Here is a 57,671-nt window from a genome sequence, read left to right as displayed (position 1 = left end):
AAGAAGATTTGTTATTAATCTAGAAAGTGTTATTTTACTTGAAGAAGAAGAGTAGAACGTGAATGCGTAGGTTCATTCTTCTTCGGAATAAATAGTTATATTCAAGTTACAACACCAGCTATTATTAAAATCAAAAAACTATGGAAGTGAAAATTTTTGCTTGTAAAGTGAAATGATTGATTATATTATTTATATTAAATAATTGCATAAGGCGACATGACTATGGACGTCATGTTAGCGAATTAACAAAGCAAATGTTTAAATGCAGCGCCTCCTAGCATCTTAGGAGCTCTGCATTTTTTTTATTTTATTTAGGAGTGAGAAGATGGATAAAAGAATTTACCTACTTGCGATTATTACTTTTATAGTAGGTCTAGTTGAATTAGTTATTGGAGGATTGCTTCCACTTATAGCTGAAGATTTGAATATTTCATATGGCCAAGTAGGATTGTTAATCTCAATGTTTTCGTTAAGTTTTGCAATATCAGGACCCATTTTATTGTCTTTAACCTCAAAGATGGAGCGCAAAAGGTTATTTCTAATTGTCTTGTTCATTTTCTTTGTGACGAATATGATAATTGTGTTGAGTGATTTGTATGTTTTCCTTATGGCAGCAAGAATTTTATCTGCTATGTGTGCGTCGCTCCTTGTTTCGTTGTGCATCACAATTGCTTCTCAAATAAGCGATGATTCGCATACAGCAAGAGCAATTGGCCTTGTATTAATGGGGGTTAGTGCTTCTCTCGTTTTTGGAGTTCCGTTTAGTTTATGGTTGGGAAGCGAATTAGGTTGGAGAGCACCATTTTTATTTATTGCCATTTTGACATTGTTGCTTATGTTAATAGTATTTTTCGCATTGGGAAAAATTGAGCCAAATAAGAAATTGCCTTTAAAAGCACAAGTAAAAGCGATAAAGGATAGAAAAATTTTACTTATTCATTCAATCTCTATCGTGTTTTTCACAGGTCACATGACTCTATATGCTTATTTAACACCATTTCTACAGTCAACACTAAATCTATCAGAGAAATCTCTTAGCCTTATGTATTTAATCATTGGTTTATTCTCGATATTTGGAAGTTTATTAGGTGGTTATTTTACAGATCGTATTAGTGCAAAACGGACTATTATTTCAGTATTGTCCTTATTTACAATAACTATTATTGCGATACCACTACTGAAATTTTCCGTTGTTCTATTCATTGGGGCAATATTATTATGGAGTTTGCTAAGTTGGTCACTGCAACCTGCTATTCAAAGCTATATCGTTTCTTCTGCATCTTCTACATCCGATATCCATCAAAGCTTAAATAATTCTGGTGCTCATATTGGGATGGCTATAGGCTCCACAATCGGGGGAACTATTATAGACTCATATTATGTTGAATTAAATGCAATAATCGGTGGTACAATTACTTGCATTGCAATAGTCATCTCTATAATAACCTTTAAAATGCAAAGAAAATTAGAGTAATTGGAGTAGGTTAATCAAAAATACTATATACAGTAAATTTTGTACAATACTGGCAAGAAAAAAAGAATGCAATCATAAATAGATATAAATAAAACTAGTCCCCTAAAAATGGAGGCTAGTTTTATTTTTTATGGAATAAGCTAATTGTGCACTTTAGTTCAAGCAGACATTTTCATTTTTACAATTGAATATATTTTGAATTAGAAAGCTAATATTTAAATTGTGGGGGAGATTGTATAAACACTTCAGAAGCTAAGAATAAAGGGGATTTAAAAATTTCCATCGTCATACCCGCCCTAACTTCCAGCAGAAAGTTTGATAAACATGGTGACTGGGTTTTACTTAGACGTCCGAAAATGATTCTAGCCTATCTTAAAGGAACAGACCAAAAATATGCGGATGAAGCATATTATGAAAATCAAGACAGATAAAAGGGAACAGCTTGTATAAAATCTATATAAATAAATTGGCACGTTAATCGAAGAAGGATTAACGCTTTTTTTGTTGAAGTTATCAAAAGAAATAAGTCTGGCAGATTGTTATACCTAACGATAAAGGAGGAGAGGAATAAATGGTTAAACATTTAATTATCGGCGACGTAACACAAGAACTAACTTCTACGCGTCGCATTTTGGAACGCTTGCCCGAGGAGCATATGTCATGGCGGCCACACGAAAAATCGATGACGCTCGGCGGGCTAGCCACACACCTGATCAACCTATTAAATTGGCAAATTGCAATATTTCAGTACCAGGACTTTGATCTCGCTACAGTACCGCTACGGCGAGAGGCTTTAGAAAAACGCTCTGACATTCTGGATGAGTTTGATATGAACGTCGGCAAGCTTGAAAAGTTACTGTCCGAATGCGACGAAAAAACGCTTGGCGAAGAATGGACACTGCGCCATGGTGATTATATCATCCAACGAGAGCCAAGAGCGATTGCGTTCCGGACCTTTGGTATAAGCCATATGGTCCACCATCGTGCGCAGCTTGGGGTATACTTACGCCTACTCGATATTCCGGTGCCAGGTTTCTACGGCCCTTCAGCAGACGAGGAAGCCCAATGAACTTGTAGAATAGCTATTCAATAAAAGGTAGTCAAAAATAAAAATAAATACACCCCCTTACTTGATGTAGTAAGGGGGTTAATAGCGTTGAATTTAGTATAATTAGATACCTTTCATCTGTTTTATTGTGTGTCAGCTCATGTTATAATGAGGAGCTTAAGATAATTAAGACTTTTTTATTTGAACGGATGCCAAAAGAAGCCTCCGCAGAACGATAAAGTATGGAGGTGTATGAGAATGAATAAACGTTGGACGATTGGTGAAATTAAAAAATTTGTTGAAAACAATTCGGAAAGTAAGTTGCTAACGACGGAGTATCTCGGATTTTCTCAAAAGTTACTATTCAAATGTGCATGTGGTAATAACTTTGAAAAAACATTTGCGAAATTTAAAAATAAAAACCAAACAAAATGTGAAGAATGCCAACCTATAAAAGAATCACGCTAAACGTAGTGCCGATTTTTATTTTAAAATAATTGGCGTTATTTATATTAGTTTGATTTAAATCACCTTATTCCTATAGTTACTTTATAGATAAGGTGATTTTTTGGATATTTATTACTGAGTAGATTTTGATAATATTTGTGAAGAAGTCATTCCTTATTAAACTAATGAGTTGAGTTAGTTCAATAATAAGAATTAACTTACCGGGTTGTTAACTTATCAGGCAATGAGGAAGCATCAAAACATGTAAAATTGGATTTACCAGAAACAGACGTATGTAGTATTAATCTTGTCAATCAAATACATGTTGTTAAAAAAGGACTGTTAGTGCATGCTAACAGTCCTTTTAACTTAGCCTTTAGTTCAAAAGCTTTGAATAACCGAAGAAATAATTCAAAAAAAACCGGCAAAATAATTGCCGGTTTTAGGAGCTTAAACTTATTTTGAATTATTTTCGTTTGCATAACGACCAGAAGCATATTTTTTGTTCGTTTCTGCTTGTTGGTTTTGTTGTTTCACATGGTTTACATCCGTTTCAGTCCCAAATTCCACATCCATTGATTTCATCGAGTTCGTTGAACCAGAAGCATATTTTTTCTTCGCTTCTGCTTGTTGATTTTGTTGTTTTACATGATTTACATCTGTCTTATATTGATTATTGTTAGCCATTGAAAATCACCTCCTGCAACTAGTCTGTACAGAAGATGATTTAGTATCCTTAATTTATTTTAGAAAAGATTAACAAATCTCATTCAGGAAAAGTAACTTTGATAACTAAACGACGACCATCTAGATATAAGATATTTCACTTTATATAAAAATATAGCAATTTTTTGGGAAACTTGACTTATTTTTTATGAATTTATCTAAATATATTGTATTCATTTTAAATCTTTTTTAAAATGGAAGCGAATTCACATTTAAGTGCATGCACATTTGTTAATTAACATGAATTTCTTACTTTTAAGGAGGCATATTAATTATGAAAGCAGCAGTCGTAACAAAAGAAAAAAGTGTAAGTGTGGAAGAGAAACAACTTAGACCATTAAAACATGGTGAAGCATTAGTGCAAACAGAATTTTGTGGTGTATGTCATACAGATTTACACGTAAAAAATGCTGATTTTGGTGATGTAACAGGAATCGTTCTAGGACACGAAGGTATTGGTAAAGTTATTGAAGTAGCTGAAGGCGTTACTTCTCTAAAAGTTGGTGACCGTGTATCAATCGCTTGGATGTATGAAAGCTGCGGACACTGTGAATACTGCACGACAGGTCGCGAAACACTATGTCGTGACGTAAAAAATGCAGGTTACACAGTAGATGGCGCTATGGCTGAGCAAGTTATCGTATCAGCTGATTATGCTGTAAAAGTCCCTGATAATTTAGATCCAGCAGCCGCTTCTTCTGTAACTTGTGCAGGCGTTACAACTTACAAAGCTGTGAAAGTATCAAATATCCGTCCTGGGCAATGGATCGGGGTATTTGGTATTGGCGGTCTAGGTAACTTAGCTGTCCAATACGCTAAAAATGTTTACGGTGCAAAAGTAGTTGCATTCGATATAAATGATGATAAGTTAGCGTTTGCTAAAGAAGTAGGTGCAGACGTTGTCGTAAACTTATTAAATGAAGACCCAATTGCAAAAGCGAAAGAGCTGACAAATGGTAGAGGTTTAGATGCTTCAGTAATTACAGCTGTAGCTAAAACGCCATTCAACCAAGCGATTGATGTTGTAAAAGCTGGCGCACGCGTTGTCGCTGTTGGTTTACCTGTAGATACTATGGATTTGAATATCCCACGTTTAGTTCTAGACGGTATTCAAGTAATTGGCACATTAGTTGGAACACGCCAAGACTTACAAGAAGCATTCCAATTTGCAGCAGAAGGTAAAGTAGTACCGAAAGTAACATTACGTAAAATCGAAGAAATTAATGAAATTATGGAAGAAATGGAACAAGGTAAAATTACAGGCCGCATGGTTATTGACTTTACAAAATAAATGAATTGTTCATTGCAAGACAAGTGTAAATTAAATTTACACTTGTCTTTTTATTGTTATGGATATTTTATGTAAGGTAAGTAAGCTTGTAATCAGATAACACTACACGCCAAATAAATTCGTTTACTTAAAATATATACCTTTATCATATAAAAATCGTGATACTAATATTTTATGTTTAGTTGAAATCGAGAAAATTACATTAGGCTGTTAGTTCTTTATCAAATTATCTATTAACATGTATTTAATTGACCACGTAAAAACTATTTATATTTATTTACATTAGATATACCATTAAGTACTATTATGTTATACGATATATCGTATAACATAATAGTTTATAGAATGAAAGAAGGTTTGTAACCGATGGCATATAATGGGGGACCGATGACAGAAGCAATGTATTATGTATTACTAGCATTAATGCGTCCTAACCACGGGTATCAGCTAATGCATTCCATTACAGAAGTTTCGAATGGCCGATTAAAAATGGGACCGGGGACACTTTACGGTGTACTCTCCCGAATGCAAAAAGACGGTCTTATTTCATTAGCGGAAGATGATGGCAGAAGGAAGACCTATCAAATTACAACAGAAGGAGAGCAAGCGCTGCGTTTCGAGTACAGTCGATTAAAAGCGTTGATAAAAGATAGCACCATTTTAGAGGAAGGTGATGATCATGAATAAAATCGTCCGTAAACTTCGACCTAGTGATTATTGGCGCATCGGTGAACATGAATCTTGGTTTTCAGACATGGCAGCAATGGGGTTCCATCTAAAAAAGATGGGGTTACATTTCGCCCATTTTGGTAAAGGTGAACCGAAAAAAATGAGGTTCAGAATAGATGTATCCATAAATAAGAAGATTACGCCAGAACAAATACAGATGTATGAGGAAAGTGGATGGGATTATGTAACAAGCTATAATTTTTTTCACGTATATTCTTCACCCGTTGAACTCAATGCACCAGAACTACATACAGATCCCGCTGAGCAATCGTACACATTAAAGGAACTGGATAAGAAATTAGCGATGAATGCATGTATAGCTACTGGTGCCATGATCTTAATGATCGGTATGTTGTGTGCTATTTGGTTTCTTGATGGAACACCTACGCTCATTTTGGTTCAAGGATTGGCTATTCAACAAACTATTGTAACCGCCTTTATCGGATATACGACCTATAATGCGCTACAAGCAGCTTTTTCCATTCGTGCTTTGCGAAAAAATCTTATTGAAGGAAAACCGATTGATCATCATGCCCCTTGGAAAAAGCACTACCGATTAAATTCAACTTTAGCTTTCCTCATTACAGTAGTTATTGGATTGAGTGCAATACTTCCATTGTTACAGCTTGTAAAAGGGGAGACGAAAACATTGCCCAAAGAAAATGTAGATTTACCCATTGTCAGATTAGCAGATATCGAGAAGAATCCTGCATTAATTCGAGGAGAAACTTCATATATGAGAGATGGTGTTGATTGGGAAAACCGATATACATATAATTGGGGTCCATTAGCACCGATGCAATATGATACAGATGAAAGTGGAATCGTTCCCGGAGAAATGTGGGAAGACGGGAGTGGTGAATATTCACCAAGTATTCATACGAAGGTTTATCAGTTGAGCATATCGGCTCTAACGGATAATCTGATCGCTGATTTAATAAAAAGATATAGGTATGGGGATAGTCATGAGAATTTTGTTGAAATAAATCATCCACAATTGGATCTATTGATTGTTCATGAGGAAGGGGCTTCAAAAGAAGTGTTTGCTTCTAATGGTAAAGCCGTTATATATGTTCGTTACTATGGATATGCAGAAATAAATTCAATAATAGAAAATCTAATAGAGAAGATTCATTTAATATCAGAATAAAAATTAATTCGACCTGTAGTAGACAGATTCAAACTCAATCTGGTCATAGCTCTAGCAATAGCAAATGCGGTTCTAAAGTAACGTCAAACAAGTTAGTTTGATGAAATCTTCAAAAAGGCTTAGCAGATTTTTCTAAGCCTTTTATTACTCTCTAGCTTCATTTCCATATTCTCAAGCATTTCATACATGGACAACATCCTCAATCGGCAAGATCAAATAAGGAATAGCCCCACTCAGCACTCTTTGTTTGTCCGCAATCTTGAATTAAATCCACATAGCACTTTTCATATTTGATTTGCCACGCCCCATTTGCACATTTCCTCTAATATTGGCATTAAACTCTTTCCTTTTGGCGTTAAGGAGTATTCTACTTTTGGAGGAATTTGCGGGTATTCCTCTCTGTAAACAATTCCAGAATCCTCTAGTTCTCTTAACTGAGAACTCAACATTTTGTGAGTGATAGCTGGAATTTTCCGCTTTAACTCTCCATAACGTAAAATCGTATCGGAGGATAATTCATACATGATTTTCATTTTCCATTTGCCACCGATTAACGATAATGTGAAGTCAAAAGGTTTTTGTTTGTTGTGTCTCGTGAAATTATTACTTAATTCTGGCAAAAACATTACTCTCCTTTAAGTAAGTACCTAACAAAAAAGTGCATACTAGTTTTATTTGTATTCGAGTATAAAATTTAAGATGGAATTATGAGTAGTTTTGAAGTCTATAATAATTCTATTATAGAATCGACATATTACTTAATCAAATATAGTTGAAGGTGGATGAATAGATGTCTAAAGAACAGAAACTTATATTTAATACAAATGATTTGAGCGAGGATGAGATGTATAAATTGTTAATTGGCTCTGTTATACCAAGACCGATTGCATGGGTTTCATCCAAAAGTAAGGATGGTATTTTAAATTTAGCACCTTTCAGCTTTTTTACAGTTGCTTCTCGAAATCCACCAACACTTTTAATTTCAATAGGACCAGGTGTAAATGAACGAGAGGGAAGCATTAAGGATACATTAACGAACATTCGTGATGTAAAGGAATATATAATTAATATGGTACCTGAGCAGCTTGGGGAAGCGATGTATCGTTCATCCGCTAGTGTAGAGCCAGAGAAAAATGAATTTGAGCTTGCTGGTGTAACTGTCCAGAATGGTAAAGTGTTGAATGTACCGGCCGTGCTAGAAGCCCCAATCTCGATAGAACTTAAGTTAGCCCAAATTATTCCTGTCGGTGGCGATTATTTAGTGCTTGGAAAAGTTGAATGTGTCCAAATAGACGAAGCAATCTATGCAGGAAACTATAAAATAGCTATCGATAAGTGGAAGCCGCTTGCTAGTTTGGCAGGAGACTTTGCCGGACTGATGCCTTCATTTTCATATGGACAAAACTTTCGGTAATGCTTTTTTCGCTAATATCTATTAGAAAGAAGGAGTTTTGAAAATGAGTATGGTAACTTATATTGGGTTAAACTTTCCAGTAAAACTTTATGAGTTTTATAAAGAGGATGAAGTTGAAATTAATTATGTTTTCTCAGACGAAGAACATCGGAATGTAGTTAAGCAGAAGCATTTTTCTACGCCCTATATTTATGAAGTTTTTGAAAAAAGCAAAACTATTTGGCAAATAAATGAATATCAAAAGATTCATTCAACACATAACTATGAAAAATCAAAAAAGACTTTTCAACATTTATGTCTTTTCCTAAAAGAGTTGCTTCCACAAGGTGATTATTGTGAAATCTATATTTGTTGGTTGGGCGAAGAAGGTGCAGAGCGTGAGGATTATTTAAAAATTGATTTAAACAATCTACAAATTGAAACAATAGAGATTTTAGAAAAATGCTTCATTAGAATAGAAAACTAACAACTTTAAAAAAATTGCCACTACTTTTTCGAACTTATTAAACTAAAGGCGTTCTCAAAAAAAATTTTCAAATTGAGTAATTATCTATTGCAAATCAAAACATTAAATCATAATATAAGTATATAGTTATATACTGATAAATCACCTTTTTTTAACGAGGTGATTTTATTTAAACTAATATATAAGCAAATGATTATGTAAGGGGTGCAGATAATTGGAAAACACACTAATTGAAAAACAATTAAAAGCAGCAGCTGATTTGAACCGTATTAAATTACTTGCATGTATGAAAAATGGGGAGGTATGTGTATGTGATTTTGTGGATGTTTTAGGCATATCACAGCCAGCAGTTAGTCAGCATCTACGCAAATTAAAGGAGGCAGGCATTATTACGGAACGAAAAGTAGGGACTAGGAAACATTACCGTTTAGTAGAGGAACAAACGCCATTAATGAAGGGCATTTTAGAACAAATTCAGCCTTTAAACGGCTGCAACTGTAGCACAGATTGTAGCCATGTAGGGGGAACTGATAATGAGTAATGAATCTTTAACCAAACAGCTTTCTTTTCTAGATCGTTACCTTACCCTTTGGATATTTGTTGCGATGGGTATTGGTGTTTTATTGAGTATTACGATGCCCAATATTGGAGAAGCACTAGAGTCCATGTCTATCGGTACAACATCGGTACCGATTGCTATAGGGTTAATTGTCATGATGTATCCGCCTTTAGCGAAAGTTAAGTATGAAGAAATGTGGCGAGTATTTAAGGATTGGAAGGTTCTTTTACTATCACTTTTTCAAAACTGGTTGCTCGGACCTTTTTTAATGTTCTTTTTAGCTATTATCTTTCTTCATGATTATCCAGAATATATGGCTGGACTCATTATGATTGGTTTAGCTCGTTGTATTGCCATGGTCATTGTATGGAATGATTTAGCACGTGGAGACCGTGAATATGTAGCTGGTCTAGTTGCCTTTAACTCTATCTTTCAAATTTTAACATATTCAATATTTGCTTACTTTTTCTTAAATGTATTTCCTGGCTGGTTTGGTTTAGAGAATTTCCATGTCTCCATTTCCATGTGGGAGATTACAAAGAGCGTACTTATTTATTTAGGCATTCCATTTGCAGCAGGGTTCTTCTCTCGTTGGATAGGGATTAAGACGAAAGGGAAACAGTGGTATGAAGAAAAGTTCTTACCGAAGATTTCACCACTGACTTTAATTGCACTGCTGTTCACGATAGTGATGATGTTTGCCCTAAAGGGTGAGCAATTAGTCGAATTGCCACTTGATGTAGTTCGAATCGCAATTCCGTTATTTATATACTTTATTGTGATGTTTGCTGTTTCATTTTTCTCTTCACGTAAAGCTGGCGCATCTTATCCTGTTACAGCAGCTTTGTCTTTTACAGCCGCTAGTAACAATTTTGAGTTAGCTATCGCCGTAGCAGTTGGCGTGTTTGGCCTTCATAGTGGGGTGGCATTCGCTGCTGTTATTGGTCCACTTGTAGAAGTACCTGTTCTTATAGGACTTGTTTGGGTTGCCTTACGTTGGCAACAAAAATACTTTAAAACTAATAAATTATAAGGAGCAATCCTTATAAACTTTTAAATAAATGTATATCTATGCTATTTATATAAGGAAATGCTTATATAATAATAAAAGAGGAGAAGTTATTTATGAAATCAATAAAAGTAATCAATCAAAGTGGATCTTGTTGTACGCCCGCTACCGATATGGAGGTACAGAAGGGCATAAATAAATCCAATAATACTTTACCCATTGTAATAATTGGCGCAGGCCCAATTGGTTTAGCTACAGCAGCTCATCTAGTAGAACAAAAGCAATCATTCATTTTATTAGAGGCAGGGCAGGAAATAGCACATAATATTCGTAGTTGGGGGCATGTTACGTTATTTTCTCCATGGCGATATAACATCAATAAAGCTGCAAAAGCTTTATTAGAGCATTCTGATTGGGTACAACCTAATTTAGATAAGTTACCTACGGGACATGAATTAATTGATCTGTATTTAAAACCTTTGGCAGAGTTAGGACAAATTAAGCCTAATATTCAATTAAACGCAAAAGTAGTAGGGATTTCACGACAATTTAATGACAAGATGAAGACAAAAGACCGAGTAAATCAATCCTTTAATGTTTATGTTGAAAAAGAGGACGACATCAAAGTCATAGAGGCGAGAGCTGTCATAGATGCGACAGGTACTTGGGGCAATCCAAACCCAGCAAATTCTACAGGAATATGGCTACAAAATGAAAAAGCATTAGCAAATCACATTGAGTATAGTATTCCAGATATAAATTCGAATTGTAAGAGATATGCCAATAAGAAGATTGCTGTTATTGGCGGTGGTCATTCAGCGATCAATACGTTATTGACACTTGCAGAATTACAAAAAGAAAATCCTTCAACAAAGTTAGTATGGATTTTGCGAAAAAATTTTGTAGAAGACGCTTATGGTGGCGAAGGTAAAGATGCATTAGCAGCACGAGGCGCACTCGGTTTCCGTATTCATGAATTAGTAGATACAGGTAAAGTTGAGGTAGTAACACCTTTCTATATTTCTCAGGTTAAAAAAGAAGAAAAAATTAATATTATTGGTACTTTAAAAGGTAAACAGAACGTATTAACAGGATTCGATGAGCTTATTGTCAATACAGGTAATCGTCCTAATTTTTCAATAAACAGTGAACTGCGCCTATCTATTGATTCAGCCACTGAAAGTGTGCAAGCATTAGCACCACTAATTGACCCTAATGAGCATAGTTGTGGAACAGTAAGAGCACATGGAGAAGAAATACTAAGACAACCAGAAAAAGGCTTCTATATTGTCGGTGCAAAAAGCTATGGCCGCGCACCAACATTTTTAATGGCAACGGGCTATGAACAAGTCCGTTCAATAACATCTTACTTATCTGGCGATGAGGAAGCATCTAAACGTGTGGAATTGGATCTTCCGGAAACAGGCGTATGTAGTATTAATCTTGCCAATCAATCAAATACATGTTGTTAATGAATCGACTGTTAGCAAAAGCTCACAGTGCTTTTTAGAACAACAAGAGGGAAATGTGATGGTAGGGGATGAAAGACGTCATGCAATAATAGAGAGGTAGATTAGATTGCCTTCACCAGTCCCTACACGCGCTGTTGGATAATTTAATAAGGATTAAATATAGGAGGTTGTTAAATGAGTTTTTGTTCATTGTAATGAATAGGGGATAACATAGGGGGCACATTCTTAACGAGATAGGTATGTACAATTCAGCCACTAATATAGTGTAAAAAAAAACTGAAGTCAAAGTCAAATATCTTTGGTTTTGACTTCAGTCTACAATTTGAATTATGCAGGCTATTATATGTAATATCTAGTGACCGAAGCAGTAGTAAATTGTTGTAGTGTAGCTTGTCATTCATCTATCAAAGAGCGAATGTAGTAGTTTATTGTCATCTTCAACTGTTGAAAAATCATTTTCTTTCCAACGTTTTAATATATCTATATATGTTTCACTATGAAAAAAGACGGCTTTCTCTTCTTCAGCTATCTGTATTAAATTATCAATTCTTTGCGCTGTTATCTCTATTGAACCTTCATTTGCATGTGTATCGAGCTTTTGGTACGTCATCTTTAGCATCACTTCTTGTACTAGACGCTCATTAAACGTTTTATCTCCACTTTTCCAATCATCAAGCATTGCGGCATGAACACCATCTACCCAAGATAAATCTCGAGTCTTTGATGTAATAGATTCTTCTCTATTATCTTCGGCAATGTCTGAATCTTTCTCTTTATCATTTTTATTAATAACCCAAAATATACTTACACTTAATACTACAACTACAAATAGAAGACTCCATTTATAGCTTTTTTTCAATTCTAATCACCTCTATGTACAAGTTTCTCATAACAATTATCCCAAATTTATTGTGGTCAAACAAGCGAAAAGTCTCCTACTTACGTAGGAGACGAAGGTGTTTTTATTTAGTTCTATTAACGCTCGAAAGCATTTGTCGATGCGATATCTATTAGGTATTTGTAGTTTGCATCGGCATATATTTTTGCTATAACTCATACAAGTATACCTTTCTTATTACGATAAAGACGACCGTTCATGCCACTAATCCTCGAATCTTCCCAGAAGCCAGGACGATGGACAGCAACCTCAACCCAAGCCTGAAACTGATTCGCTTCTTCTAAAATTAATTCAACATAACCTTGAATCATTACATCTTCTCCTGGCTGACCTCTTAGTGATACGGCAACGTAGTTTCCACTATTTCTTGCACAAACAAAAAGCTTTGTTCTTTTGCCCTGTGATGTGATTACGCTATTTTCATAACATACCAAAATATATCTCCTCCAAATGTAATATTTTTGTTGCTTTATTGACGAACGAAAGCATTAGTGGATGCTATACCAATTAGATATTTGTAATTTGCATCAGAATATATTTTTACAATAACTCGCACTATGCTCTTTCCAGGATAGTAAGGATGGAAAATCCTTGCGGTTTTGTCTTTAATAGTAGAATCTTTCCATAACCCTTCATTTTGGGAAGAAACCTCAACCCAAGCGTCATACTGATTCGCTTCTTCTAAAACTAATTGAACATAACCTCGAATCACTACATCTTCTCCTGGTTGACCTCTTAGTGATACGTCAACATTGATTCCATTGTTTCTTGCACAAACAAAAAGCTTTGCTCTTTTGCCCTGTGACGTGTTTACGCTATTTTCATAACATGTCATTATTTTGTCTCCTCCTAGATTGTTATATTGTGATTTGTAGTTCGAACTAACAATTTATAAAGGTACATTCGTTTAAAAAAAACAACTTATGAACCAAAAATTTTTTAGTAAAAGGAAATACCTTCAGTGTCGGACGATATAAAATATGGCAAGTTGAATTTTTTGAATTACAAAATTACGCTTAATAAGCGTAAACATAACGTTGGTTGCGCTTATTTATTATTGACAAACAATAAGTTTTCTGTGAAAGCATGATAAATTTGCAGTGCATCGCTTTTGGAGAACGACTAGTTAATTTAGAATTAAGAAAATATTCACATGCTATGCAACTAATTGCTATATAAAATACTCTAACGATATGTAAAGGGAGAAGAGGTGTTAAAAATGGAATATGCATTACTAGTTACAAAAGCGCAAAAAGGAGATGGGGAGGCGTTTATTCAGTTAATAAAGCAATACGAAATGATTCTTTATCGTACGGCAAAGGCATTCGGTCTACAAGATGAAGATATAGCAGATTAATTGCAAGAGACCGTATTAACTGCATTTGAAAAAATAGCTACTTTAAAAGAGGCGCAATATTTTAATACATGGATTTGCCGCATCTTATTGAACAATTGTTATCGCTTTATGAAGCAGCATAAGCAGGTAATGTCACTTGATACAGAAACATTAAATGAATTGGCTCATCATGATTGTTTACCCATTGAGTTAGAAGATGCATTAAACAGCTTAGAAGCAAATTATCGTATTGCATTAACACTTTATTATGTTAACGGTTTAACAACTAAGGAAATTAGTGAATTACTACATGAACCAGAAGGTACAATTAAATCCAGAATTTCGAGGGCAAAACAGTTTTTAAAAAACGACTATTATTTAGAGGAGGCGCAATTGCTATGAAAAACAGTATCGAGGAACGCTTACAGCACGAATTGAATAAAGAGCAAGAGTTACCACAATCAGTGCGAATAGCTTTTGATCAATCCTATGAACAGATTCGTCAGCAATCAAAGAAAAAAACTAAAAATTCTTGGCTTAAACCTGTAACAGCCGCAGTAGCAACAATTGCACTAGCTACTGCTGTAATGTTTTCAAATGATAAAGTTCTAGCAAAATTACAATCCTTTTTCGGATTAAATGATCCTGGGATAGAGATAGCGAGTGATCATGGCGATGTGCAATATGTGGCACAATCACAGCAATCAGAAGATGTTACTATTACACTGGAGCATTTTTTTGCTGATGCATATCGATTAGCTATGCAGTTAAATATCGAATCGGATCATATACAAATGGAAGACTTGTACGATATGAACATAGAATATCGCCTTTATAACGAACAAGGTGAAGTAATAGATGCTTTCGTATCCGATACGAAACCAAAAGTAGGGCCAGGAATTTTTAGTAGTGGCGAGTTTAAATTGAGTAATGTAAATAAACATGCTGCAACATTAGAAATGCTGATAGAGTCTAGTACAAAAGCTGTTCCTTCTTTAGATGGTGCGAAAATAGTCATTGAAACGGTCAATTTTTCAACCAAACAAGAGGGTATCATTTCAGTGGACGGAGAATGGGCATTTGATTTAAAGCCTGCGACAGTTGAATCTCAAGTCTTTGTTGCAGAAAATGAGGTGGCAGGTCTTGAGTTACAGCAAGCTACATTAACTAACGGTTCGTTGCATATATCCTTAAAAATCAGCCAAAATATTGAAGATGAAAATTACATTATGGATACAAAACTATTAACTGACAATAAAGAAGCGTTCTATGCAAATGCTGCAAATGTTGAACGCACGAACGATTATACAATTATTAATTTAGTATTTCCTTATAGTATATGGAAAAAACAAAAAACTCTTTTGTTATCTGTAAATGGTTACGAAAAATTGAAATTAGTGGAGAAAGAATAAGCTAGTATTCAAATCCTTCATCAAGCCTTATAAATTTGGAAATGGATAAATGGTATCATACATCTGTCTATCAAATTATTTATAGTCAGTAGGGTTGCGAATCCTAAAATTAAAAAGGTAATATTCACAAACAAAACATGCCCATAATCATAATTTAACGAACTTAATAGTCTCTCTGTAAATTTTACATTTGAATAGTAGCTTATTGTTATAATTAAAAGGCTATTATTTCGCGCTGTGAGAGCGATTGAGATGGGTAAGAGTACGTAGAACTGAATCTCGATGCGTTTTATCGCGTTGTTATTATTGTTAAAATTAAGCATGAAATTAAAATTCTGTAAATAGACGCTGACATGAATCTACGGAAAACCGAAAAGGCATTAAATTCTTGTCCAAATTCACATTCAAAAAAATCGAGACAAACTTGTTATATTTTAATAAGAAATAGTAGTTGATGGATAAGAACAATCTCAGTGGGATAAAATATTTGTGAACTTAAAAAGTTCAAATTTCAAGGATTGGGAGGACTAAATATGTCATCTGAAATGGGAGAAATACCTCGTACTGCTCGAGACATTAACGACGGAATTGTACATTTTGGTGGGCAAGCTGAGAGTGTTTTTAGTTCATTAGCTGAACAAGCACGACTTTCAATACAAAAGAAAGCAGACGACCTAGCTGCACAGTACCTTGATAATAAACCTAATCCAGACTATTATGAATGTGTTGAAAGTGTAGCAGAGGGAGTTTTGACAGCAGGGAACGAAATAAAGGCTAGCAGTGGTTCTTGGGGAGAATCGGTAGATGCAGCACTTGAGGCTGGGGTTGGAACTACCGCAGCAAAAATAGCTTGTAAAAGAATATCGATGGCTGAACATTAATTTTTGAAAAGCGTAGGCGTAACATGCTTATGCTTTTTGCTATTTATTGATTTCTTTTATCCTCTCCGCATAGCAATAAATTTGCATAAAAAACGCAGCTAATAGATAGCCACGCTTGATAGTGTAATAAACGTTAACTCATCAAATTGTGAACGTGAGCTTCAATGGATATAAGTTGATCTTTGTTAATTTTACTATGAGGTTGTGGTTGAAACCATTGAACTTCATTATCATGAAAGATTCCTCTATAGTCATTCCCCTCAATGTTTATTTTAAATTGAAAACGTTCGTGAATGTGACCTTCAAACAACGGTGTAATTACCTCAAAATTTTGTAGCATAATGACAATCTCCTTTCTTCTTTTTTGTTGAATTTTTAGTATTCCCTGAACTAATTTGCTTATGTCCTCATATTAGAAACGTAAAATTAAATAAAAAGGCGAAGTAAGATTAGAATTTCATAAGAGTAAAACAACAAAGTATATCTTTTAGTTCATAACTTAAAAGATACATACATATATGAAGTTGTAGGAGCATTAATTATATCTTATTATACATTAAAGAGTAATAATGGTATTTTATAAATAGATAGACTTTTCACGCAATTAAAAAAAGTAGGAGGTTTCATTATGATATCTTTTTCTAAACCAGATGTAGAACAGTTTTTACGAACATTTTCGATTGGTGATTTTGCGGTTAGTCCAGATGAAAAACAACTAGTTTTCAGTACAAACTTAAGTGGCAAGTATAATTTATGGGCCATGAATTTACCAAATACGTTCCCGACGCAGCTTACTTTTATTGACCAAAGCTGTCATGGCCTTCTCTATGATAAACAAGGGCGATTCATCATTGCTGGTTTTGACCATAATGGGGATGAAAATACGCAATTTTATGGACTTCCACTTCAAGGTGGGACAATGAAGAAAATTATTTATGAAGAAGGAACTCGCAATGTTGGACCAATTTTATCAGAAGATGGGACCAAGCTATATTATACTTCTTCGAAAGACAATCCAACGTATTTAAATGCATATGTCTATGACTTGGTGACTAGTGAGGAAGAAACCGTTCTTGTCGGAAAAGATGCGCCCACTTTTTTACTCGATTTTAGTCCGAATGAAGAGGTAGCCCTCTACTATAAACATTTTGCTAATACGTATACACTCCTATACGCCAAACGAGGAGAGGAACATATTCTTCTGACACCGCTAACAGATCAACAACATACGGTCAGTGACGCAGTTTTTGTATCCGATGAGCTCATCTATTTATTAACGAATTACGATGCTGATTTTACGTATTTGGCTTCGTATAATTTAGAGACAAATGAGTTTGTAAAATTGAAAGATTTAGAGAATGAAAGCTTTACTACGTTGAAATATAACAAAGAAAAGCATTGCCTGTATTTAATCAGTGAAAAAGGAGTAGAAGATCATTTATACATGCATGATTTGCTTTCGGATAATTGGGAAGAACTAGATTCACCATGCAGTGTCATTGAAAAACTGATAGTCACAAAATCCGGTAATTTGTATTTATTAGGAAGAGGGGCTACAAAGCCGCATAATATTTATCAACTGAAGAAAAATGGTTGGACATCTTTAACGGAATACACAGTTCCAGGTGTAGATCAAAGCGAATTAGTTGAACCAGATGTGATCACTTATTCTTCCTTTGATGGACTTGAAATAGAGTCCTTATTTTTCAAAGCTAAAAAGGAAAATGATAATGGTGAAATCATCTTTTGGCCACATGGTGGTCCGCAAGCTGCAGAGCGTAAATTTTTTAGAGCTTCCTTCCAATTCTTTTTAAATCATGGGTATAGCATCTTTGCTCCAAATTTCCGTGGTTCTACAGGCTATGGATTGGCTTTCATGAAAATGGTAGAAGGAGATTGGGGACACGGTCCACGTCTTGATAATGTAGCTGGACTCGACTGGCTCATAGAAAATGGATACGCGGAAAAAGGCAATATTTTATTGATGGGGGGAAGTTATGGAGGTTACATGGCGTTATTGCTTCACGGTAGACATGCTGATTATTTCAAAGCCGTAGTGGATATATTTGGTCCATCTGATTTGTTCTCATTTATCAACTCGGTTCCTGAAGACTGGAAGCCAGTTATGGATCAATGGGTAGGAAACCCTGAAAGAGACAAGCAAAAACTTATTGAATACTCACCATTTACGTATCTAGAAACTATGGTGAAACCAATGCTAGTTATCCAAGGAGCGAATGACCCCCGTGTTGTGAAAGAGGAATCTGATCAAATCGTGCAAGCTTTAAAAGAAAAAGGTCGTGATGTCGAGTACATGCTTCTTGAAGACGAAGGACATGGGTTCTCTAAAAAAGAAAATGAAATTGCTGTTTATCAAAAAATCCTCTCATTTTTGAATCAATTCGTTGAATCTAAAGTGAAAGCGTAATGATGCGTTCATTGGAAAAAAGAACCCTCGATTGAGAAGATACAAAGAGATTTAAAAAATCTTTCTTTAAGTAATGGTTGGAAGTTAATGAAAAAGACTAGGTTCTACAATCGTAGGACCTAGTCTCAATTGAAAGTTTATTATTACTTAATATGTGAGCTAATAAGAATAAGTGTAATTCCCGTAAATAGGCAAATGATTCTCGTCACAGGAATTTTATCAGCTAGTCCAAATAATGCAATTGCAGTCGTTACGATTAAAACTGTTGGACCAACCAATGCAAGCATTGTATTAATATAGAAAGCTTTTTCTAAACTATTATACTTTAGCATTAAAAATCCAGCACTTACTTCAATACTCCCAGATAATACGCGTAAAATAACCATAGCAAGAATAGATTTTTCAATAATCGTCATCATCCTATCTTTATAAGTAATTTTCGCTTATATTTTAATTCCATCATTAGAAATAATTATAGACTTCTGTTTTAATGAAATATTAACATCAATATATGTATGATTCTAATCAAATAGAATCAGTTTTATATATCCATTTTCTGCTTTTAAAAATACATATAATAAAACCTAAAGATTTATGGGGATTTTTAAAATATGGAGACCTACAAGTATATCAATTGAACAAAAAATATGTTTTCGAAAATTATATTTTTAGCGATTTTTTTAACAACTTAACTGTGATGAGCTAAAAAGTTGATAAGGAGTATTTCTCCTTATCAACTTTTTTCGTGTGCCGGGCATGTCTGCAATCTATCGAGTGCAAGTATTAAACCGAGCTTATTAGCAAAGGCATAAGGCATTCGTGGTGAAGCTAAATCTGAAGGTTTACATTCGGGAGCTTAATAATATGATTTATTACTTTCAATAGTGCAAAATGTTACATAAAAAACGTGTTCTAAAATTTTCACTTCAAGCCATGTTACTGATTGTGAGTATATATATCTTTCCTTGGTGTTTACTCCAAGGTTTATAATTTAAACTGAATATACAAATTATACGAGGTGAATAGTTATGAATATTAAACAAGCTGCTGAAATGTTTGAATTAACAGTGGATACTTTACGTTACTATGAAAGAGTTGGCGTTATTCCGTCTGTTCATCGTAATGAGAACGGCTATCGCGATTATACTACGAGTGATTTGAACTGGATTTATTTAGCTAAAAATCTGCGTAATGCTGGGCTGTCAATTGAGTCTTTAATCGAGTTTGCGACTTTGGCTCAATTTCGAGAAACGCAAAATGTTGAAGAAGCTCAAAAACAAATATTGAGGGATCAATTGAAAGAGTTGGACGAAAAATTAGCTAAAATGAATCAAGTACGAGATTTACTGGTCTATAAAATTGAAACTTATGATGAACATATCGCTAAATTTAAGACTGGAGAAATGAATTCCGAAAACGTGGAAAAACTATGGGAGAAAAAGTGATTAAATCGCTTGCTATGGAGTCAACTCCAAAGTTTATAGTTAACAATGTAATCAAAAATAGTTGTTTGGAGGAATTTTGAATGCAAACTGTTAAATTAAACAATGGAGTAGAGATACCAATTTTAGGATTTGGGACATTTCAAATTACTGATCCTATGCAAGCGGAAGCTTCGGTAAAAGAAGCTATCAAGGCTGGCTACCGTCATATCGATACCGCGCAAAGCTATATGAATGAAGAAGCTGTAGGACGTGGAATTGCTAGTTCTGGCGTTTCGCGTGAAGAACTATTTATCACTACAAAAATATGGGTAGAAAATGTCAGCTATGATGGTGTCAAGTCATCATTTGAGCGTTCTTTGAATCGTTTAGCCTTAGACTATGTTGATTTATTATTGATTCACCAACCGTATAATGATGTTTATGGCGCCTGGCGTGCAATGGAAGAACTTCAGGAGACAGGAAAAGTTCGTGCGATTGGTATTTCAAATTTTGCGGTAGATAGAGCTGTTGATTTAGCTGAATTTAACAAAGTAACTCCGCAAGTCAACCAAATTGAAATCAATCCTTTTCAGCAGCAAGTGAAAAATATTGATGCGTTAAAAGCAGAAGGCATCATGCCTGAAGCATGGGCGCCATTTGCTGAGGGGAAAAACGACATTTTCAATAATCCTATTTTAGTTAAAATTGGTGAAAAATACGACAAATCAGTTGCACAAGTAATCACTCGCTGGTTAGTCGAACAAGATATTATTGTTTTAGCAAAATCGGTGAAACCAGAGCGAATGGTAGAAAATATTAATGTATTTGATTTTGAATTAACTGAGGAAGACAAGAAAGATATCGCGACATTAAACGAAGGAGAAAGCCAATTTTTCTCTCATGCTGATCCTGAAATGATTCGCTGGATGGCAAGCCGAAAAATCAATGTTTAATATTCTTTACATTATTGGCCATCACAAATAACTAAAAAAAGAACCCATTTTGATTAATCTTTTTTTTCAAAATGAGTTCTTTTTGATTACAATAAATGCCATTTTGCATGAAGTTTTTAATTAAACTTTATTCCTAGGCAGGGGAGAAAGGAAGTATTTTATGCATTAAAATAAGCAAGCATTCGTTGGATCAATTTATAATTCGTCTGATTTCGATCGTAGATAGCACCAAAAGATAAGGAAAAATTAAATGGATATCCGATTAACGGTATAGCCTTAATTCTGCCACTATCAATATATGGATCGTCTTCAATCATCATTTTGGAGACAATACTAACGCCTAGACCAGCTGCTACGGATTTTTTTATTACTTCCGGGTTATAAGAATGAAATATAGTGGATATTTGACTGTATCTTTCTTCAAATTCCTTCATTAAGTTTCTATAATAATGTTCTCCATATAAAATAAAGGATTCACTTAGTACATCTTGCAATTGAATCTCAGAGTGTATCGCAAGAACTGATTTTGCTGAAACAAGAAGATAAAAATTACTTTGAAGTTTTAATGGATGAAAAATCAGCTGATTGTCTAACGATTGTGATTCGTTTGTTAATGTGATAAATCCAACATCTGCTTTTTTTTGCATGATCGCTTTAATCACATTATGATTTTCCATTTCTGAAATCGAGTAATGTACAAGTGGAAAATCTTTTTTGAAACTTACCAATGCATCTGGTAACAGGGTCATAAAAATGCTTGGAATAGTAGCGATTTCAACTTTTCCTGAAAAGGTTGCATTTTTGGATTGAATCTCCATTTTAAGTTGATTAGATTTTTGCAAAATATCCATTAACTTTGGAATAATCCACAGACCATCTTCGGTAGGTAATGTACCATTTCGAGAACGTTGAAATAATTGAATACCTAGTTCCTTTTCAAGCATCGAAATGGACTGACTAATTGCTGATTGGGTGACATGCAATTGTTGTGATGCAATCGACATTGATTTATTCTCGACAATTGCTTTAACATACTCAAACTGTTCAAAATTCATTGGGGTCCTCCCATTAGTAAAACTAATACAAAACATCATTAAAGTTAATTATACATTAAATTAAATTAACTTTATAATAAATATCGTTATATTTTTAAATAGAAAGTGGGGAGGCAGAATTGGGTCGACCAAAAATTTGGACAAAAAATTTCTTATATCTTTGCGGTAGTAATTTTTTAATTGGTTTGATGTTTTATATGCTGGCGACAGTTTTTCCTTTATATGTGCAATCAGGAATGAATGGTAACCAACAACAAATGGGTTTAGTTATTACGATATATGTAATTGGTAGTGTAATAGCACGTATTTTTTCAGGTTTATGGGTGGACCGCTTTGGAAATAAGAAAATAAGTATAATAGGATTTACTATATTTTTTATTGCTACGATATCCTATTTTGGTGTAATAAATGGGATCATTTTATTTTTATTTGTCCGTTTTATTCACGGAATGAGTTATGCAGTTGCTTCAACAGCAACAAACACAGCAGTAGTTTCTGTCTTACCACGTTCTCGTCAAGGTGAAGGAATTGGTTACTTTAGTATGTTTCTTAGTTTAGCCATGGTTGTTGGGCCATCAATTGGTCTACTTTTATGGGAAAGTGAAAATATTTATTTGCTATTAATTGTAGTTTCTATTCTTTCTGCAATCGCATTACTTTTAGTAACACGTGTCAAACTACCAGAAATGGTAAAACCAGTACCAACCGAAAAGAAAAAATTAAAATGGAATGATATTATAGAAATCAAAGCGTTGCCAATTTCTCTCGTGTCCTTTTTCTTATTTTTCTCCTATAGTTCATTATCAGGCTTTTTAGCATCTTATACGAAGGAAATTCATCAATCTTCTATAACTGGTTTGTTTTTTATTGTCTTTGCCTTAATGATTGTTGTATTTCGCCCAGTAGTTGCTAAATTATTTGATCGCTTTAAGGAACATTATATATTTTATCCATCGATCATCGTTTTTACGATAGGTATGTTTTTGTTAAGTCAGGCTCATTCAGTAACGATTATTTTAATTGCAGGCACTCTTATGGGGCTTAGCTACGGTATTCTGTTCCCTTGCTTCCAAGGTCTTGCAATCAAACAATCGCCTGCTGTTAGAAGTGGGGCTGCTACTGCTACTTTCTTTTTACTAAATGATCTTGGATATGGTTTAGGCTCTTATTTCATGGGGTTCACAGCATCTATTAGCAGTTATCGAATAATGTATGTCTTTGCGGCTGTTATTTCATTAGTTTCATTAGTTATTTATTTGTTTTTATATCACTTCCCAGATAAAAAACATCAATCGGTTCAAACAGAAATTTAAAACAGTAATTTCGCGTCATTGGAGCTCGCAATTACAGGTGGGGAAGTTTGGTATCAAGAAGGAAGCTTGCCCAACGACTAAAGACTAGGACGTTGTAAATATCCCTCCAAATATAAAGAACTAGCATGGTGCAGTAGGTTTGTAACTGGAGAAACAGAATGGCTAGAACCTTTATTTGATGAAAGGCACATAAATAATCACACAATAACGTATAGAATTTTTTATTTCGATACGTTTTTATGTTGATGTTTAATTTAGGTAGTGTAATAAGGTAACAAAACTTTTTGATCTGGTGACAAGAGTTCTTGGCCATATACAGATATTATAGGTAATTGACAAGCCTTCCTCCTGGCCAAATAATTTTAGTTTACATAATATAAATACCTTGCTCACACCTTTCTACTTATTGGATGCTTCCAATAATTTATAAAGCTTTAGCTGAAAGATCTTCAATTTTCCACAATCGGACGCATTTCTTTAGTAAAGAATGAGACTTGTTTAACAAAAGTATTTAAGCTAATGGGCAGGATTGTGAAATATGTTCTTCTTTATAAAAACAAGAAAACCAATATTAGTGTGTAAAGAATGGAAATTCATGATGGGGGAATACTGTAGTTCTCTGTTGCAAATACAATTCAAAATAAAACCATAGTAATACGGAGGTAAAAAATGAATGTCCTTGATTGTATCATTATAGGTGGAGGTCCTTCTGGCTTAAGTGCTAGCTTAACATTAGGAAGGGCCAGGAGAAACATTGCATTATTTGATGATGGAACAAATAGGAATAAAGTGACACAATCGTCACATGGATTTATTACTCGAGATGGGATAAAACCACAAGCATTTAAAGAACTCGCGTTAAAAGAGGTGGAGAATTACCCGTCCGTATCTTATTTTACTGCAACAGTTACTGAAATTATTAAGGATATAGGTAATGAGCGATTTACTGTCAAAACATCTACTAGTCAGGAATTTGTTTCAGAAAAAATAATACTCGCCACTGGTATTCAAGAAATATTTACGATACCAAGTATCAAAAAGTTTTATGGAAAAAGTCTTTTTAGTTGTCCGTATTGTGATGGCTGGGAGCAAAAAGATAAACCATTAGTGGTTATTGCAGAAAAAGAAGAGCATGTACTGCATCTGACTAAGTTAATTTATAATTGGTCGCAAGATTTAGTTGTCTTAACGAATGGCGTTCAATTATCTAATGAAGGTAAAATGGAGTTACAAATACACAATATCAAAATTATATCGGAAAAAATAAAAGACTTAATAGGTAATGACGGTTACTTACAAAAAATAGAGTTTGAATCAGGAGCAACAATTATAAGATCGGGTGGATTTGTTGCCCCATCTTATTATCGTCCAAATCAATTTGCTGAGAAGCTTGGCTGTGAAATTCATGAAAATGGAAAAGTTATAACAGATGGTGTTGGTAGAACATCCCAGAAAAATGTATATATTGCAGGAGAAACCGAAAGATCTAAACCATCCTCTTTAATGATTTCAGCTGCTAAAGGTAATAAAGCTGCCGTTTCAGTAAATACTGATCTATCGATGGAACGCTTCTGATTCGTCATAAGCCCTTTTGCTTCAACTAAATAGGTACTTAGCTAATATAATTACACATCAGCGCCAATGTGTTGCCACATATACTTCAAACATTGTGTTAAAGTTACTATAAGAAATTAAGAAGAACGGATTTTGATTTTAGAATTCGTTTTTTCTTTACTTTCTTCAAATTTAAAGGCAATCCTGAACCATCGTACAGAGAGCAAGAATTTGGATTTAAATTGCTCAAACAAAATCTTGGAATTAATCAATTATAATCCTTTAACTATTAAAATGAATCTGAAGTTCGGTTAATTTTAAATATAGTAAGTGTAGTTTTTGCTACGTATAAAAAAAGTAATTTGATTATTTTTGATACATCATTTAACCATTAAGTAGAGTATAAGCCATCGAGAGAGTGATTCTCGATGGCTTTTGTTTAAAGTCCTAAATTTGTTTATAGATGAAAATTTTTTAAAAAACTCCAATTAATATTTATGGTGGATAATATCTCTTGTCTGATTAAATTGAAGTGCTGTAAATTTGAATCTACAGTACTTATTTAATTAGCACGTCTTTGAAGTTCAAGTGAGAGAACGCTTGAACAGCGCTTTGGTAAACCTCAAGTGAAAGTAAAACATACACAAACGACGAAAAGAATATGAAATTGAAGTAATTTTAGAAATTGCATAAATATTTATACAGTTTCCTCTTTACTTTTAAATAATTATTTTGTAAGATAAAGCCAACTTCAAAAGTGGCCAGACCACTTTTGGATTCATTCAGTAAGAGACGCCATCATCTGAAGATGGTGGATTTTGTTTCTTTTTAGTAGGTATCCAAACACCTACTGAATGAAGATAAAGCCTTTGGATGCATTGTTTATCTGCGCGAAAGGAAAGCGACAGTAATAATTATTTCAAGGCGAATAGATTGACCGAGGAGTTGATCGTATGGATAAAAAAACCGAACAAAAGAAAGTGTTTTTAGATATCGTCCAACAATTACGACAACTTATTAAAATAGAAAAAATACAGGCTCGTGGCTGGTGAAAAGTCACCTTCCGAAAGAGTCCTTTCAGAACGTCTAGGTGTCGGGCGATCCTCTGAGAGAGAGGCATTGCGAAGTTTAGAGTTATTAGGTCTTATTGAAACGAGACATGGGGAAGGTACGTTTCTAGCTTCTACAAAAGCATCAGCTCGTAGAAATATTGTAGATGTTTATATTAGAAGATGAAAAATCAAAAAGGATGTTCAATTAACGCGACAAATTCATGGAAAGGAAGCCATTCGCGTTATAATTTTGTACAGAGCCTCTGCGAACACTACCAGTGTGGGGTAGTTTTTTTGTAAAGCTAGAGATAGAAAGTACGATTAATTGTCGGGATGTTTTACGAGAAATAATCATCACGTCAGGAAATCTTCTTTCACTAAAAGTCTGGTATCAGTTAGCAGTTTATGCCGGTGACCGTTTAAATCGAAACTCAACAAGAAGAAAAATTAATCATTCAAACTATGTTGAAATCGATACAGTTTGGCTATGAAAAAGAAGCAATAAAAGCTTACCAACAGTGGATGAATGCTGAACAAGGCATTTAGACAACAAAGGGGGAGTAAAACATGGTAATACGTAGCTTATTTAGTAAAAAGAAAGAGGACGGACAGGAAAAGAGATTTCCAGAAGGACTTATGACAAAATGTCCAGAATGCCGTCACATTCAGTTAACAAAGGAATTAGAAAAAAATCATAAAGTGTGTACAAAATGCGACCATCATTTCAAAATGACTGCACAGGAGCGCGTAGCATATCTCTTAGATGAAGGTTCATTTGTTTCAATGGATGATCATTTACAAACAAGTAATCCACTTAATTTCCCTGATTATGTAGAAAAAATTTCAGTGGCTAAACAACAAACGGGATTAAGCGAAGCTGTACTGACTGGGTTAGGTACTCTTGATGGAGAAGAAATTGTTGTAGCCATTATGGATTCTCATTTCCGTATGGGCTCAATGGGCTCCGTTGTAGGAGAAAAAATCACACGTGCCGTTGAAAAAGCTATTGAATTACGTGTACCAATTATTATTTTTACTGCTAGTGGTGGAGCGCGCATGCAAGAAGGTATTCTATCATTAATGCAAATGGTAAAAACGAGTGTGGCATTAAAACGTCATAGTGAAGAAGGACTATTATTTATTTCGATTATGACGCATCCCACATACGGTGGCGTTTCAGCAAGCTTTGCCTCTGTTGGAGATATTAATATTGCAGAACCGCAAGCATTGATTGGCTTTGCTGGTCGCCGTGTCATTGAAGAAACATTAAGAGAAAAATTACCAAATGATTTCCAAAAGTCAGAGTTTTTACTAGCGCATGGTCAGCTTGATGCAGTTTTCCATCGGAAGGATTTACGAAACCAAGTAGCAATGCTTGTAAAAATGCATACAAAAGGCGGTGTGCAACATGTCTAAAAATTTCGCTTTTGAAGAACCAGTAGTACAATTACGAGAAAAAATTGATGAATTAAAAACGATTGCTACCGAGGCAGATGTAGATATGACAAGAGAAATCGAAAAGCTTGAAACACGTCTAACACAGCTAGAACAATCTATTTATGACAATATGAAGCCATGGGATCGTGTACAGGTTGCTAGACATCCAGAACGACCAACTACTTTACAATATATAGAAGCTATATGTGAAAACTTTATTGAGTTACATGGAGATCGTACATTTGGTGATGATGCAGCTATTCTTGGAGGAATTGCTCTCTTTGAAGAACAGCCCGTAACAATTGTTGGACATCAACGAGGAAAATCAACGAAAGAAAATATTCGACGAAATTTTGGTATGCCACACCCTGAAGGATATCGTAAGGCATTACGTTTAATGAAGCAAGCTGAGAAATTTAAGCGTCCAATTATTTGTTTTATTGATACAAAAGGAGCCTATCCGGGTAAGGCAGCCGAGGAACGCGGCCCAAGTGAAGCCATTGCTAGAACTCTCTCTGAAATGGCGATTCTAACAGTACCAGTTATTAGTATTGTTATTGGTGAAGGCGGAAGTGGGGGTGCCATTGCATTAGGGGTAGCTAATCGCGTCTTTATGTTAGAGAACTCAACGTATTCGGTTATCTCGCCTGAAGGAGCTGCATCGATCTTATGGCGAGATGGTAGCCTAGGGAAGCAAGCTGCAGAAGCAATGCGTATAACAGCACCTGACTTAAAAGAGCTCGACGTTATTGATGGAATAATCCCTGAAATAACTGGTGGAGCACACCGCAATGTTGCGAAGCAAGCATCTTATATAAAAGAATGTATAAGCGTCACACTAAAAGCATTGAATTCTCTAAATGGCGACCAATTAATTAAAGATCGCTATGAGAAATTCAGAAAGATTGGACAATATACAGAAGTTTAAATTCATTTTAGGTTATTGGACATATGATGGAAGAAAAAAGAGTTGTAATATAGTTTGCTAAAAATAATTTCGCATTTAAATAAAACCCATTCATTTTGATCAAACTTCCAACCGTAAAAAGCCTTTTATAGTTAATGCAGTACGGAAGTCTATTTTGAATCGGGATATGCGGAAAAAATAAGAAGACACCAAAATCTAAACTTATTTGATATTAAGTAAAGTTTAGACTTTGGTGTCTTTAAAGTTTAAACTTTGATGTAAAAGGACATTTATCAGGCATATTTATTTAATACTATATACATTTTTTATTCACCTTATATTACCGTAAAACAGAGGCGACTTCATACTAAGTATAAAAATGTCGAAATGAATAGAGTGTACACTTTGTGTCCCAAACTGAGACATCTTTATGTCCTTATACATGAATATATCCAAGCCCTCTTCCTCGCTAAATAATTTTAGTTTACATAATATAAATACTTTGGACTCAATTTTAAGATTATTGGAAGTACTTATAACTCTAACGTTCAAAAGAGGATTATTCGTTCAAAATATTCTAATTATCGTTTAATATAGAATTATCCAACTTTCAATAAATTTATTCTAGATAAGGATAATAGAATTTAGAATGCGTTTGTTCTGCTAGTTAGGCAACTGAAGAAATAGTAAATATAAGGATAGAAACAGAGAAGAGTGAAAATACATTATTTTATAAAAAATTATTAGAAGAAAAATGTCACAACAATAAGTAATCGTAGTTATTCTTTCAGTTTAGGAGAGTAGAAATGAAAATCATTGAGAAGAACAATGTACTTGAAATACTTGATTATTGGAAGACAATAGAACTTATAAATCAAGTAGATATTCCAAAGGAGAGCGATGACAATAAGAAAGTAATAAGAAAGATTAGAAGTGGTGAGCTGATTGATAATAGTCTGGACAAAATTTCAATATTTACCAAACTAAAAGAGCCTTCAATTAATCTTTCTAATAAATTAAAAGACAACAAAGAGAAATTCTCTCAATTTCCTTGTGAGGGAACAGATTTGTCATTCCTTTTCGGTAGAATTAAAAGAAATGACTTGGTTGATTATCTAACTAAATTTGTGAAAAATCATGACGAACAGCCAGACATAGCCTACCCAAAAAGCAGCGAGATTGCTTGGTTTTCATTTAAAACTGTTTCAGATGGTATTTATCAGAAGAATTCATTCCAGCTATCTCCACTTTTGTGGGCTATTTCTGTATGGAATAAAAAAGTTAATGGATTTTCTTTAAATTCGATTGATTATGATAATGAGAACAAAAAGTATGACAGTTGGCTTGAGGAAGCAGAGGATTTATTTGCTGTATTGCCGTCTGTGTTTTCAGATATTTATAGTACTTATGTGAAGACTATAAAGGCGGAACTTCCTGCAGATTACATAGGACACTTTATCTATGACAGGTACAAGAATGATGAGGTAAAGGATAAAGAAGAAAATTCAGAAGATTATGCAAGTTTAGGTAAGAGCTTTTTTTTGGCTGATATCGTTTTGCTCATAGATGTAATCAAATCGGGAAAATTTGGAGAGGGTTCTGATTATGAGCGTAAAGTGATAGATTATATTTTGTCTGCACACAATAAAGCTGTAGGAATTATTCGAGAGAATAGTATATCTATTTCACCAGAGGAAGAGCGTCAGAAGATGTTGGATTTCTTTCAAAATACACTTAATATCAAAAATACTCCACTAGGAAAATGGCCTGCTAAATTCATGCCTGCTCTTATGCAACAAGTGGCAGTAAATCTTGCGATAGATGAAAATACAAGCACGGAAGTATTTTCTGTTAATGGTCCTCCTGGCACTGGAAAAACAACACTTCTTAAAGAAATTGTATCTAGTAATATAGTAAAAAGAGCTGAGCTTTTAGCTGAAGTCGCACATTCAGATCCGGACGATGCTTATGAGAGGTGTTCATTTACTCAAGGACCGTTGGATAATAAGGGATATTTTAAGTATGCACCATCTTATTTTAAGCTGAAGAATGATAAAATCAATCAATATGGAATGTTAGTAGCATCATGTAATAATTCGGCTGTCGAAAATATCACTGCAGATCTTCCTAAAAGTGATGACATTCTCAAGAGTCTTGAACCTTCAAAAGATGATGAAGAATCAGTGGCGTCGGGATTGAATGAAGTTCATAATTTGTTTAACGTCGAAAAATCAGAAGATATTGAACAAATAAAAATATCCAGTGAAAAAAAAGAAGTGCGTGATATTTATTTCACACGCTATGCTAATAACCTTTTAAATCGAAAAGACTGTTGGGGTCTTATATCTGCTCCGTTTGGGAAACGAGCTAATATTAACAAGTATTGTATATCTGTACTTAAAAAGTTTATTAACGATTATAAGCTTAACAATGTGCGTGAGGAACATCGAAAGAAATATGTAGAGCAAAGAGATTGCTTTCTTACACAACTTAAGATTGTGAAAGAACTTGAGAAAGAGTTGGAAATCCTGTGCGACTATGCAAAGTATTTGCCATTGACTAATGAGAATATTACTGATGCTGATATTGTTAGAAAAATAAAAGAAAATTATGCATATATAATGAAACTTGAGGAATCTAGACCCAGGGGATTATTCGGAAGATTGAAGAAAGATATTACACGAGACAATTTGATATCGGCGAAAAAGGTTGAAATTGAAGATTTGAAAAAACAAAAAGACCGGCTTTCAAAAATTACTACCTATTATAATCTTTTAAGCAAATATAGCGATGGTGCTGAGAAACTTACTCCTATTGATTCATCTTTTATCGACAGGTACGTATCGCATGATGAGATCGAGTCAACCCAGGCACAGGTTACAAATCCTTGGTTTACAGAGCGTTACAATAGGGAGCGTGAAAAGTTGTTCTTGTATGCTTGTAAACTACATAAGGAATTTGTAATTTCCTCTAAAGCCTTTAGGCAGAATATAATCAATCTTTTGATTGCATGGGATATGTATGAAGATTGTGATGTGCGCATGAGTGAGAAAGACAGAATAGATGCTTTCCCAGCATTGATTCAAAATGTATTTCTCATTACCCCGGTTATATCAACTACATTTGCATCTGCACAGACTTTCTTACGTGATATAAAGCTTCCCGGTACACTTGGAACGCTTATTGTGGATGAAGCAGGGCAGGCACAACCTCAGATGGCGGTTGGAGCTTTGATGCGATGCCGTCGAGCAATAATTGTTGGGGATCCTAAGCAAATAGAGCCGGTTGTGACGGAAGAAACAGACATGCTTAAAAGTCTTATTACATCTGATTTACTTACACCATATAAGGATAAGAAAATATCTGTACAAGGATTTGCTGATTATATTAATAGCTATGGAACTTTTCTCGGAAAAGATGAAGAAAAAGAGTGGGTTGGATGTCCCCTTACTGTCCATAGGCGTTGTATAGACCCGATGTATAGTATATCAAATTGTATTTCTTATGACGGTACTATGAAACAGCAAACAGCGGCACCAAAGGAAAAAGTTGTGAAAACCTTTATCTTGGATAAGTCATATTGGATAAATGTAAAAGGTGAGGAACAGTCCGGGAATAAGAATCATTATGTACCGTCACAAGGTCAGATTGTTCTAAAGCTTCTTGAAGAAAAATTCAAGAAAGACAGTAGTGATATTCCGAAAATATTTATTATAACACCATTCACATCCGTGAAAGACGGAATGAGTGACAAATTACGCAAATCTGATTTCTATAAACGTGATCCACGTGTAAAGAAATGGTTAAAAGATAAAAATATTGGAACTGTTCATACATTCCAAGGACAAGGAACAGATGAGGTTATATTCTTACTTGGTTGTGATAAATCATCTGTAAAGGCAGCAAACTGGGTAAATAAAAATATTGTGAATGTGGCAGCGACAAGAGCTAAATATCGTATTTATATTATAGGAGACAGGGAAGTATGGAGTTGTAAGCCTGTGAAAGTTGCACGTGATAAAGTTAATAATGATATATCATCGGATAATTTGATAACAATGCTATCAGGTTGCAAAAATACAGAGTCAATTCTGGGACCTACAATTCAAACTATTGAAGTCAAAAAAGTGGAATATACAATACAGGAAATGAAGAACGAGGTAGCGACTTTATCAGGAAACATATCAAAGGGCTGTCCGAAATGTGGCAAACCGCTTGTAGAAAAGAATGGTAGGTATGGAGTTTTTTATGGGTGTAAAGGTTTTCCTGAGTGCAGGTATAGTGAAAATATTAAGAAATAAACATACCCATTAAGACTTCTCGACATGTGGTTAAATATAGACCTATATTGAGGAATTAAAACAACATTTTAGTAAGATACACGATAAGGCGATATTCAATAAAGAAGCTCGATTATTTAGCAACACCATTACTAGATAAACAAACTTTTTAAAAACGAAACTAATAGCTGCTGATAAAGAATCCATTTTGATCAATCTTTTTTTCAAAATGGATTCTTTATATTATTAAATGCTAGTTTGTGGGATTTTTTTGATCAAACTTTATTTCAAAACAACATTTTGTTAACTGGTGATAATGATGGTGCTGCTAAAATAATAGCTGCTGAAGCAAATGTTGGTCGTTATTTTGCAAATCTATTCAGAAGCTCCAAAATGTAGGTTACACAGTTGCAATGGTAGGAGACCGTATAAAAAGATCACGATAAAAAGGTCAAGAAGAGTTGTAAATCTTATTCATAACTAGTGACTGTATTAACTGAGTAATTTTTTTCAATCTCGATATACAAAACAAATTCATCAAGGGCAGCATGTAGTTGCACGTAGAAAACCTCCAGAAAGTGTATTAAACAATAATTATTATCTGTACAAATAAAACCCATTATCGTAAAAAAGGAGAATTATCGTTCACATGAAAATTATAAGGAACTTGGCAATTACAACTCGAAAAGTACAGATATTATGGGGTGTTGACGTATCCAAGCCCTCCTCCTCGCCAAATAATTTTAGTTTACATAATATAAATTATAGGAAGTTAAGTTTCATTGAAAAGTATACTTAGGATAGTGAGACAAAATTAAAATAAACTCAGATAATCGTTAAATCATCTGAGTTTATTCATCTTATTTAGTTAATGCCTTCATATCTGCTACGATTGTTTCAACAGGTACATTTGTAGCGCCGTCATAATCTTTCACGACAACTCCGTCAGCATTTACTAAATAAAAGCTCGACATATGTACAACTTGATCAGAATTCGGATCATTCTTTACTAATGAATTAAATGATTTTCGGGCAAATTGCTCAATATACTGTTGCTTATAGCCAGTTAGTAGCTGCCATTTGCTATCATCAATTACTGAATATGTTTTTAAATAATCTTTTAAAACATCTGGTGCATCAACTTCAGGATCTACACTAAATGCCACTATTTGATAATCTTTTACACCTTCATCCTTTAATGACTTCTGCACATCCGTCATATTATATGTCATCGGTGGACAAATCGAGTTGCAATTTGTAAATATGAACATGGCTAGCCACGGCTGTCCTTTTAAGCTCTCAAGGCTTACTTGCTCATTGTTTTGATTCGTAAATGAAAAATCCTCTACATCAATGCTCATTTCAGGTTCAAATTTATAACTGCCACAAGCTGCCAATATGGTGCTTAATACTAGTAACCCAACTAGCATGATCCTTTTCTTTCCCATCAAAATGTACACTTCCCTCCAATTTATCATCGTATTTTATTGTATAAATAATAGAATACAAATACAAGATAATGAACTTGAATCATTTCCTTCATTATGTCAAATGCCCTTAAACTGTATGTTTTTGGTATTCGAAGGCTAATTCCACACCTTTTATTCAGAAAATTTTCAAAAAAAATTCACAACATTTTTTTACTAATTTTCTTATTTCCCAATACGGCATTACATTGTTATATAACAATGTTTTTTTGCCATTCTTTTATTACTTACATTTTATACAAAAATAAGAAAAACGCTAAATTTCTCTTTTGTGTTCATTTTTTCTCCCACATTCAATATTATTATCAATTAACTATTTCTAAAATACTATTTTACAAATAAAATACGTTCTCTTTCTTACGGATAATTTCTATTAAATCCTTATTATTTCTACATTATTTCGACTATCTAAATTTAACTAAAAATTTAAAAAACTAAAAATTTAGTATTGCATTATAGGATTATACCTCATAAAATAAGTGAATATAACGACGAATAACAGAGAAATATGTCGTTTAAAACAGAAATATATAACTTTAGGGGGAATAATAATGGCTAACATTACTGGGAACAAAAACGTGCAATCAGTTGACTATAATGCAATTGAAGCTATGGAATCGTTCAACATTTTCGTGAAAAAGAAAAACACCTTCCTTTTCTCGATTACAGCAGGGTTTTTATTACTTTATATTCTATTGCCTATCCTTGCATTTCAGCCTGTACTACAACAAAAAATTATTGGCAGTATAACGGGCGTTTGGATTTACTCAGCAGGACTTTTCATCATGACAATTGTTCTTTGTACAGTATATGTAAAAAAAGCTGCTTCATTCGATAAAGCTGCTGCTGCAGTTCTTGCAGAGTATCAAGCGAAAGGTGGAAAATAAATGAATTTAGTATCAGTAGGTTTCTTTTTAGGAATCGTAGGTTTAACATTAATCGTTACGTATATTGCAGCGAAACGCACTTCTTCTGCAAGTGATTTCTATACAGCAGGCGGTGGTCTGAAAGGATGGCAAAATGGTTTTGCAATTGCCGGTGACTACTTATCAGCAGCAGCATTTCTAGGCGTTTCTGGTGCTATTGCATTAACAGGTTTTGATGGCTTCTTTTTCTCTGTAGGTTATGTCGTTGCAAATTTAGTTCTATTATATGTAATAGCTGAACCAATGCGTAATCTAGGACGCTATACGTTGGCAGATATGTTAACAGCTCGCTTTAATGAAAAGCGTATTCGTGGTGTAGCTGCTACTGGAACAATTATTATCGTTATTCTCTATATGATTGCGCAATTAGTCGGTGCTGGAGCACTTATTAAGTTATTATTTGGCATTGAGTACTGGGTTGCGGTGCTAATCGTAGGAGTTATGATGACAACTTATGTATTGTTTGGTGGTATGACGGCGACTTCTTGGGTACAAATTATTAAAGCTGGACTTTTACTATTTGGGACAGGTCTATTAGCAACACTTGTACTAATGAAATTTGATTTCTCATTAGTAAAGATGTTTGATACTATCTCTGCCGATCATGGCGATAAATTTTTAGTACCAGGTATGAAATACTCTAGCTCAATTGACTCTGTATCGATGATGATGGCACTTGTCTTAGGTACGTCAGGTTTGCCACATATATTAATGCGCTTCTTTACTGTGAAAGATGCGAAAACAGCTCGTTCTTCTATTTCTTGGACAACTTGGATTACCGCTATTTTCTTCTCGTTAACAATTTTCTTAGGCTTTGGTGCAATGCACTTTGTCGGTCTTGATAAAATCATCGCAGAAAGCAAGGCTGGTAATACTGCTGCTCCACTATTAGCTGAATTCCTTGGTGGTGATGTATTAATGTCATTCATCTGCGCTGTCGCTTTTGCGACAATTTTAGCAGTAGTCTCTGGTTTAGTATTAACAGGTGCATCTGCTATTTCTCATGATATATATGGTGAGATCATTAAAAACGGTAAATTAACTGAGAAACAACAAGTTGTAGCTGCTCGTACAGGCTCTATTTCTATTGCCATTGTTTCTATTATTCTTGCATTATTTGCTCAAAGCTTAAATGTTTCATTCTTAGTATCTTTTGCATTCTGTATCGGAGCTTCTGCTAACTTACCAGTTATTTTATACACAATTTACTGGAAAAAGTTCAATTCAACTGGTGCAGTTACCGCAATGGTAACAGGTTTAGTTTCCTGCTTAGTTTTAGGTGCAATGGGTCCGAATGTTTGGAGTCCAATAGAAGGCGCTGCACTCTTTGTTGGAAAGCCATTAGTGCCACTGGCGGTTCCTGCGATTATTACGATTCCGTTAGGCTTTATCGCTGGTTACTTAGGTACAGTTCTTTCTGCAAGTAAAGTGTCTCAAGCTGAAGCAGATCGTATTTACAAAGAAATTCGTGTGAAAGCGAATACAGGTGTATCAGTTTCAGATATTTCTCATTAATAGACTTTTATCGTAATCAAACATCAATTATTAATAAAAAAACTCGACTTCGGTCGGGTTTTTTTATTTTTTTACTATAAAAATTCAAACATTTTACTTATTGAACAATACTATTTATTTTCCAAATTTAAGAAAATATCCATTTTCCACTAGAGAAATAGTGTTTATTTTTTCTGGAAAAAACGCATTTTTTCTCGGTTATTACATCCTCATTTTTGTCAAGAAGCTAGTAATATCCTTACTTCGTTGATTTATCTGAATATTCTAAAACCCTTTAATTTCTAGGCTTTGTCATGTATTTTCTGTTTCAAGACTATTTTTAAAGAAATTTTTTTTCCATAATTTTTCTGAAATGTATTGCAATTTTGTGAACTGTCTCATAAAATTAAGATGTGAATTCACAAAAGTAGCAAAATTCAGTATTTAAGCAGTAAAAATAAACACAAAATGGGGAATGTTTATGGCGAACAATCAAGCAAGCAAAAGCATTGTAATTGATTATGATGCAATTGCAAAACAAGAATCGTTTAAAGCACTTGTAAAAAAGAAGAACGCATTTCTTTGGTCAATCACTGTATTCTTCTTAGCAGCTTACCTGTTGCTTCCGATTCTTACATCTTACACAACAATCCTACACCAAAAAGCTTTTGGGGAAGTTACTTGGGTATGGATTTACGCAGCAGGATTATTCATTATGACTTGGTGCTTATGTCACTTATATGTTGCGAAAGCAAATAGCTATGACAAAGAAGCAAAAGCAATTATCGCTGAATATGAAAACGGAGGTGGCCGCCTATGAGCCCAATAGCAATATTCTTCTTCGTAGCAATCGTTGGTCTTACATTAATTATTACTTGGTGGGCATCTAAACGTACTTCTTCTGCGACTGACTTTTACACTGCAGGTGGCGGTTTAACTGGCTGGCAAAATGGACTAGCAATCGCTGGTGACTACTTATCAGCAGCTTCTTTCCTAGGTATCGCTGGTGCAGTTGCATTATTCGGTTTTGATGGATTCTTCTTCTCTATCGGTTATTTAGTAGCTTACTTAGTGGTTCTTTATATTGTAGCTGAACCATTACGTAACCTTGGTAAATTTACATTAGCTGACATGATTACAGCACGTTTTAACAGTTCAAAAGTTCGTGGTACAGCAGCATTAAGTACAATTACAATTGTTTTATTCTACATGATTGCACAACTAGTTGGTGCAGGCGCACTTATTCAATTACTTCTAGGAATCGACTATTGGGTTGCAGTATTAATCGTAGGTGTTATGATGACGACTTACGTTTTATTCGGCGGTATGACTGCAACTTCTTGGGTACAAATTATTAAAGCTTGTCTATTAATGTTAGGTACAGTCATTATTTCGTTTTTAGTGTTAAAAGAGTTCGGCTTCAGTATTACAAATATGTTCTCAGAAATGACTACTGCTACCGAAAGCGGTGCTGCATACTTAAATCCTGGTCTTAAGTATACAAACGGTATTGATACAATTTCGATGTTAATCGCACTTGTATTAGGTACTGCGGGTCTTCCACATATTTTAATGCGTTTCTTCACTGTAAAAGACGCAAAAACAGCTCGTTCTTCAGTAATTTGGGCTACTTGGATCGTAGGTATTTTCTATGTATTAACGATCTTCTTAGGATTCGGTGCAGCTGCATTCGTTGGTAAAGATAAAATTATTGCTGCTAACGCGGCTGGTAACATGGCTGCTCCACTTCTTGCAGAAGCACTTGGTGGCGACATTCTATTCTCATTCGTTTGTGCGGTAGCATTCGCAACAATCTTAGCGGTAGTAGCAGGTCTTGTACTTTCTGGTGCATCTGCCCTATCACATGATATTTATGGTCAAATCATTAAAAAAGGTAAAATTACAGAAAAAGAGCAAGTACTTGCTGCTCGTATCGGTTCTATTACTATCTCTATAGTATCAATCCTTCTTGCTCTTGGTGCACAAACGCTAAACGTTGCGTTCTTAGTATCACTAGCATTCTGTATTGCAGGTTCTGCAAACTTACCAGTAATTATTTACACAATTTATTGGAAACGCTTTAATACTACTGGTGCAGTGACAGCGATGTTAACAGGTTTAATTTCTGCTTTAGTACTTGTAGCTGTATCACCAAACATTTGGAATCCAGTTGAAGGAAAAGCAATCTTCGTTGGTGAACCGTTAATTATGTTAACGAATCCAGCACTTATCTCTGTTCCACTTGGTTTCCTAGGTGGATTCATCGGAACTTTACTTTCTAAAGAATCTGATGATGCGAAATACCGCGAAGTTGATGTTAAAGCAAACACTGGTATTTCTGTGCAAGACGTATCTCACTAATATTATGACTAAAAACCTCGTAGGCATTGGCTTACGAGGTTTTACTTTTCTCTCCTTTTTCGGTAATATATTGGTAATATTATATGGAGGTATTATCATGGCACAATCTAAGGCTAAAAAGAAGCGTTTGCATTTAAAACGTACACAAGGTAAAGACGTTGAGAAAAAGCGTCAAACTTCCCCTTTCAGTACACATGAGCGCGTTACTAAAACGAAGCGTGCTACATTAGAACAAAATAGAACAAAGCATAGGAAACAGCCACATGTAGACGATTCGTCGTACTAGATGTGGCTGTTTTTGTCGTGTCTTTATAAATTATAAAATAACTTTGTATTTCGTGTTACAATTTTTGCCGCTTCTTGTGTTGTTAAGCCTTTAATAGTTGCAATAACTTCAATGGTTTTAGACATCATATACGGCGAAGTACGAGCTTTGTCAAATGGTCCTTCAAATGGCCAAGGACCATCCGTTTCAACCATCATGAGTTCCAATGGATATCTTTTAATCAATGCTTGAATTTCTGCTTCATAAACACAATCAGGTGTAATTGAAATATAATAGCCATTATGTATCATGCGCACAATCGCCTCTTCGCTTCCCTTAAACCAATGAAAATGTGCTTTCGTCACATCATGTTGCTCAAGTAAATCACATGCGATTAAAGCGTCTTCGTAAACAGCATGTAACACAATCGGTTTGTGAAGCTCTTTAGCCAATTTAATAAATTGTTCTAATAAATGTATATAAGGCTGCTCATCAATCTTCTGAGCTTGTCTGCGATAATAAGGTAACCCGACCTCTCCAACGGCAATCATCTCATTAGCATGAAGCCGTATCCAATCAAATAAAGCTTGTCTGTCTTCGTCACTTGGTAAAGATTGTTCAGGATGAAAACCATATGCTGCCTTAACCTTATCGTATGATGTCGTTAACTTCAGCGTTTTTTTACTCGATTGCAAGTCCATACTCACCGCAATGACATATTGTGCTTCTTCAAGTAGCAGAGGCACTTCTTCTTCCTTATACTGATCTAAATGAATATGTGCATCAATCAACATATGCATCGTCCTTTTCTTCTTTTAAGTAATGGAAAAGTTGTTGTTTTAATTGTGTAAATTGCGCACTATGGCGAATTTCCTCAGATCGTGGTCGTGCAAATGGAACAATTATTTCCTTCTTAATAGTAGCTGGACGTTTTGTTAAAACAATAATGCGATCTGCTAAAAATAACGCCTCTTCGATACTATGTGTAACAAACAGGATAGATTTTTTATGTTCCTCCCAAATCGATAACAGCCATGCTTGCATTTCTAATCTTGTAAACTCATCAAGCGCTGAAAACGGCTCATCTAAGCATAAAATTGGTTTCTCACTGACGATGGCTCGCAGAAATGATACACGTTGCTGCATGCCTCCTGATAAAGCATGAGGATAAGCATTTTCAAAAGAAGATAGGCCAACCTTTTCTAACCATTTTCTTGCAAGCTCTATATTAGGTCGATGCTGCAATTCTTCTACAATTGTGACATTTTCCAAAATTGTCCGCCACGGTAATAAGCAAGGTTGCTGTGGCATGTAACCAATAGTGCCTGTTTTTTGCTGAATGTCGTCTCCATTTAACAAAATAGCACCATGATTCAAAGGCGTTATACCTCCTATTAATTGAAAGAGAGTGCTTTTACCACTACCTGAGGGACCAATGATTGCCACAAATTCTCCTTCCTTTACTGTAAAGGATAAGTTTTTAACTACTTCAAGCGAGCCAAAGGATTTAGATATGTCTTGAATGTTCAGCATGTGATCCCCTCCCCTTTACAACTAGCTTTTCAACAAAACGAATAACGCCAAACAACAATAAACTTAACAATACAATCGCAAATATCGCCACAAATACACGATCCGTCCGAAACGATGATTGGGCAAGTGTCATATAAACACCAATCCCCTTTTTCGCACCAAGCCATTCCGCGATGACAGCCCCCATTACACTATATGTCGCTGCAATTTTTATACCAGAAAATATAGACGGATAGGCAAATGGCCATTCTAACTTCCAAAATGTTTGACCTTTTGTAGCACCTATCATTGCAAAATAATGCTTAAGCTCAGATGACGTTTGACGAAATCCATCCATTGCCGCAATAACGATAGGAAAAAAGCAAACGAGACAAATAATAATCAGCTTCGGTAACAGCCCAAAACCAAACCAAATAATTAATAAAGGTGCTAGGACAAGCACAGGCACATTTTGTGACACAATTAAAATCGGATACACAAATGCCCGTACCGTCGCTGAACGGTGTAATAATATCGCAACACTCAAGCCGAAAAATATACCAATAGCAAGGCCAAGTACCGCTAGCTGTATAGTAGCGAACACATGGGGCATGAACGTCTTATAAGAGTGAACACCCTCAGTAACGATGGCACTCGGCGCTGGTAATAGCCAATGTGGGATGTCAGCCAAACGGATAACGACTTCCCAAATAACTAACAGGAAGGCGATAAAAATAATCGACCTTCCTTTCGTTACTACTTGTTTCATCCTCGATACTTCTCCGTCAACGTTCCCATTGTAATGCCAGTTGGTTGATATAAAATTTTCACTTGCGTAATAACATTAATAGCACCCAATTCAATCATTTTTTTATTCATCTCTTCTATAATTTGGAGTAAGGTAGACAGTTCACCTTCCATTGTCGTTTCTAGTGGTTGCACTTCATAGCGCACACCTGAAGCATCAATGATCGCAATCGCCGCATCAACGAATGGAATCACATCCTCGTATTTTTCTGTTTTAGGTATAATTTGTACACTAATTAATGAATTAGCCATTTATTTTGCCCCTTTCTTTGGTAAGAAATCATTTGTAAAAGCTTGATCTGCATGAAATTCGCCTTCTAATACGTTGTTCTTTGTCATCCAGTCCGCATAGTTTTCCCAAACTGCTAATTTTTGTTCGCCCCATTGCGCTGCATCATCTTGATATTTGTTTGCTAACCATTCCTGACTTTTATGCACAAGTGCTTTATCTAAATCAGGTACCGCTTCAAGCAATATATCCGCTGCTTCACTAGGATGCTCAATGGCATACTCATAACCTTTTGTAGTAGCTGCAACAAATGCCTTTACCACATCAGGATTATCCTTAATCATCTTTTCATTCGTTGCAAGTACAGGTGTATAATAATCAAGTTGCTCACTATAGTCTGTTAAATACTGCATATTTAATTTTTCTCCACGAAGCTCCGCCTCAATACCTGTCCAAGCATAATAGATCCAAGCAAAATCTATATCCTTCTGCATCATTGTGAAAAAGTCTAAGTCTCCTGCATTCACGATATCTAATTTCTTTATATCAGCATTTTCTTTTTGCATTAGAGATTGTAAAACAGCTTGTTCTATTGGGCTTCCCCAACCACCATACGTTTTGTCTTCGTAATCTTTTGGTGACGTAATGCCTTTTGAAGCATCTGATGCAAAGCCAGATGTATTATGCTGAATAATTGCTGCAATCGATACAAGAGGCACGTCTTGAACACGTGCTTGCGTTATACCTTCCTGGTAGCTAACGCCAAACTGAGCTTTGCCTGATGCAACAAGTTGATCTGCCCCCGCATCACCAGGTAATAAAATGTCTACGTCTAAACCTTGCTCCTCAAAGTAGCCAAGCTTTTTCGCAACATAAAGTCCTGTATGATTCGTATTAGGTGTCCAGTCCAGTACAACGGATACCTTTTTCAATGTGCTTGTTTCCTCTTTGTCCTCTTTTTCGCTACAACCAACTAATGTTAATAATGCAGCAACAAGAACGAAAAACCACTTTTTCATGCTGTGTCCTCCAAGTCTAGTAGTTTGAAAGTGTTCACGATTGAATGTTTTCACCAGAAAAGGTATTCTCAGGCCATTTGCATCGCTTCTAATAGATTACTCCTAGTTTTAGGCGGAATAATGAATCCTAAACAAAAAAACGCCTAGGAGTTATCCCAGACGTTTGCAAACGGTATCAAAAAATAGTATACGAATATTTTTGAATAGATGTTCCCTACGCTGGTACGAGCCAAATCAGGTTCAAAGGGTCAGCATCTAAACGGACGCAATCTCAGCTGGCAACTTCCAGCCCCCCTACATTCTTAACTTATGAACTTTTCGTTGATTATTATAACCATATCTATCGTAAAATGACAAGCTAGTATTTTCGTAATTGATAAAAATGAGCTTCTATTGGACTATACAAGTATTCTGCAACATGACTTTTGCAAATAGAATATGCATGGAATTTGGAACATCAAAAATTCTCCAATACGAAACAGTTAATCTTTTGCAAAACCAACAAGTTAAAAAAGAGTTATTCTCCATACAACACGATATAACTTCCATCGCCCTTTGAAAAGATAGTTGCTATATGTCATCTAGTTATAATTGAAATTAAACTAATTATAGAAAACATTTTTTCTTCGTAATTTTTGAGAGTTTGTGCTTTATTCAAAGTGTCAGGAGTGAGTTGATGAAAAAGCTTTTAAAAATTACCGTAGTATTTCTTGTTTTACTCGGAGCAGCTGGCTATGCTGTATGGCATTTAGGGACAAATATCGCTTCCGAAAAAATAATTGAAAAAGTGAAATCTAATTTAGATGACGAAAATTTAGAAGAAGTTAAAGCTTATATCGAGAACGATTCGAAGGTTCAAGAAATTGTAAGCGAGGCAGCAACTACAAATCCGGATACTCTTCCCTTCCAAACTAAGGAAGAAGCGACACATGTGTTAATTAAAAAAGTGGGCGTTAATCGTTTACTTGAAATTCAGGAACAAGCGCAAAACGGTTCAATTAGTAAGGATGAAGTATTATCCGAAATTGAAGGTAATAAAACAGGCTCGAGTCCTATTAAGTGAAATCGAGTCCTTTTTTCTATTATTTTTCTATTGTTGCTAGTTAAACTAAAGCGCACGATTGTTATATAATTTAAGCATTTACAACGTTAAACATAAAGATGTTCTCAAATAAGATTTTGAGAAGCATTCAATTAGAGCCGTTGCAATTACTAAAGTTTTAATGTTGCGCATAACTTATGGTGACTTGAGTACCTTTTTCGTTAGATTGGATTGTACTCTGTAGTTCAAGCATTCGGCAAATATCTTCGATGATTCGTAGGCCAGTACCCTTTTCCTCCACATTAAACCCAACCCCATTATCCTTAAATATAATTGAGTTTTTTTGCAAAGTGATTTCCAATGTATCGCACACTGCATGGCGCAAAATATTTTGGAAGATATTATCAAATAATCTGTGCAACCAAATTTCATTACTCTTCCAATGGCATTTAGTTGAGGAATCGTTTAACACAATAGAGATTTGGTTAACTTTATATAAAAAATTCCACTTTAAAATGATGGTATTGATAAGTTTTGGAACATCTACTTTTTCCATGATTATATAGGAATTATCAACACAAGATAAGCGCTCAAAGTCATATTCATTGGATAACTTTGAAATATAGTTTATTTGTTCGTTTAAAGAATTGAAAATATCCTGATGTTGTGAAAAATCATTTTCGATTGTGTAAAGTTGTAAGCGCATAGCTGTTAAAGGTGTATTAATATCGTGGCGCAACTGAGTTAAAAGTTCTAGTTTCATTTGCTCTTGTTGCATTATTTCAATTTCCTTCGATATCGTCCGGTCAATGAGAAGGTTTACTGCATTGGTTAAATCCCCTAATTCATCATTTCGAGAGTAAGGAATCTTTTGAAGTCTCTTCTTGTCGTTACTCGCCAACTCCATAATGGTTTGGTTTAATTCATTAATTCGTTTAATTAATGAATTAATGGATTTGGAGAATAAAATAGCCAAAGTAATAAAACAGACGATAAATAACCCTAGCATAATTGGATAGGCTTTTGACTCAAAAAAACGTTTTTCTGTATCATTTGAAAAATGATTGTAAATTACCGTTACGATTACATTAATTACTACAATCGAAAGAGGAACACTGAATATAACCGACAATAGCAATAGTTGATATTTCTTTTTTAGTTTCATTGTTTAACACGGGTATTCATACGATAACCTTCTCCATATACATTTTGAATAATCACACCATCTGTATCCGCAATCTTGTTGCGGACCTTTTTAATATACACGTTAATTAAATTAGGATTACGATCTTCTAGCTGCCAAAGATAATCAATGAATTGTTCTTTAGATAAAATAAAATCTGCGTTTTCATAGAGGTAAAAGAATATTTTCTTTTCAAAGGCTGTAAATTCGACTTCTTTATTATTCTGATTATTAACGACACGCATATGAGTAACATCAATGGATAAATGCTGTATTTGTTTGTGAATTCCGTAAGAAGCAATTAATTTATTTTTTATTCGTATTAATAATTCCCTTGGATCAAATGGCTTCACCATGTAATCTTCTCCAATTTCAAGCCCTCTTAATTTACTATCAATGTCACTTCTAGCAGTTAAAAATATTATAGGAATATTATGCCCTAACTGATTAATTCGCATTGAAATCTGATACCCGTCCTCTCCAGGTAGCATAATATCCATAATAACAATGTCCACTTGCTTTATAACTGTATATAAAGAAGCTCCATTTTCTAACCAGATTACTTTATAACCTTCTTTTTGAAGTATATTCTCCAATAAACTTCCAATCATTTTATCATCTTCTACAAGTAAAATTGTAAACAACATTTTTGTCTCTTCCTCACTATTTTTCAGCCATTTCTTGCAAGAACTTTTGGGTTTCTTCATAAATTTCAGTTGGATGGTACAAGTAAATACTGTGCTTGCTTTTTATTTGAATAACACTTGAAACTTCTAACTTCTTTGCGAAATCTTGATAGTCTTTTAGTGATGCTTTAGCAGCTTCAGAATTTTTATCAAGGTACGCATCAATAAATAAAATAGGGGTTGTTTTTGGAATAGATAATGCGGTAGACTTTTTGCTATTTTTTACGGAATGTAGCATTTCTTGTTCCATATCATTGTTGATTCCCTGTTTATTTGATACTGCTTTAAATATATCTTTTTCTTGTGAAGTCAGAAAATCCTTCTCTAAGACGGCATCGTTATATGCTAAAATCGGAAACACTCTTTGGAATCCTAATTCACTTAATATAGTTCCTGCCTTCATAAAAGCCTTTTCTACGAAACCTACCGGATGTTTTATATATTGAGAAGGTAAACCAATATCTAACGCCACAATCGCTTTAACTTCTTTCGGATATTTCTGCGCCCAATAGATAGCTTCGATTCCTGAAATAGAGTGTGGTACTAAAATATAAGGGGGCTTATTGCCACTTTTAAATAGTGCCTCCCTCGTTTGTTCTAATATTACATCTATATCTCGATCGTCGTTAAATTCATCACTATACCCATATCCTGCTCTTTCCACAACGGCAATTTTATTTTCTTTTGAAAAATGACGATACAAGCTTTTTAATTCATACATAGGTGCTGCTACTGCTGAGCCAGCCATAAATACAAATGTATCTGCATTCTGACCTTCAGAATAAATGTTAATCTTCTTCCCATTAAAATCGATTAACTTGCCCGTATTATTCTCTAGTAACAATGTCTCTTTATTCTCTTTGAACTTATGGAAGCTAAATACAGAACCGATAAGCACAATCAATAAAGTGAAGAAACTTATCAAAAACCACTTCATCATTTTTTTCATTTTCTACTTGCCCCTTTCAATTATAAATACAAGGTTAAAGTAGAAAAATATAATTCTTATAAACTTTTGATAAATTTTTGAATGGTAATATCGACTGACTAAAGTTCGTGCGCACATTAAAAAGTCACGAATGTTTTTAAATCAACGATTCGTGACTTTCCTTATGAGATTTTTATAGGTGTATACAGCAAGGTGTTTTCACTCGCTAACCCTAAAAAATGTTTTTCAACTAAATGATCCTTTAACGAAACCGTTCGCTGATTCTTGAGATTACGCCCGTTTATTGTATTTCAAGTTTATAATTTCTACCAATTGGCTGCTAACCTGAGTACATTTAAAAATAAAATAACGCCTAGTTACTAATTACATTAAAAATTTTCTGTTGAGCATCTTTGGCTTCAGGGATTGGCATGACAACAAACACATGAATCATTTTGGGATATACATAGGAAAAAGTCTTTATCAAAAAAGCCCAGTTCTTTGATAGAACATGGGCAAAGTAGTTTGTTATTCTTCTTTTTTTGTTTTAACTACATGAGAAATGGCACCATCTGTAGCGATATCGACTTTAAAGGAACCGTTTGAATGACGATCAGCGCGAGTTAACGCTTTGACATCAATGATTTCTTGCACGCCCTTATCTGTTTCAACAATAACCTGTTCCTCATCACTAGCCTTTACTACCGCAACAATTCGGTGTGGATTTGCTTTTAATTCTGTTAACACTTTTAAACCACGTTTTGCGCGGCTAGCTATATCGACTTCTGCGACATTCATCTTTTTCACGGCACCACGTTGTGTAACAATGACAACATACTCCGTGTCAGATGGTTTTAATATTGTAACACCAACCAATGCTTCCCCATCTTTTAATGTAATACCTTTCACACCACCAGTTTTAACGCCAGTGACAGGCAGCTCTTCAATCGGGAAGCGAATAGCATATGCAGTATCTGTGATTAATAACAATTCGGCATCATCTGATACAATGTCCGCAAGTATCATTTCATCACCCGATTTCACATTCATCGTTTTAATCGGTTTAGAATAACGTGTAACGGCGTAATCAGCTAATGGTGAACGTTTGATTTGCCCTTCTTTTGTAGCCGTTAAAATATATGTGTTCGGCTGTTCAAACGAGTCAAAACCATAAACAGCAATAATGGTTTCGTCTTCACCCGTTGGCACAATACTTGATATATGTTGACCAAGATCCTTCCAACGAATATCCGGCAATTCATGCACAGGCTGATAAATATAATTTCCACGATTAGTGAACAGCAGTACATGATGCTGTGTATTTAACGTTGCCTCATACAATAAATAATCCGAATCTTTCATCGCAAAATCTTGCCCATTGGACGCTGCGTGAGAACGAGTAGATGTACGCTTAATATAGCCATCTTTTGTCACTGTAACCACAACTTCTTCACTTGGCACAAGGACATCTAGCGTAATTTTAATTTCCTCAATTTCTTGTTCGATTTTCGAGCGACGTGGCTCAGAAAAACGTTTTTTAATGTCGAGCAATTCTTGTTTTATGACACGAATAAGCTTAGCCTCACTATGCAAAATACCTTCTAGCTTTGCAATTAGTGCATTTAATTCATCTTGTTCATGACGTAGCTCTGTAATATCCGTATTTGTTAAACGGTATAATTGTAAGCTCACAATGGCCTCAGATTGAACTTCAGTAAAGTCATACTTCACCTGTAAATTCGTTTTCGCATCACGCTTATCATTCGATGAACGAATCGTCGCAATCACTTCATCTAAAATAGAAAGTGCTTTAATCAAACCATCAACAATATGCGAACGGTCTTTCGCCTTTTGCAAATCATAAATCGAGCGGTTTGTCACCACTTCCTTTTGATGGGTTATGTACGCATCAAGTAGCAGTGGCAAGGTCATCATCGTAGGACGACGGTTATGGATAGCAATCATATTAAAATTGTAGGCTACTTGTAAATCAGTAGTTTTGAATAAGTAATTTAAAATTCCTTTTCCTGGCACATCTTTTTTCAGCTCAACTACGACGCGCAATCCTGTACGATCGGATTCATCACGGATTTCAGCAATGCCTTCAAGTCGTTTATCGACACGTTGTTCATCAATTTTCTTAACAAGATTCGCCTTATTTACATCATACGGTAATTCCGTAATAACGATTTGCTCTTTCCCGCCTTTTAATGGTTCAATGGCTGCTTGAGCACGCACAATAATTTTGCCGCGCCCTGTTTCATAAGCTTTTTTAATGCCATCTACACCTTGGATAATCCCACCTGTTGGGAAGTCAGGGCCTTTAATAACCGTCATGAGCTCATCAACAGTAGCATTCGGTTGATCTAAACGCATTAAAACCGCATCTAACACCTCATTAAGTGCGTGAGGTGGAATATCCGTCGCATAACCAGCAGAAATCCCTGTCGAGCCGTTTACAAGCAAATTCGGGAAGCGAGCAGGTAATACAGTTGGTTCCATATCCTGATCATCAAAGTTCGGCACAAACTCCACCGTTTTTTTCCCTATATCACGTAGCATTTCAGCAGCAATTGCTGACAATCTTGCTTCTGTGTAACGCATCGCAGCTGGAGGGTCACCGTCAACGGAACCATTATTACCATGCATTTCAATCAACATATGGCGAGCCTTCCAATCCTGACTCATGCGCACCATTGCTTCATATACCGAACTATCACCATGTGGATGGTAGTTACCGATAACATTTCCGACTGTTTTTGCAGACTTACGGAACGGTTTTTCATTCGTATTTCCTTCTGTATACATCGCAAATAAAATACGACGTTGTACAGGTTTAAGACCGTCGCGCGCATCTGGCAACGCTCGGTCTTGAATTATATATTTACTATAGCGACCAAAACGGTCACCCATTACTTCTTCTAAAGGTAAATCTTGAAACTTTTCCGTACTACTCATGCTTGGTCCTCCTCTTGTTGGATGAATTCATTGTCTAAAATATTTGAATCATCCTCCATGCCGAAGTCTACATTTGCTTCGATCCATTTACGGCGCGGCTCTACTTTATCGCCCATTAACGTCGTCACACGACGCTCTGCACGTGCGCCATCCTCAATCGTTACACGAATTAAAGTACGTGTGTCAGGGTTCATCGTTGTATCCCATAGCTGATCTGCATTCATCTCACCAAGACCTTTATAGCGTTGCAGAATATAGCCTTTTCCGACCTTTTTAATGGCTTTTTGTAAATCGTTTTCGGTCCAAGCATACTCAATGACCTCTTTTTTACCCACACCTCTAGATACTTTATAAAGCGGTGGTAATGCGATAAATACTTTACCTGACTCAATTAATGGGCGCATGTAACGATAGAAGAACGTTAATAGTAGCACCTGAATATGCGCGCCATCCGTATCAGCATCGGTCATAATGACAACTTTATCGTAAGCAGAATCTTCTACTGAGAAATCCGCTCCTACCCCTGCACCAATGGCATGAATAATCGTTGAAATCTCCTCGTTTTTCATAATATCTTGGAGCTTCGCTTTTTCTGTATTGATGACTTTACCACGTAACGGTAAAATTGCCTGGAATGTACGGTCTCGCCCTTGTTTTGCTGAACCGCCGGCAGAGTCACCTTCGACTAGATATAATTCATTTTTCGCTGCATTACGAGATTGTGCAGGTGTTAGCTTTCCTGAAAGAATCGTACTACCTTTTTTGTTTTTCTTCCCGTTACGAGCATCCTCACGCGCTTTACGTGCCGCTTCACGAACTTGTTGTGCACGAATCGCTTTTCGAACAAGGGAAGCTGATAGCTCCGCATTCTCTTCAAGGACATATAAAACTTGCTCTGAAACAACGCTATCTACTGCAGAACGCGCCTCACTCGTACCAAGCTTACCTTTCGTTTGGCCTTCAAATTGTAATAAATGCTCTGGAATACGAACAGAGATAATCGCCGCTAAACCTTCACGTATATCTGTCCCTTCAAGATTTTTATCTTTATCTTTCAATAGACCAATTTTACGTGCATATTCATTGAAAACTCGCGTCAACGCAGATTTTGCACCTGTTTCATGTGTGCCGCCATCACGTGTACGAACGTTGTTAACAAACGATAAAATCGTTTCTGAATAGCCGTCGTTGAATTGGAAGGCAAATTCAACCTCGATATCATCTTGTTCACCCTCTACATATTTCACAGGATGAAGAACATCTTTTTCCTCATTCAAATACGCAACGAAAGCTTCAATGCCGTTTTCATAAAAGAAAACATCACCTTTGCCTTCCTCGCGTTGATCAATTAACTCAATTTTTAATCCTTTTAATAAAAATGCAGACTCACGTAAACGTTCTGCAAGCGTATCATAATTGAATTTTGTGACTGAAAAGATTGTGTCGTCTGGTAGGAAATGGACAAGTGTTCCTGTTTGTTTTGTTTGACCAATTTCTTCAAGTGTCGTTGCAGGGTGTCCACCGTTTTCAAAACGCTGCTTATACTTTTTGCCATCACGATGAATCGTTACTTCTAAAAATGTCGATAAAGCATTGACAACGGAAGAACCAACACCATGTAAGCCACCACTCGTTTTATAGCCGCCTTGCCCAAATTTACCGCCTGCATGTAATACAGTGAAAATAATTTCAGGGGTAGGCTTGCCCATTTTATGCATACCTGTTGGCATCCCTCGTCCAAAGTCTCGAACACTTAAGCTTTGATCTTTATGAATAGTGACAATGATATGAGAACCAAAGCCAGCTAGTGCTTCATCCACCGCATTATCCACGATTTCATATACAAGGTGATGAAGTCCTCTGCCGTCTGTGGAACCGATATACATGCCGGGTCGCTTTCGTACCGCTTCTAATCCTTCTAATACTTGAATGGCGTCATCATTATAGACGCTTGGTGACTGTTTATTCGCCAAAAGATTCCCCTCCAAAAAACAAACGCATGTTCTGATTACGTTCTCATCCTAATAATAATAGCATTTCCTGTCAATAGCTAGTGACAGATATATATATTTTTGTTTACGCTATGGCGTAATGTCTTCTATGAATTTTGTTAAGCGACCAATCAAAGTCAGTTAACGGACATCAATAACTGCAACTGCCTGGAGCTTACTGCAATGACCACTATACAAAATCCACAACTATCGTCATAGGCTCTATCTTCATTCAGCCAGCAATAAACGCCAACTTCATGCTTACACTCAGCTTACCAAAACGTGATGAATAGGTGTTTTCTGTTGAATGATGATTTTTTATAGCTTCACATAGAAATTCAAGATAGACTTCTATTCTACCAAAGGAATGTGTGATTGACAAAATTGCCATTTTACCTATATTTTTAAGAAAGGGCTTAGGTATGGATACTATAATAGTGTCCTACAACCTAACATAAGCTAACATAAGCCTGTGACTTTTGAAATCATGGTGAAATATTTTCCTTTTGTATTGAATTCAAGGCCCATGATGAAATCTCCTTCATATCATTGTAGATTAAAGAGAAAAAGTGTAAAATACTTGTTACAAACTATTAGTACCAAGTGTTATTATTTGGATGAAAGGAGTCCACCTATGTTAAACGGACTTATTATTTTATGTGCCTATCTTATCGGCTCTATACCTTCTGGGTTATGGATTGGCAAAATATTTTACAAAACAGATATTCGCGAGCATGGTAGTGGCAATTTAGGTGCTACCAACACCTTCCGTATATTAGGAAAAAAAGCAGGTTTAGTTGTTACAATCATGGATATTTTAAAAGGAACAGCTGCTGTGTTATTAGTGACACTCCCTGTGTTCTCTGATGCCACGATTCATGGACTTATTTTAGGGCTTGTTGCGGTTATTGGTCATATGTTTCCTATTTTTGCAAGCTTCCGTGGCGGAAAAGCTGTTGCCACATCAGCTGGTGTCCTACTAGGCTATTCTTGGCCACTATTCATATTACTATTCATCGCATTTATCGTAACGTTAAAGCTTACGAAAATTGTCAGCCTAACATCGATGATTGCTGCACTAGTTGCATTAATCTATTCGATTATTTATTTTTTTGTGACAGGCGATTTCGCATTAGCTATATTAGTAGCATTTTTATTTATTTTTATTGTTTATCGTCACCGAGCAAATATTACGCGCATTAAAAATGGTACTGAACCAAAAGTGAAATGGCTTTAACATGAAAGGAGTTCACACATGAATATCGCACTGACAGATGAAGCGCTTCAATGGTTTAAAAACGAAATGGAAGTCGAAACAGGTGATACAATCCGGTTTTATGCAAGATATGGTGGTTCAAGCCCTTTCCATGAAGGATTTTCTCTTGGGATGACTCGCGAAGAACCTCTCGAAATAGGCGTTCAAACTGTAATTGATGGTGTGACCTACTATATCGATGAGAAAGATTTATGGTTTTTTAACGATTATAACTTACACATTGACGTTGACAAACAACTTTACGAATTAAAATATGACTATTTAAAATAACACAGTGTTTCCTTTCACCAATATGAAAGGAAACACTTTTTTCATTTTGTGCAATAACAATCTTTAGTTTGCACTATTTGGTTTAGCTCTTCGTAAAATTGACCATCCTCTAACTAGTCAATCTATACTTTGAGGAGGAAACATAATGCCAGTTTCAGAAAACAACAATACCTCCCAACAGCAAAATCCTTCTACGAATTTACTGCACACTTCTCTTTCAGAAAATATTTATACGATTAAAGAAGCGCTTGGTAATAGCAACGATGTAATTATTCGTGAAATTACACTTAATGAATTAAATAACCAATCCATCGCTCTAATTAACATTGATGGTATATCCGATAAAAATGTAATTACAGACTTTATATTAGAAGATTTGATGCTTGAAATTGACAATGGATCTGACAATAAAGTAACCAACATAAACGACTATATAAAAAAGCAATGCTTAGCGGTAGGTGGTGCAAAAGATATTGTAGATTTTACCGCATTTTTTGCCTCCATTCTAAATGGTGAAACAGTCATTGTATTAGATGGACAATCGGTTGCGATTGCGACAGACACTAAAAGCGCAAAAGATAGAGCTGTCACTGAGCCACAAACAGAGTCCGTGATTAGAGGTCCAAGAGAGTCTTTTACTGAAACATTGCGTACAAATACGGCACTGATCCGTCGAAAAATTAAAAGCCCTGACCTTTGGATAAAATCTCGAATTATTGGTGATGTAACGCAAACAGACGTAGTTGTTATGTATATAAACGGTATTGCCAATGACAAAATTGTCCAGGAAGTGCTAGACCGTTTAGATAATATTGTCATTGATGGCGTATTAGAAACCGGCTATATAGAGGATTTTATTCAAGACTCTAAATTCTCTTTATTTCCGATGATTTATAATACGGAGCGACCGGATGTCGTTGCAGCAGAATTGTTAGAAGGTAAAATCGCCATATTAGTAGATGGGACACCCCTTGTACTAACCGTCCCTGTAATATTTACATCTTTTTTACAGGCAGCAGAAGATTATTACCAAAATTGGATTATTAGTTCATTAATCCGACTTTTACGTTTTTTTGGTATTTGTCTTGCATTAGTAATGCCATCCCTCTATGTAGCCATTACTACCTTTCATCAAGAAATGCTGCCAACGGCAATGCTTATTAGTATCGCTTCACAGCGAGAAGGTGTGCCCTTCCCTGCTGTAGTAGAAGCACTAATTATGGAGATTGCCTTTGAAATTTTGCGTGAAGCAGGTTTACGAATGCCTAGAACGATTGGTCCAGCAGTTTCAATTGTGGGAACATTAGTAATTGGTCAAGCAGCCGTGGAAGCCGGCGTAGTATCAGCTGTAATGGTCATTATTGTTGCATTAACAGCCATTTGTAGCTTTCTGTTTCCTTCCTATGGCTTATCAAATACGATTCGTGTCCTACGTTTCCCATTGATGATTTTAGCCGCAATGTTTGGTTTATTTGGCGTTATGTTTGGCATTATGATAATCATTCTTCACTTATGTAGTTTACGTTCATTTGGCGTTCCATATATGAGTCCTTTTGGGCCACTCATTATAAAAGATCAAAAAGATGCGATGATCTTGTTCCCACGTAGAGATTTACGCACTAGACCGAGGTTGTTCAGTCAAAAAAATAAAGTAAGAGAACAACGATATCATGCAGAAAAAAAAAGAAATCAACATTAATGTGTAAATGAGGAATACGTCATGTCAAAAATGAAGATGATTTCCCTATTGTTAATCCTCACTTTATTATTAAGTGGTTGCTGGAGTAAGCGCGAGTTAAATGAATTAGCAATTGTCGTTGCACTCGGCATAGATAAAATAGACGATGAATATGAAGTTTCTATCCAAGTCGTGGATACTAGTGAAATTTCCTCTAAGCAACCTTCTAGTGGACGATCACCTGTCGTCACCTACCATGCAAAGGGAAAAAGTGTGTTTGAAGCAATTCGAAGAATGACGACATTAACACCACGGAGACCTTATTTTTCTCATTTGCAAATGGTAGTTATCGGTGAAAAATTAGCTGAAGTAGGAATAAACGAACCACTCGACTTTATTGCCAGAGATCATGAATTTCGAAACGACTTTGATGTCATCATATCGCATGGTTCAACAGCAAAAGAAGTACTAAATGTGTTAACACCAATTGAAAAAATGCCAGCCAATAAATTGTTAAATTCCATTAAGGTATCCGAAAAAGCTTGGGGTTCTACCTTATCTGTTACTACAGACGAATTACTTAACACCCTTAGTAGCAAAGAAAAAAGTGCTGTTTTAACAGCAGTTGAAATACAAGGTGATACTAAATTAGGAATAGACCAAACAAATGTCGAAAGAATTAAAACACCTGTTATTTTAAAATATGCTGGTATAGCGGTTTTTAAAGAAGATAGATTGGAAGGAATGTTATCAGAGGAGGAAAGCATTTCCTTTAATTTCTTAAATAATAAAATCGGTAGTACGATCGTAGTACTCGCCTGCCCAAACAAGGGAGACTTATCTACCGAGATTACACAATCGAAAGCGAAAATTAAAGGAGCTTTTGAAAAAGGGGTTCCTAAAATTTCTATCAAAATTGATGTAACCCAAAATATAGGCGAAGTAAATTGCGCAATTAATTTAACACAAAACAAAACCATTCGTTACATTAATAAAAAGACAGCAGAACAAATAAAAGAACAAACGAAAAAAACGCTCGATATAATTCAAAAAAATTACAAGTTGGATATATTAGGATTTGGAGAAGCACTCAATCGGGAAGATCCGAAAAAATGGAAAGAAATTCAAAAAGAATGGTCTACAATATATCCTGAGGTAGCTGTCGACATCAAAGTCAATATCATTACCCAAGGATTAGGCACGATTCAAAATTCATTATTGTACAGTTCAAAGGAGTAGTAGCTCAACTATGTTTATTACAATTGTTTTATTGTTTGCTTCTTTGATCATTGCCTTTAGTGTCATTCCCTCTTTAATGAAAAAGGGCGAAAAAAAAACCATTATCGTCTTTTCTATCATATTAACGATTGGTACTGCACTAAATATCGCCATTGGCTTAAAGAAGAACATTCCCAGTCCTTTAGATTTCATTACATTTATTTTTACGCCTATTAGAAAATTATTACTCACACTTTTTCAATAAGAAAATGAAATGAGAGGGTAGTGTACGATGGAAAAACAACTCATTAGCGCCAGACAATTTACAGTCATTACCCTTCTCTATTCAATTGGGACAGCCATATTAATTGTGCCGGCAAGTATTACAAAAGAACTTAAACAGGATGCTTGGATGGGTGCGGCTATTGGTGTACTTTTAAGCTTTTTATTAGTAAAGCTATTTGTTTCCTTAGGAAATCAAACCCCAAACCTTACATTTGTAGAAGCAAACGGAAAAATTTTCGGTAAATTCATCGGTGTATTGACATCACTTTGTTTTATGTCTTTGACCTTCTTTTCAGCAGGCGAATTACTATATTTTATCGGGATTTTTATGCAAACCGAAGTGATGCCTGAAACTCCTACTCTGTCCTTTGCTGTATTATTTACAATTATTATCGTTTTCGCCTCGTATTTAGGGATTGAAGTTTTTGCTCGTTCGGTGGAAATATTGTTTCCGATATTTTTATTAATTTTTATTATTTTTATTACTTGTATTTCCCCACAAATCAATATTGAAAATATAATGCCAGTCTATGAAACAGAACCAAAATCATTATTAGTCGGTGTACTTACCTTTATGAGTCTTTTTTCATTCCCGCTTGTTGTGTTGCTTATGTTTTTCCCTTCTGCAGTCAATGTGACAAAATCGGCTCAAAAAGGATTTTATATCGGCACACTGTTTGGAGGAATCGTATTAATCCTCATTATTGCCCTTTCAACACTCGTTCTTGGTCCGACTAATACATCAAGTAAAACATTTCCAAGCTATGCGCTCGCTCAAAGAATTTCAATAGGCAATTTTTTTCAGCGTGTTGAAATTATTATGGCTGTTATGTGGATTATATCTATTTATATCCGGACTTTTATTTATTTTCATGCAACGGTAATTGGCTTAGGACAAATACTGAAAATAAAAGATCCTCGGCCACTCATTTTACCACTCGGGATGTGTATGATTGCACTGGCTCAAATTGCTCATCCAAATATTGTGCATTCAAATAATTATAATCAGAAGATTTGGCCATTGTATTCGTCGGTTTTAGCCGTTTTATTACCATTGTTCTTACTAGTAGTCGCTAAAATTCGAAAAATTAAAAAGGCTGAAACCGAACAAAGCACCACAGATAAACAGCAAGATTCGAAGGCACAACAGGAGCCAAAAGAACAACAAGATTCAAAAACACAACAAGATTCAAATGCACAGCAAGACCCGAATGCACAACAGGAGCCGAAAGAACAACAAATTTCTAAAACACAACAAGATTCAAATGCACAGCAAGACCCGAATGCACAACAGGAGCCGAAAGAACAACAAATTTCTAAAACACAACAAGATTCAAATGC

General features: G+C 35.2%; 55 protein-coding genes, 3 pseudogenes and 1 riboswitch (1 of these 59 cut by a window edge). Of the genes and pseudogenes, 38 read left to right on the top strand and 20 right to left on the bottom strand.

All coding sequences use genetic code 11. The annotated features are described in order from the left end of the window. From ACIQXW_RS07180 to ACIQXW_RS07160, 5 genes and pseudogenes are all read left to right on the top strand, one after another. Positions 1-55: the final stretch of a Na+/H+ antiporter gene (locus ACIQXW_RS07180; protein WP_402760751.1), read on the top strand. The gene continues 1,925 nt to the left of window position 1, outside the view; only the last 55 of its 1,980 coding nucleotides appear in the window; its start codon lies beyond the left edge, outside the window; its stop codon occupies positions 53-55. Positions 56-325: 270 nt separating this feature from the next. Then, positions 326-1,474 (top strand): MFS transporter, encoded by a 1,149-nt coding sequence (locus tag ACIQXW_RS07175; RefSeq protein ID WP_402760750.1) that lies wholly within the window; start codon positions 326-328, stop codon positions 1,472-1,474. 296 nt (positions 1,475-1,770) lie between these two features. Beyond that, positions 1,771-1,905, top strand: a pseudogene (locus ACIQXW_RS07170) (glycosyl transferase family 2); the annotation flags it as partial. Between the two features lie 140 nt (positions 1,906-2,045). Continuing rightward, positions 2,046-2,543, top strand: coding sequence for a DinB family protein (locus tag ACIQXW_RS07165; RefSeq protein WP_402760748.1), 498 nt, complete (start codon positions 2,046-2,048; stop codon positions 2,541-2,543). A gap of 237 nt (positions 2,544-2,780) precedes the next feature. Next, positions 2,781-2,990 carry a hypothetical protein gene (locus tag ACIQXW_RS07160; RefSeq protein WP_340824623.1) on the top strand — a complete coding sequence of 70 codons (210 nt, stop codon included), beginning with the start codon at positions 2,781-2,783 and terminating at the stop codon, positions 2,988-2,990. A gap of 435 nt (positions 2,991-3,425) precedes the next feature. Here ACIQXW_RS07160 and ACIQXW_RS07155 read toward each other — a convergent pair whose 3' ends face one another. Then, the gene (locus ACIQXW_RS07155) at positions 3,426-3,656 is read right to left on the bottom strand and encodes a gamma-type small acid-soluble spore protein (RefSeq protein WP_340824624.1); all 231 of its coding nucleotides are present in this window, start codon (positions 3,654-3,656) and stop codon (positions 3,426-3,428) included. A gap of 313 nt (positions 3,657-3,969) precedes the next feature. Here ACIQXW_RS07155 and adhP point away from each other — a divergent pair, with 313 nt between their 5' ends. The 3 genes from adhP to ACIQXW_RS07140 all read left to right on the top strand — a co-directional run bounded on the left by adhP (position 3,970) and on the right by ACIQXW_RS07140 (position 6,865). Then, the gene (gene adhP / locus ACIQXW_RS07150) at positions 3,970-4,986 is read left to right on the top strand and encodes an alcohol dehydrogenase AdhP (RefSeq protein ID WP_340824626.1); all 1,017 of its coding nucleotides are present in this window, start codon (positions 3,970-3,972) and stop codon (positions 4,984-4,986) included. A gap of 366 nt (positions 4,987-5,352) precedes the next feature. Beyond that, positions 5,353-5,673, top strand: coding sequence for a PadR family transcriptional regulator (locus ACIQXW_RS07145; protein WP_402760745.1), 321 nt, complete (start codon positions 5,353-5,355; stop codon positions 5,671-5,673). Continuing rightward, the gene (locus tag ACIQXW_RS07140; protein ID WP_402760744.1) at positions 5,666-6,865 is read left to right on the top strand and encodes a DUF2812 domain-containing protein; all 1,200 of its coding nucleotides are present in this window, start codon (positions 5,666-5,668) and stop codon (positions 6,863-6,865) included. Before ACIQXW_RS07145 ends, ACIQXW_RS07140 begins: the two co-directional genes overlap by 8 nt. 284 nt (positions 6,866-7,149) lie before the next feature. Here the strand turns inward: ACIQXW_RS07140 and ACIQXW_RS07135 are convergent, their stop codons facing one another. Further along, positions 7,150-7,491, bottom strand: coding sequence for a winged helix-turn-helix transcriptional regulator (locus tag ACIQXW_RS07135; RefSeq protein WP_402760742.1), 342 nt, complete (start codon positions 7,489-7,491; stop codon positions 7,150-7,152). Between the two features lie 164 nt (positions 7,492-7,655). On the opposite strand from ACIQXW_RS07135, the gene ACIQXW_RS07130 reads away from it, so the two are divergent. From ACIQXW_RS07130 to ACIQXW_RS07110, 5 genes are all read left to right on the top strand, one after another. Further along, entirely contained in the window at positions 7,656-8,279 is a 624-nt protein-coding gene (locus ACIQXW_RS07130; RefSeq protein ID WP_340824632.1) for a flavin reductase family protein, read from the top strand. 43 nt (positions 8,280-8,322) lie between these two features. Then, positions 8,323-8,745, top strand: coding sequence for a hypothetical protein (locus tag ACIQXW_RS07125; RefSeq protein ID WP_402760740.1), 423 nt, complete (start codon positions 8,323-8,325; stop codon positions 8,743-8,745). A 214-nt stretch (positions 8,746-8,959) separates the two neighbouring features. Then, positions 8,960-9,286: an ArsR/SmtB family transcription factor gene (locus ACIQXW_RS07120; RefSeq protein WP_402760738.1), complete on the top strand. Its 327-nt coding sequence runs from the start codon at positions 8,960-8,962 to the stop codon at positions 9,284-9,286. Further along, positions 9,279-10,337 (top strand): ACR3 family arsenite efflux transporter, encoded by a 1,059-nt coding sequence (gene arsB / locus ACIQXW_RS07115; protein WP_402760736.1) that lies wholly within the window; start codon positions 9,279-9,281, stop codon positions 10,335-10,337. Before ACIQXW_RS07120 ends, arsB begins: the two co-directional genes overlap by 8 nt. A gap of 92 nt (positions 10,338-10,429) precedes the next feature. After that, positions 10,430-11,785, top strand: a complete 1,356-nt coding sequence (locus ACIQXW_RS07110) for an FAD-dependent oxidoreductase (protein WP_402760734.1) — start codon at positions 10,430-10,432, stop codon at positions 11,783-11,785. Between the two features lie 397 nt (positions 11,786-12,182). On the opposite strand, the gene ACIQXW_RS07105 is transcribed toward ACIQXW_RS07110, so the two are convergent. From ACIQXW_RS07105 to ACIQXW_RS07095, 3 genes are all read right to left on the bottom strand, one after another. Further along, positions 12,183-12,644 carry a DUF6241 domain-containing protein gene (locus ACIQXW_RS07105; protein ID WP_402760732.1) on the bottom strand — a complete coding sequence of 154 codons (462 nt, stop codon included), beginning with the start codon at positions 12,642-12,644 and terminating at the stop codon, positions 12,183-12,185. Positions 12,645-12,838: 194 nt separating this feature from the next. Next, positions 12,839-13,117 (bottom strand): hypothetical protein, encoded by a 279-nt coding sequence (locus ACIQXW_RS07100; protein ID WP_402760730.1) that lies wholly within the window; start codon positions 13,115-13,117, stop codon positions 12,839-12,841. A gap of 35 nt (positions 13,118-13,152) precedes the next feature. Then, positions 13,153-13,518, bottom strand: a complete 366-nt coding sequence (locus ACIQXW_RS07095) for a hypothetical protein (protein ID WP_340824646.1) — start codon at positions 13,516-13,518, stop codon at positions 13,153-13,155. Positions 13,519-13,902: 384 nt separating this feature from the next. On the opposite strand from ACIQXW_RS07095, the gene ACIQXW_RS07090 reads away from it, so the two are divergent. The 4 genes from ACIQXW_RS07090 to ACIQXW_RS07075 all read left to right on the top strand — a co-directional run bounded on the left by ACIQXW_RS07090 (position 13,903) and on the right by ACIQXW_RS07075 (position 16,312). Next, complete coding sequence (locus ACIQXW_RS07090; protein WP_402760728.1) at positions 13,903-14,040, top strand: hypothetical protein; 138 nt, start codon at positions 13,903-13,905, stop codon at positions 14,038-14,040. Further along, positions 14,041-14,421, top strand: coding sequence for a sigma-70 family RNA polymerase sigma factor (locus ACIQXW_RS07085; protein WP_402760726.1), 381 nt, complete (start codon positions 14,041-14,043; stop codon positions 14,419-14,421). Beyond that, positions 14,418-15,431, top strand: coding sequence for a DUF4179 domain-containing protein (locus tag ACIQXW_RS07080; RefSeq protein WP_402760724.1), 1,014 nt, complete (start codon positions 14,418-14,420; stop codon positions 15,429-15,431). The genes ACIQXW_RS07085 and ACIQXW_RS07080 overlap by 4 nt, the downstream gene beginning before the upstream one ends. A gap of 533 nt (positions 15,432-15,964) precedes the next feature. Beyond that, positions 15,965-16,312, top strand: coding sequence for a hypothetical protein (locus ACIQXW_RS07075; RefSeq protein ID WP_340824650.1), 348 nt, complete (start codon positions 15,965-15,967; stop codon positions 16,310-16,312). A 133-nt stretch (positions 16,313-16,445) separates the two neighbouring features. Here the strand turns inward: ACIQXW_RS07075 and ACIQXW_RS07070 are convergent, their stop codons facing one another. Continuing rightward, positions 16,446-16,652, bottom strand: coding sequence for a hypothetical protein (locus ACIQXW_RS07070; protein ID WP_402760722.1), 207 nt, complete (start codon positions 16,650-16,652; stop codon positions 16,446-16,448). Between the two features lie 288 nt (positions 16,653-16,940). Here ACIQXW_RS07070 and ACIQXW_RS07065 point away from each other — a divergent pair, with 288 nt between their 5' ends. Further along, positions 16,941-18,740 carry a S9 family peptidase gene (locus ACIQXW_RS07065; RefSeq protein WP_402760720.1) on the top strand — a complete coding sequence of 600 codons (1,800 nt, stop codon included), beginning with the start codon at positions 16,941-16,943 and terminating at the stop codon, positions 18,738-18,740. 143 nt (positions 18,741-18,883) lie between these two features. Here ACIQXW_RS07065 and ACIQXW_RS07060 read toward each other — a convergent pair whose 3' ends face one another. Next, the gene (locus ACIQXW_RS07060) at positions 18,884-19,159 is read right to left on the bottom strand and encodes a YqhV family protein (protein ID WP_402760718.1); all 276 of its coding nucleotides are present in this window, start codon (positions 19,157-19,159) and stop codon (positions 18,884-18,886) included. 609 nt (positions 19,160-19,768) lie between these two features. Between ACIQXW_RS07060 and ACIQXW_RS07055 the strand changes: the two genes are divergently transcribed. Continuing rightward, the gene (locus ACIQXW_RS07055) at positions 19,769-20,185 is read left to right on the top strand and encodes a MerR family transcriptional regulator (RefSeq protein WP_402760716.1); all 417 of its coding nucleotides are present in this window, start codon (positions 19,769-19,771) and stop codon (positions 20,183-20,185) included. 80 nt (positions 20,186-20,265) lie between these two features. After that, a complete protein-coding gene (locus ACIQXW_RS07050) occupies positions 20,266-21,117 on the top strand; it encodes an aldo/keto reductase (protein WP_402760714.1) in 852 nt (283 codons plus the stop codon). 158 nt (positions 21,118-21,275) lie between these two features. Here ACIQXW_RS07050 and ACIQXW_RS07045 read toward each other — a convergent pair whose 3' ends face one another. Then, positions 21,276-22,172 carry a LysR family transcriptional regulator gene (locus tag ACIQXW_RS07045; RefSeq protein WP_402760712.1) on the bottom strand — a complete coding sequence of 299 codons (897 nt, stop codon included), beginning with the start codon at positions 22,170-22,172 and terminating at the stop codon, positions 21,276-21,278. Between the two features lie 119 nt (positions 22,173-22,291). On the opposite strand from ACIQXW_RS07045, the gene ACIQXW_RS07040 reads away from it, so the two are divergent. The 6 genes and pseudogenes from ACIQXW_RS07040 (at position 22,292) to ACIQXW_RS07015 (ending at position 32,736) form a co-directional block, all read left to right on the top strand. Next, a complete protein-coding gene (locus ACIQXW_RS07040; RefSeq protein ID WP_402760710.1) occupies positions 22,292-23,485 on the top strand; it encodes an MFS transporter in 1,194 nt (397 codons plus the stop codon). Between the two features lie 669 nt (positions 23,486-24,154). Continuing rightward, the gene (locus ACIQXW_RS07035; protein ID WP_402760709.1) at positions 24,155-25,060 is read left to right on the top strand and encodes an NAD(P)/FAD-dependent oxidoreductase; all 906 of its coding nucleotides are present in this window, start codon (positions 24,155-24,157) and stop codon (positions 25,058-25,060) included. A 932-nt stretch (positions 25,061-25,992) separates the two neighbouring features. Then, positions 25,993-26,637, top strand: a pseudogene (locus ACIQXW_RS07030) (FadR/GntR family transcriptional regulator). Positions 26,638-26,658: 21 nt separating this feature from the next. Next, positions 26,659-27,507 (top strand): acetyl-CoA carboxylase, carboxyltransferase subunit beta, encoded by an 849-nt coding sequence (gene accD, locus ACIQXW_RS07025; RefSeq protein WP_402760707.1) that lies wholly within the window; start codon positions 26,659-26,661, stop codon positions 27,505-27,507. Next, the gene (locus ACIQXW_RS07020) at positions 27,500-28,456 is read left to right on the top strand and encodes an acetyl-CoA carboxylase carboxyltransferase subunit alpha (protein ID WP_402760705.1); all 957 of its coding nucleotides are present in this window, start codon (positions 27,500-27,502) and stop codon (positions 28,454-28,456) included. The genes accD and ACIQXW_RS07020 overlap by 8 nt, the downstream gene beginning before the upstream one ends. Positions 28,457-29,241: 785 nt before the next feature. Further along, positions 29,242-32,736 carry an AAA domain-containing protein gene (locus ACIQXW_RS07015; protein ID WP_402760703.1) on the top strand — a complete coding sequence of 1,165 codons (3,495 nt, stop codon included), beginning with the start codon at positions 29,242-29,244 and terminating at the stop codon, positions 32,734-32,736. A gap of 839 nt (positions 32,737-33,575) precedes the next feature. Here the strand turns inward: ACIQXW_RS07015 and ACIQXW_RS07010 are convergent. Further along, the gene (locus ACIQXW_RS07010) at positions 33,576-34,163 is read right to left on the bottom strand and encodes an SCO family protein (RefSeq protein WP_340824668.1); all 588 of its coding nucleotides are present in this window, start codon (positions 34,161-34,163) and stop codon (positions 33,576-33,578) included. Positions 34,164-34,753: 590 nt separating this feature from the next. Between ACIQXW_RS07010 and ACIQXW_RS07005 the strand changes: the two genes are divergently transcribed. From ACIQXW_RS07005 to ACIQXW_RS06985, 5 genes are all read left to right on the top strand, one after another. After that, positions 34,754-35,089: a DUF485 domain-containing protein gene (locus ACIQXW_RS07005; protein ID WP_340824669.1), complete on the top strand. Its 336-nt coding sequence runs from the start codon at positions 34,754-34,756 to the stop codon at positions 35,087-35,089. Further along, positions 35,090-36,643, top strand: coding sequence for a solute symporter family protein (locus ACIQXW_RS07000; RefSeq protein WP_401016669.1), 1,554 nt, complete (start codon positions 35,090-35,092; stop codon positions 36,641-36,643). 460 nt (positions 36,644-37,103) lie between these two features. Continuing rightward, the gene (locus ACIQXW_RS06995; protein ID WP_340824673.1) at positions 37,104-37,442 is read left to right on the top strand and encodes a DUF485 domain-containing protein; all 339 of its coding nucleotides are present in this window, start codon (positions 37,104-37,106) and stop codon (positions 37,440-37,442) included. Continuing rightward, positions 37,439-38,983, top strand: a complete 1,545-nt coding sequence (locus tag ACIQXW_RS06990) for a solute symporter family protein (protein ID WP_340824675.1) — start codon at positions 37,439-37,441, stop codon at positions 38,981-38,983. The genes ACIQXW_RS06995 and ACIQXW_RS06990 overlap by 4 nt, the downstream gene beginning before the upstream one ends. 97 nt (positions 38,984-39,080) lie before the next feature. After that, positions 39,081-39,269 carry a hypothetical protein gene (locus tag ACIQXW_RS06985; protein WP_340824676.1) on the top strand — a complete coding sequence of 63 codons (189 nt, stop codon included), beginning with the start codon at positions 39,081-39,083 and terminating at the stop codon, positions 39,267-39,269. A gap of 23 nt (positions 39,270-39,292) precedes the next feature. Here ACIQXW_RS06985 and ACIQXW_RS06980 read toward each other — a convergent pair whose 3' ends face one another. The 5 genes from ACIQXW_RS06980 to ACIQXW_RS06960 are packed head-to-tail and all read right to left on the bottom strand — an operon-like array spanning position 39,293 to position 42,815. Then, a complete protein-coding gene (locus ACIQXW_RS06980) occupies positions 39,293-40,042 on the bottom strand; it encodes a TatD family hydrolase (RefSeq protein ID WP_402760700.1) in 750 nt (249 codons plus the stop codon). Further along, positions 40,032-40,781, bottom strand: coding sequence for an ABC transporter ATP-binding protein (locus tag ACIQXW_RS06975; RefSeq protein WP_402760698.1), 750 nt, complete (start codon positions 40,779-40,781; stop codon positions 40,032-40,034). Before ACIQXW_RS06975 ends, ACIQXW_RS06980 begins: the two co-directional genes overlap by 11 nt. Then, a complete protein-coding gene (locus ACIQXW_RS06970) occupies positions 40,756-41,529 on the bottom strand; it encodes an ABC transporter permease (protein WP_340824679.1) in 774 nt (257 codons plus the stop codon). Before ACIQXW_RS06970 ends, ACIQXW_RS06975 begins: the two co-directional genes overlap by 26 nt. Continuing rightward, the gene (locus tag ACIQXW_RS06965; protein ID WP_340824680.1) at positions 41,526-41,819 is read right to left on the bottom strand and encodes a thiamine-binding protein; all 294 of its coding nucleotides are present in this window, start codon (positions 41,817-41,819) and stop codon (positions 41,526-41,528) included. The genes ACIQXW_RS06970 and ACIQXW_RS06965 overlap by 4 nt, the downstream gene beginning before the upstream one ends. Next, on the bottom strand, positions 41,820-42,815 hold the full coding sequence (locus ACIQXW_RS06960; protein ID WP_401016665.1) for an ABC transporter substrate-binding protein: 996 nt from the start codon (positions 42,813-42,815) through the stop codon (positions 41,820-41,822). 194 nt (positions 42,816-43,009) lie between these two features. After that, positions 43,010-43,121: riboswitch (TPP riboswitch) on the bottom strand. 370 nt (positions 43,122-43,491) lie between these two features. Between ACIQXW_RS06960 and ACIQXW_RS06955 the strand changes: the two genes are divergently transcribed. Next, positions 43,492-43,878, top strand: coding sequence for a hypothetical protein (locus ACIQXW_RS06955; protein ID WP_402760696.1), 387 nt, complete (start codon positions 43,492-43,494; stop codon positions 43,876-43,878). 157 nt (positions 43,879-44,035) lie between these two features. Here ACIQXW_RS06955 and ACIQXW_RS06950 read toward each other — a convergent pair whose 3' ends face one another. The 6 genes and pseudogenes from ACIQXW_RS06950 to parE all read right to left on the bottom strand — a co-directional run bounded on the left by ACIQXW_RS06950 (position 44,036) and on the right by parE (position 51,585). Continuing rightward, entirely contained in the window at positions 44,036-45,022 is a 987-nt protein-coding gene (locus ACIQXW_RS06950; protein WP_402760694.1) for a sensor histidine kinase, read from the bottom strand. Then, the gene (locus ACIQXW_RS06945) at positions 45,019-45,687 is read right to left on the bottom strand and encodes a response regulator transcription factor (protein ID WP_401016659.1); all 669 of its coding nucleotides are present in this window, start codon (positions 45,685-45,687) and stop codon (positions 45,019-45,021) included. Before ACIQXW_RS06945 ends, ACIQXW_RS06950 begins: the two co-directional genes overlap by 4 nt. 16 nt (positions 45,688-45,703) lie before the next feature. Continuing rightward, positions 45,704-46,675, bottom strand: coding sequence for an alpha/beta fold hydrolase (locus ACIQXW_RS06940; RefSeq protein ID WP_402760693.1), 972 nt, complete (start codon positions 46,673-46,675; stop codon positions 45,704-45,706). Between the two features lie 352 nt (positions 46,676-47,027). Then, positions 47,028-47,138, bottom strand: a pseudogene (locus ACIQXW_RS06935) (alpha/beta hydrolase fold domain-containing protein); the annotation flags it as partial. A gap of 44 nt (positions 47,139-47,182) precedes the next feature. Beyond that, complete coding sequence (gene parC / locus ACIQXW_RS06930) at positions 47,183-49,612, bottom strand: DNA topoisomerase IV subunit A (protein ID WP_402760691.1); 2,430 nt, start codon at positions 49,610-49,612, stop codon at positions 47,183-47,185. Next, positions 49,609-51,585: a DNA topoisomerase IV subunit B gene (parE, locus tag ACIQXW_RS06925; protein WP_401016653.1), complete on the bottom strand. Its 1,977-nt coding sequence runs from the start codon at positions 51,583-51,585 to the stop codon at positions 49,609-49,611. The genes parC and parE overlap by 4 nt, the downstream gene beginning before the upstream one ends. Positions 51,586-52,237: 652 nt before the next feature. On the opposite strand from parE, the gene plsY reads away from it, so the two are divergent. The 6 genes from plsY to ACIQXW_RS06895 form a co-directional block, all read left to right on the top strand. Further along, positions 52,238-52,840, top strand: a complete 603-nt coding sequence (gene plsY / locus ACIQXW_RS06920) for a glycerol-3-phosphate 1-O-acyltransferase PlsY (RefSeq protein WP_401011451.1) — start codon at positions 52,238-52,240, stop codon at positions 52,838-52,840. A gap of 18 nt (positions 52,841-52,858) precedes the next feature. Further along, complete coding sequence (locus tag ACIQXW_RS06915; RefSeq protein WP_401016651.1) at positions 52,859-53,149, top strand: HesB/YadR/YfhF family protein; 291 nt, start codon at positions 52,859-52,861, stop codon at positions 53,147-53,149. Positions 53,150-53,294: 145 nt separating this feature from the next. Beyond that, positions 53,295-54,848, top strand: a complete 1,554-nt coding sequence (locus ACIQXW_RS06910; RefSeq protein ID WP_402760688.1) for a spore germination protein — start codon at positions 53,295-53,297, stop codon at positions 54,846-54,848. Positions 54,849-54,869: 21 nt separating this feature from the next. Further along, on the top strand, positions 54,870-56,066 hold the full coding sequence (locus ACIQXW_RS06905; protein WP_402760686.1) for a Ger(x)C family spore germination protein: 1,197 nt from the start codon (positions 54,870-54,872) through the stop codon (positions 56,064-56,066). Positions 56,067-56,076: 10 nt separating this feature from the next. After that, positions 56,077-56,310, top strand: a complete 234-nt coding sequence (locus ACIQXW_RS06900; RefSeq protein WP_401016646.1) for a hypothetical protein — start codon at positions 56,077-56,079, stop codon at positions 56,308-56,310. Positions 56,311-56,337: 27 nt separating this feature from the next. Further along, positions 56,338-57,671, top strand: a 1,334-nt coding sequence (locus ACIQXW_RS06895) for an endospore germination permease (RefSeq protein ID WP_402760684.1), incomplete at its 3' end; no start/stop codon positions are given.

The sequence above is a fragment of the Lysinibacillus sp. NPDC097162 genome, from assembly GCF_044762185.1.
Lineage (GTDB): Bacteria > Bacillota > Bacilli > Bacillales_A > Planococcaceae > Lysinibacillus.
The sequence above is the reverse complement of the archived record's forward strand: the minus strand, read 5'-3'. Positions and strand labels throughout refer to the sequence as shown.

Excerpts from the sequence above, each read along its gene's own strand:
- ACIQXW_RS07140 (WP_402760744.1), top strand. The coding sequence starts at position 5,666 with ATGAATAAAATCGTCCGTAAACTTCGACCTAGTGATTATTGGCGCATC.
- ACIQXW_RS06980 (WP_402760700.1), bottom strand. The coding sequence starts at position 40,042 with ATGTTGATTGATGCACATATTCATTTAGATCAGTATAAGGAAGAAGAA.
- ACIQXW_RS06945 (WP_401016659.1), bottom strand. The coding sequence starts at position 45,687 with ATGTTGTTTACAATTTTACTTGTAGAAGATGATAAAATGATTGGAAGT.
- ACIQXW_RS07020 (WP_402760705.1), top strand. The coding sequence starts at position 27,500 with ATGTCTAAAAATTTCGCTTTTGAAGAACCAGTAGTACAATTACGAGAA.
- ACIQXW_RS07095 (WP_340824646.1), bottom strand. The coding sequence starts at position 13,518 with ATGACATGTTATGAAAATAGCGTAAACACGTCACAGGGCAAAAGAGCA.
- ACIQXW_RS06900 (WP_401016646.1), top strand. The coding sequence starts at position 56,077 with ATGTTTATTACAATTGTTTTATTGTTTGCTTCTTTGATCATTGCCTTT.
- ACIQXW_RS06915 (WP_401016651.1), top strand. The coding sequence starts at position 52,859 with ATGAATATCGCACTGACAGATGAAGCGCTTCAATGGTTTAAAAACGAA.
- ACIQXW_RS06995 (WP_340824673.1), top strand. The coding sequence starts at position 37,104 with ATGGCGAACAATCAAGCAAGCAAAAGCATTGTAATTGATTATGATGCA.
- ACIQXW_RS07155 (WP_340824624.1), bottom strand. The coding sequence starts at position 3,656 with ATGGCTAACAATAATCAATATAAGACAGATGTAAATCATGTAAAACAA.
- ACIQXW_RS07045 (WP_402760712.1), bottom strand. The coding sequence starts at position 22,172 with ATGAATTTTGAACAGTTTGAGTATGTTAAAGCAATTGTCGAGAATAAA.
- arsB (WP_402760736.1), top strand. The coding sequence starts at position 9,279 with ATGAGTAATGAATCTTTAACCAAACAGCTTTCTTTTCTAGATCGTTAC.
- ACIQXW_RS07065 (WP_402760720.1), top strand. The coding sequence starts at position 16,941 with ATGATATCTTTTTCTAAACCAGATGTAGAACAGTTTTTACGAACATTT.
- ACIQXW_RS07060 (WP_402760718.1), bottom strand. The coding sequence starts at position 19,159 with ATGATGACGATTATTGAAAAATCTATTCTTGCTATGGTTATTTTACGC.
- ACIQXW_RS07130 (WP_340824632.1), top strand. The coding sequence starts at position 7,656 with ATGTCTAAAGAACAGAAACTTATATTTAATACAAATGATTTGAGCGAG.
- ACIQXW_RS06960 (WP_401016665.1), bottom strand. The coding sequence starts at position 42,815 with ATGAAAAAGTGGTTTTTCGTTCTTGTTGCTGCATTATTAACATTAGTT.
- ACIQXW_RS06990 (WP_340824675.1), top strand. The coding sequence starts at position 37,439 with ATGAGCCCAATAGCAATATTCTTCTTCGTAGCAATCGTTGGTCTTACA.
- adhP (WP_340824626.1), top strand. The coding sequence starts at position 3,970 with ATGAAAGCAGCAGTCGTAACAAAAGAAAAAAGTGTAAGTGTGGAAGAG.
- ACIQXW_RS07050 (WP_402760714.1), top strand. The coding sequence starts at position 20,266 with ATGCAAACTGTTAAATTAAACAATGGAGTAGAGATACCAATTTTAGGA.
- ACIQXW_RS06975 (WP_402760698.1), bottom strand. The coding sequence starts at position 40,781 with ATGCTGAACATTCAAGACATATCTAAATCCTTTGGCTCGCTTGAAGTA.
- ACIQXW_RS07145 (WP_402760745.1), top strand. The coding sequence starts at position 5,353 with ATGGCATATAATGGGGGACCGATGACAGAAGCAATGTATTATGTATTA.
- ACIQXW_RS06905 (WP_402760686.1), top strand. The coding sequence starts at position 54,870 with ATGTCAAAAATGAAGATGATTTCCCTATTGTTAATCCTCACTTTATTA.
- ACIQXW_RS07165 (WP_402760748.1), top strand. The coding sequence starts at position 2,046 with ATGGTTAAACATTTAATTATCGGCGACGTAACACAAGAACTAACTTCT.
- ACIQXW_RS07125 (WP_402760740.1), top strand. The coding sequence starts at position 8,323 with ATGAGTATGGTAACTTATATTGGGTTAAACTTTCCAGTAAAACTTTAT.
- accD (WP_402760707.1), top strand. The coding sequence starts at position 26,659 with ATGGTAATACGTAGCTTATTTAGTAAAAAGAAAGAGGACGGACAGGAA.
- plsY (WP_401011451.1), top strand. The coding sequence starts at position 52,238 with ATGTTAAACGGACTTATTATTTTATGTGCCTATCTTATCGGCTCTATA.
- ACIQXW_RS07175 (WP_402760750.1), top strand. The coding sequence starts at position 326 with ATGGATAAAAGAATTTACCTACTTGCGATTATTACTTTTATAGTAGGT.
- ACIQXW_RS07080 (WP_402760724.1), top strand. The coding sequence starts at position 14,418 with ATGAAAAACAGTATCGAGGAACGCTTACAGCACGAATTGAATAAAGAG.
- ACIQXW_RS06970 (WP_340824679.1), bottom strand. The coding sequence starts at position 41,529 with ATGAAACAAGTAGTAACGAAAGGAAGGTCGATTATTTTTATCGCCTTC.
- ACIQXW_RS07000 (WP_401016669.1), top strand. The coding sequence starts at position 35,090 with ATGAATTTAGTATCAGTAGGTTTCTTTTTAGGAATCGTAGGTTTAACA.
- ACIQXW_RS06955 (WP_402760696.1), top strand. The coding sequence starts at position 43,492 with ATGAAAAAGCTTTTAAAAATTACCGTAGTATTTCTTGTTTTACTCGGA.
- ACIQXW_RS07110 (WP_402760734.1), top strand. The coding sequence starts at position 10,430 with ATGAAATCAATAAAAGTAATCAATCAAAGTGGATCTTGTTGTACGCCC.
- ACIQXW_RS06940 (WP_402760693.1), bottom strand. The coding sequence starts at position 46,675 with ATGAAAAAAATGATGAAGTGGTTTTTGATAAGTTTCTTCACTTTATTG.
- ACIQXW_RS06950 (WP_402760694.1), bottom strand. The coding sequence starts at position 45,022 with ATGAAACTAAAAAAGAAATATCAACTATTGCTATTGTCGGTTATATTC.
- ACIQXW_RS07135 (WP_402760742.1), bottom strand. The coding sequence starts at position 7,491 with ATGTTTTTGCCAGAATTAAGTAATAATTTCACGAGACACAACAAACAA.
- ACIQXW_RS07035 (WP_402760709.1), top strand. The coding sequence starts at position 24,155 with ATGAATGTCCTTGATTGTATCATTATAGGTGGAGGTCCTTCTGGCTTA.
- ACIQXW_RS06985 (WP_340824676.1), top strand. The coding sequence starts at position 39,081 with ATGGCACAATCTAAGGCTAAAAAGAAGCGTTTGCATTTAAAACGTACA.
- ACIQXW_RS07070 (WP_402760722.1), bottom strand. The coding sequence starts at position 16,652 with ATGCTACAAAATTTTGAGGTAATTACACCGTTGTTTGAAGGTCACATT.
- parC (WP_402760691.1), bottom strand. The coding sequence starts at position 49,612 with ATGAGTAGTACGGAAAAGTTTCAAGATTTACCTTTAGAAGAAGTAATG.
- ACIQXW_RS07015 (WP_402760703.1), top strand. The coding sequence starts at position 29,242 with ATGAAAATCATTGAGAAGAACAATGTACTTGAAATACTTGATTATTGG.
- ACIQXW_RS07090 (WP_402760728.1), top strand. The coding sequence starts at position 13,903 with ATGGAATATGCATTACTAGTTACAAAAGCGCAAAAAGGAGATGGGGAG.
- ACIQXW_RS06910 (WP_402760688.1), top strand. The coding sequence starts at position 53,295 with ATGCCAGTTTCAGAAAACAACAATACCTCCCAACAGCAAAATCCTTCT.
- ACIQXW_RS07160 (WP_340824623.1), top strand. The coding sequence starts at position 2,781 with ATGAATAAACGTTGGACGATTGGTGAAATTAAAAAATTTGTTGAAAAC.
- ACIQXW_RS07055 (WP_402760716.1), top strand. The coding sequence starts at position 19,769 with ATGAATATTAAACAAGCTGCTGAAATGTTTGAATTAACAGTGGATACT.
- ACIQXW_RS07005 (WP_340824669.1), top strand. The coding sequence starts at position 34,754 with ATGGCTAACATTACTGGGAACAAAAACGTGCAATCAGTTGACTATAAT.
- ACIQXW_RS07010 (WP_340824668.1), bottom strand. The coding sequence starts at position 34,163 with ATGGGAAAGAAAAGGATCATGCTAGTTGGGTTACTAGTATTAAGCACC.
- ACIQXW_RS07075 (WP_340824650.1), top strand. The coding sequence starts at position 15,965 with ATGTCATCTGAAATGGGAGAAATACCTCGTACTGCTCGAGACATTAAC.
- ACIQXW_RS06965 (WP_340824680.1), bottom strand. The coding sequence starts at position 41,819 with ATGGCTAATTCATTAATTAGTGTACAAATTATACCTAAAACAGAAAAA.